Here is a 57,671-nt window from a genome sequence, read left to right as displayed (position 1 = left end):
CATCCGCGACGTCCTGGGCCTCTGTGACCGGGCCATTGGCAGCCTCCATCATCGTCGCCAGCGTTTGCCGGGCATAGTCGGCATAGGGTTCGGCGAAGCCACCGGCATCGGCCACGTGGCCTTGGGCGGTGCTGCCAAAACTGGTCGATGGCGCCATGCCGGGCATGACGACCCGAACGCGGATGCCGAAGGGTGCCAGTTCGTGCGCGGCGGATTCGCTGAGAGCGTTCATCGCCGCCTTGCTGGCACGATAGACCGACAGCAGGGGCAAGGGCTTGTAGAGCGAGCTGGAACTGACATTGACGACGACGCCCGAGCGTCGCTCTCGCATCCCGGGAAGGACGGCCTGCATCATCGCGATCGCCCCGAACAGGTTGGTTTCAAAAACCTCGCGCACCGTTTCGAGAGGCGAGCCCTCGACCGCGTTCAGCCATCCCATACCGGCGTTGTTCACGAGCACGTCGATCGCTCCGGCCTGCCCGATTGCAGCCGCGATGCTGTCTGCATCGGTCACGTCGAGCGGAAGGATATGCAGCCGGTCCGACGTCGGGAGTGTACTGGCGGCCGGATTGCGCATGGTGGCTACCACGCGCCAGCCCTGGTTGAGGAAATGTAAGGCCGTGTCGCGACCGAAGCCGGTCGAACAACCGGTGATGAGGACAGTCTTCAACGTAAAGCTCCTTGCAGGGGATCGTTCTTATCCCTTAGATATGAATGATCCTTCAGCTTTGGTATTCGCATATGAGCCGCCCGACGCCTGCACTGCTAAAACCGCGCAAGACGCCGCGACAGGTGCGTTCTGCCGTGACGATCGAGGCCATTCACTGCGCGACCATTCAGGTTTTGCTGACGCGGGGACTCGGACATCTCACCACGACGCAAGTCGCCGAGCGCGCCGGCGTTTCCGTAGGTACGATGTACCAGTATTACCCCCACAAGCAGGCGTTGCTCTTCGCTCTGGTCGAGCGCCAGTTCAACCTGATCGAAACGGCGATGAGGGACGCGACAGACCAGTTGATGGGCGGTGACCTCAAGACGATCGCGCATGGCGTGGCGACGGCCTGGCTGGACGCGAAGATGGCAGACATGGTCGCCTCGCGCGCTATCTACGGCATCTCTGCCGAATTTGACTTGTCCGAACTGATGAGCAGAGCGGCGCAGACCATGACGGTGTCGATCGATGGGCTGCTCGCCAGTGCCTGCGATGCGCAATTCGCCGACCGAGCGTCAGTGGCTTTCATGCTAGCGGCGCTGTTGGGCGGGTCCGTCCGGGTCGTCATGGAGGCCGACCCTTCAGAGGAAAATTTCGCGCGACTTCGGCGCGAACTCCCCGAGGCCTGCCACGGTTATTTGGTGGCCGCCAGTCGGAGCGTGTAAGGATAAGCGGACCTTCCTCTTATCGGTGCGCTCAATTTGCCATTTAAGGTCCGGAATGGGTCGGTTTCAGAAACCGCTCGGCACTCGTCTTAATCCAATCAGCCTGATTTTAGTTTGAATGCTCTTGATGGCGATGAAATTGCCGATCTGATCATTCAAGCGATGCGACGAAGCGCCTTTCCTTGGGGCTGACGTGATCGAGACAGTCTTCCGAGCGACTGCTAACACTCTACGGTGATTACGAATTCTGACGGCCGGGGGCCGCCGGGATCTAAGCTCGACATTGTTAAGACGGGGGCGGCATTGTTGAAGCAATTCCTTTTCATCGGCTTCTGTGCCAACGCGCTCGCCGCCTGCACGGATGCGTCCACGGGACAAACCCAGGCAAAAGAGACGCCCGGCGTAGCCGTACAACGAGGGGACGGGCGGCCCTACGAGGTCACCGAAAGCGAGGTATGGGACGTGCCCGATCCCGCATCGCAACGAGGCTATCAGGTCTTCGTGGCCCTACCGCCATCCTACCGCACACAGCCTGAGCGTCGATATCCGGTAATCTATGCGACGGACGCCGATTACGCGTTCCCGATGCTCAAGCAGATCGGCCGCCGTCTCAATGTCGAGGGGCCGACCATCGAAGAGTTCATCCTCGTCGGGCTCTCTTATGCAAAAGGGGAAGGCGGCGTGGAAAGCCGCCGTCGCGATTACACGCCGACGGAGAACGGCCCTGCCGGATCGCCGAAGGGAGCGGTACACGGTCAAGCGAAGGCCTATCAAACCTATGTTCGGGACCAAGTGCTACCTTTCGTCGCTCAACGCTACCGGACGGACGAGAAGCGGCGGATTTTTCTGGGCCATTCATACGGCTCGCTGCTCGGCATGCAGATCCTGCTGAGCGAACCCGGCCTGTTTGATGGCTATGTTCTGGGGAGCCCCTCGTTCTGGTACGATCATCATTTCATGGTGAATCAGGCACGCGCCTACGCGACCAGCCACGACGACTTGCCGGCGCGGGTCTACATGTACATTGGCGAATACGAAGAGACGCGACCCGGCGATGCGCGTTTTTCCAAATCCGCCAATATGGTGACTGATACCAGGGACATGGATCAGATCCTGCGATCCCGCAGATATCCCTCCCTTCGTTTGCAGACGGAAGTTCTCAATGACGAAGATCACGTCAGCGTCGCGCCGCGCGGCTTCACCCACGGGCTGAAGTACCTACTGCCGGTCACAGTCGGGCTCCGCCAGTAGGATAGCGGCCAGTCGGCTCCTGGGAAGAAAAGTTTTAGCGTTGAGCTTCTGGAATGGGTCGGCGACGGACTGGCAGCAACACAATGCGCCCATCCAAGCCGCTCAATTGGAAAAGTCCCGCGCCTACGAGCGGTCAGTCCGGTTATGGCCGGGGCTGGGACGAAGCAGCCATTCGCAGGCGCGGTGTTGAACGGCTGGTCTCGGAAAAAGCAGACATAACCACCGGCGCTCAGGACGTGCTCCTCTTTCTGCTCCAAGCCACTCAGCTCGAGGTGAGATAGAAGTGCGGTGGGAATTTTACCCGCCGCTGCATGTCGTTGACCGCGCTGTCGGCAAGCGGCACGATTTCTCGTATTTCCTGCGAGCGCATTGTTCTGCGCGTGATATTCAGAGCTGCGCTGATACCGTATCTCGACCTGGTCGCGACTGTAGAGATCGATGGCGAGATATCTTTCACTTTGAATTCTACGCGTGATCTCGTTCCGAAACATCGCGCTGTAGAACACAGATCGGACGGTCAATTTCAGCGGGCAGATGCTGCGAACTAGCTCATCGAAACAGGGCATGATTCAGCCGCACCAAAACTTCCGCGCCAGGATTGATCGTTTCATGGCCCATTCGTTCCGCAATAGCCAATGTCGCTATATCGCGGCGTTTTGCAATCCTGTGTCGTTCGGTGGACGCTAGTGCAGGCCCCATCTCCTGATAGATCAGATCCGTGCAATAACAGGGAGAGAAGTGGCCCGGCTCGTCTGAACAGCCTTTGACGTTTGATAAGTGGATCGTCTGCGGGTTGGTTGTTCAAGCTGCCGCCTGCGGGGCGTCATGGAGGTCGGGCGTAGCCCGGCCGGAGTGACGCCCCGCAAGTCGCGGCCAATTCACGCTGCCACGGCCTGTGGCAGATTGTCAATGTAGGTTTGATCGGGCGGACGCCCACCGAGGCTCGAGTGAGGTCTCCGGGCGTTATAGAAGCCCAGATATCGGCCGATCGCGTTGCGCGCTTCGCTGACCGAAGCGTAGGCGTGCAGGTAGACTTCTTCGCACTTCACCGAGCGCCACAGCCGCTCGACCACGACATTGTCGCGCCAGGCGCCGCGGCCGTCCATGCTAATCGCGATACCCTCGCGCCGGAGCACGCCGGTGAAGGCCTGGCTCGTGAATTGGCTCCCCTGATCTGTATTGAAAATCTCCGGCTTGCCATAGCGCGCCAGGGCTTCCTCGAGCGCTTCCACGCAGAAGTCGGCCTCCAGCGTGATCGAAATCCGATGGCTCAGAACCTTGCGGCTGAACCAGTCGACGATAGCTACGAGATAAACGAAGCCCCGCGCCATGGGGATGTAACTGATGTCTGTCGCCCAGACTTGAGGGCCTCACGATCGGAAGCTTGCGCAGGAGATAGGGGTAGATCTTGTGCCCTGGCGCCGGCTTCGAGGTGCTGGGACGTCGATAGACCGCCTCGATCGCCATCTTCTTCATCAGGCTCGCGACATGGCAGCGGCCAATCTCGATACCCTCCTGGCGCAGGAAATCACGTAGCATTCGGCTTCCCGCGAACGGAAACTCCAGGGGCAACGCGTCGATGCGCCGCATGATCGCGAGATTCTCCGACGAAACCGGCCGGGGCAGATAATAGACACTGCCCCGGCTGATCCCCAGTTCCTTCGCCTGACGCTTCACCGGTAAGGTGTGCGTTCGGTCAATCATCGCGTTGCGCTCGGCAACAGTCCTGCCTTGCCGAGCGCGCCTTCCAAAAAATCATTCGCCAACGTCACTCGCCTATCTTGGCATGCAGCGTCTTCACGTCGACGGCGGGCTCGTCCGAGGACTTCTCCGACCCGAATACGCCGGCGGCTCCTTCGAGCAACTGCGCGCGCCACGTCGTGATCTGGTTGGGATGCAAGTCATAGTCCTGCGCCAGCTCTGCAAGCGTCTTCTCGCCCTTGATCGCGGCAAGTGCTACCTTCGCCTTGAATGCCGGGCTGTGGTTGCGCCGGGGTCGTCTGCTCATTCTCTGCTCCTGTCTCGCAGCCTTCCTGGCTGCTCTCAGGCAGAAAATCCAATTATCTCAGTGCGCAGATTCCCCAGGCCACCTCTATCTTCATGTCTTCTCTCTCTTCCTTGATAATCGGACCTTCTGCCATTCGCGGGTCCGGGGAATGGAAGTGCTGCCGGCGTTCGATCCGGATAGATGCACGGTTCAGTGGGCGACAAAGCCGCCGTCAACGGAGAGATATGCTCCAGCGACGAAGCTCGCGGCGGGACTGCACAACCAAAGAACGGCAGCTGCGATCTCTTCGGGTTGACCGAGACGGCCGATGGGCTGGTCGCGCTGGATCTGCTCCATCGCTTCAGCAGACCGTGCGACGAGGTCTCCAAGCATCGGCGTTTCGACGACGCCGGGGCACACCGCGTTCACCCGGATACCTCGGGACGCATACTCAACGCCCACGCTCTTCGTTAGACCGAGCACCGCGTGCTTCGTACCATGATAGGCGGCGCGACCCGGTAGCCCGACCAGGCCGCCCAGGGACGAGCAGTTGACGATCGCACCGCCACGCTGCTTTTCCATCTGACTCACTTCGTATTTCATGCACGACCAAACGCCGCGAAGATTGACGCTGTTTACCGCATCGAAGCCCTCGACCGTCTCTTCAGTGAATATGCCCGAAGGGCCGGCGATCCCGGCGTTGTTGAATGCCATGTCGAGCCTGCCGTAGGTCTCGACGACCTTAGCAATGAGGGCAGCCACCTGCGCATCGTCTGTGACATCGCAAGGCAGCCCGATGGCAGAATGACCAGCCGTAGAGAGTTTCGTTGCAGCCTCGACAATGCCGTTCATATCGATGTCTGCCAGAATCACCGACGCGCCGTTTTCGGCAAAAGCCTTGGCGGTGGCGAAGCCGATGCCGGCGCTAGCGACGGTGACCAAGGCGACCTGTCCGGAAAAGTCGTAGGATGGATTTCCGGTCATTTGTCTGAGGTGCTCCTGTAGAATGGACTGAAATCCTTGCCCGATCGTGCTTTCAGCGTCAGGCTTGCGCGGCCCTGGCGATTGAGAGAATGCAAGGCCTTGCGATAAATTAGGCCAGCTTCTCGAGTGTGATCGGCAGACTTCGAATGCGTTTACCCGTCGCATGGAAGACGGCGTTGCCGATCGCAGGCGCGATCCCCACGACCCCGATTTCGCCGACGCCCTTGCCGCCCAGTGCCGTGGCTCTCATGTCCGGAATACCGACGGAGATGACCTGAACGTCCGGAACATCGGCATTCACGGGCACGGCATAATCGGCAAAGTTGGCGTTTACCGTGCGGCCGTCGCGCTGGTCGACATAGCCCTCTTCGAGCAACGTCTGCCCAAGGCCCATGATCATGCCGCCGATCCACTGGCTTTCGGCCAGCTTGGGATTGAAGATCCGGCCGCTGTCGAAGGCGGACACCATGCGCTTGACGCGGATCGTGCCGAAGTCCTCATCGACGCGGACTTCGACGAAATGCGCGCACCAGCTGTGCGCGGAAAGCCCGCCTTCGGTGGCGCCTTTCAACTGCGCGAAACTGCGGTCGGCGCCGTTCTTCATGTCTTCGGTGGCGCCCGCGGCGAAGGTGTTGCCTTCCACTTCCAATCTGGTTTGACCGACAGCCTTCAGCAGGTCGGCGAAACTAATCCCTCCGCGCGTTCGCCGCGCCGGCCGGATGACGCCCTTCTCGAAAGTCAGGCTTGATATCTTGGCGCCCGCCAATGGCGACTTGGGATCGGTCGCCGCAAGCGATAGCAAGGTGTCGCGCGCGTTCTTCGCCGCCCGGGCGACCGCGCCGGCCAGGTTGTTGGCCTGCTGCGAGCCCCCGGCGAGCGCTGATCGGGGGAGAATCGTATCACCGAGGCGAACCATCACGGAGCCCACCGAAACCTCCAGCGCATCGGCCGCGGTCTGGGCGAGGATAGTATAGGTGCCCGTGCCGATATCGGTGCCGGCGCTGAGAACCTCAATCTGCCCACTGGCATGCAGGACGATTTTCGCTTCGCTGGCGGTGCGGATCATCGGATAGGCCCCTGCGGCCATGCCATAGCCGATCAGTTGCCGGCCTTCCCGCATCGAGCGGGGTTCGGGATTGCGCTTCCACCAGCCGATCGCTTCCGCGCCGGCCGCATAGGCTTCGCGCAGCTGCCGGGTCGACCAGGGCATCTGGTTGCTCGGATCCACGTCAGCCCAGTTGGCGAGGCGCAGCGTGAGCGGGTCCATCTTGAGGGCATAGGCCAATTCGTCCATGGCGCTTTCGAGCGCCCAGGCGCTGGGGTTCTCACCGGGGCCGCGTTTCCAACCGGGCATGACCGCATTGACAGGCACGACATTGAGCCGCGACGTCAGATTAGGCGTGGCATACATGATCTTCGTCACATTGTTGCACGCCTCGACATGGGTCTCGTCGATCGCGGTCTCGTTCCAACTCTCATGGACAATGGAGAGGATTTTTCCGTCCTTCGTCGCGCCGATCGATAGATTTTGCCTGGTCGCAGGGCGGCCACCGAGGCCGGTGAACGTCTGCGGACGGGTGAGCGAGACCTTGATCGGCCGCCCCAGCTCGCGGGACGTCACGCAGGCCAGCCCGACATGGGGATGCGCGCCGATCTTCGACCCGAAGCCACCGCCAACATAGGGCGATATCACCCGCACATTGTCGATCGGGATGCCGAGCCATTCTGCCACGACGCCGCGCGCACCGCCGACCCATTGGCTGGGTTCCCAGACCGTGATCTTGCCGTCCGCCCATGACGCGATGCAGGCATGGGGTTCCAGAGGCACGTTGTATTCGCGTGCGGTCGTGTAGGTCGCATTCAACTTGACCTCGGCGCTGGCGAGCGCGGCCGGAGCGTCGCCCCATGCGGTGGCCATCGCATCGATCGGCTGCGGCTTGGCCTTGGGATCGTCCAGATCGAGGATGGGGCTCGCATCCTCATACACGACCTTGAGCAGGCTGGCCGCTTCGGTCGCCTGCTCGAAGGTCTCGGCAACGACGAGCGCGATGTGCATGCCGTTGAAACGGACGATGTCATCCTGAATCGGCGTGAACACCTCGGTTGCGCCGCCGCCCGCGCCGTAGAAGGTCGGCTTATTGATCTTCAGCGAATTCTGATGGGTATAGACGTCGATGACGCCGGGCAGCGCCTTGGCTGCCGAGGTATCGATGCTGATGATCCGTCCCGCCGCGCGTGTCGATTGCACGGTGACGCCGTACGCCATGTTCTCAAGCTTCTGCTCGATCGCATAGCGCGCCTGACCGGCGACCTTGAGAGGTCCCTCGGCACGCGACAGCGGCGCTCCCAGCGAAGGGCGCGCAGTGGGGGCGGGCTCATTGGCAAGCGCCGGCTCGCCTGTAAAGGCAAGCCCGGTGGTGGCGACGGCGGCGGCGCCGGCGCCCAACTTCATGATGGTGCGGCGGTCCAGACCGATATCGAGATCGGTATCCTTGCTCATGCGATATCTCCCACCGTCATCAGGGCACGTGCCACGACCTTGGGCGTCAGCTCGATCTTGAAGGCGTTATGGCCGCTCGACGTCGCGCCCTCGACGGCGGCAGCGGCGGCAGCGCGCAGCGTTGCCTCATTGAGCGTCTTGCCCTTAAGCGTCGCTTCGACAGCGTGCAGGCGCCACGGCTTGGTAGCGACGCCGCCCAAGGCGATGCGGACATCGCGAATGGTCCTGCCGTCGGCCTCGAGCTCGAGGCCGACGGCGGCGCTGGCGGCTGCGAACTCGTAGGACGCCCGATCGCGGACCTTGAGATAGTGCGAGCGCTTCAATGCCGCGACGCGTGGTATCTCGACGCCGACAATCATCTCGCCAGGCGAAAGTCTGTTTTCGATGTGTGGCGTTTTCCCCGGGACGAGGAAGAAATCGTTGACCGGAATGGACCGCTCAGATGAGCCCCGGACAATGACCTTGGCATCGAATGCCGTAAGCGCGACTGCAAAGTCTCCCGGATAGATGGCGATGCAGGCGCTGCTGGTGCCGAGCACCGCGTGATTGCGGTTGACCCCTCCGATCGCCGCGCATCCGGAGCCGGGATTGCTCTTGTTACAGTTGGCATAAGCGCCGGGGTCGCGGAAATAGGTACATCGGGTGCGCTGCATCAGGTTGCCGCCGATCGACGCCATGTTGCGGAGCTGCGCCGAGGCCGCCCGCCACAGGCTTTCCGAGACAACCGGCGCCACGTCCTTGACGTCGGCGTGGTCCGCGACCTTGCTCATCCTGGCGAGCGCCCCGATCCGGATAACGTCGGCCGACACGTCGATCGAATCGAGGCCGGAAAGGCGCGTAAGGTCGACCAGGCGCGCCGGGCGCTCGACATTGAGTTTCATGAGGTCGAGCAGCGTGGTTCCGCCTGCCAGAAATCTCGTCTCGGGCTTGCGCGCTTCGACGACTGCCGTCGCCGCATCGTCGGCGCGAATATAATCGAAGGTCCTCATCGTGTCGCTCCATGCTCGGGCGGGTTGGGCTTGAGGCGACTAGCAGCATCGCGAACGGCCGCGACGATGTGCGGATAGGCGCCGCAGCGGCAGATATTGCCGCTCATATATTCGCGTATCTCGTCATCGCTGTCGGCATGGCCTTCGCGGATGCAAGCGACAGCGGACATGATCTGGCCCGGGGTGCAGTATCCGCACTGGAACGCGTCGTGTTCGATGAAGGCGGTTTGAACCGCATGCAGCGTTCCGTCGGCCGGCCGCAATCCCTCGATCGTCGTGATCCGGCGCCCCTCGACCTGTGCCGCCAGGGTCAGGCAGCTCAGCACCCGCTCGCCATCGACATGAACCGTGCAGGCGCCGCACTGGCCCTGATCGCAGCCCTTCTTTGTTCCGCACAGATCGGCATGCTCGCGCAGCGCGTCGAGCAGCGTCGTGCGTATGTCGAGCTGGAGATCATGACGCCTGCCATTGATCTCCAGCGCTGTTGAGCCGTTCGCCATGGGGTGCTCCTGTTTTTCGCAAACGGATCAGGCAGCCTGCCGCACATTGAACCAGCCGGTCATGGCCTCGATGACGGTCCACAATTTGGCTGGTATTGCGAGACGCGGCACGTCCGCAGCGCCGACGTCAAGCGCGACCGGTCCCGGCACATCGCCGCGCGCGTGGCGGACCCAATCTGGATTCATCACCAGCCCCTGACCGACGGCGACGAGCGACAGGCCTGCCGCGATCGCCTGGCTCGCTTGCTCGGGTGTCCGAATCTGGCCTGCTGCAATGAGCGGGATACGGCCATTCAGATAGTCTCGCACGATCTCGGTGATCGTCAGGCCGTCCGGCGCGTCGACCGGCCGTGCCTCAAGCGCATCGGCGAGCGACATATGGAGATAGTCGATCCCGGCGGCGATCAGGCGATCGACCAGATTGAGCGAGTCCGCGATACGCAGGCCATCGTCATGGGGTTCATCAACGGTGATCCGATAACCCAGCACAAACGGGCGCGTTGCATGATCGGCGATCGCCTTGCGAACCGCCGCCACGACGGCGAGCGGGAAGCGCATCCGATTTTCCAGCGAGCCACCCCACCGATCATCACGCTGGTTGAAATGTGGCGAGAAGAAATTCTGAAGCAGGAAGCCGTGTGCGCCATGCAGCTCGACGCCATCGAAACCCGCTTCGATGGCGCGGCGGGTCGCTTCGCCAAAGGCGTGGACGACCTCCTCGACCTCAGCGTTGGCGAGCGCACGCGGTATCACCGCGGGCGCCGATGGCCCCGCGTCGCCGGCAACCGCGCTCGCGGCGACGATGTCGGATACGAGATCCGGCGATGTCTTTACGCCGGCATGGAACATCTGAAGGATGGCCGGGGCGCCACCACTCTTGGCCGCCGTCGCCAACCGCTTCAGGCTTGGAATGAACTTGTCGTCGTAAGCCGCAAATTCATGCGTGAACCCGATGCCGTTTTCCTGGACATGGGTGCAACCGGTGATGACCAGGCCCACGTCCTTCACGCGCAGCCTGTAATAGGCCTCTTCTTCGCCGGACACAGTGCCGTCGTCATTGCCAGCCCAAGTGGTCATCGGGGCCATCGCGACGCGGTTTCGCAGGAGGATGCCGTGACCCAGCGAGACAGGTTCAAGAAGGTTCATTGGTTTCATATTCGAAGGTCCGTCATGTGATCAAAGGAGGGCAGCTGCCGCCCTCCGGGTTCTGTCGAGTGATGCTAAAGCGGCGTGATCAGAGTTCGCGCAGAGCTTGTTCGCTGGAGTCGATGTATCGTTCGCGCTGGAGCGTGCCGAAGCGACCATAGGGATAGTCTTCCGGTGTCGGGGCGCTGACGCTGTCCAACTTCGAAATCGCATCGGCGTCGATCTGAAGGTTCGCAGCGACAAGGTTATCCTCCAGCTGCCCCATAGTGCGGGCGCCAATGATGGGCGCCGTCACAGACGGCCGGTTGTTGACCCAGCTCAGCGCGACCTGGCTGGGCGTAGCGCCGATCTCGTCGGCGATCTGCCGCAACGCATCGACGGTTGCCCAATTGCGTTCGGACGCGGCGTGCTCCTTGCCGATATGCCCGAGCATCGGGTTGCCGTTGCCGTAGCGCGTACCGTCCTTGTCCACGCCGTGCGCGCGATCATATTTGCCGCTCAGGAACCCGCCTGCCAGCGGCGACCAAGGCAGCAATCCGATGCCGTTATGCAGCGCGGCGGGGATGACCTCATACTCGATCTCGCGGCACACCAGGCTGTACTGCTGCTGCAGCGTGATCGGCACCTGAAGACCCATCGCCTTAGCCGTCGAGAGCGCAAGCTGGAGTTGCCAGCCGGTGAAATTGGACAATCCGACATAGTGGATCTTGCCGGCACGCGCGGCTGCGTCGAGGAAGGCAAGCGTCTCCTCGATCGGAGTCAGCGGATCCCAGCCGTGCATCTGATACAAATCGATCGCCTCGACCCCGAGGCGCTTGAGCGACGCGTTCAGCGCGCGATGAAGGTGGGGGCGAGACGTGCCGACATCGTTCACATCGGGGCCGGTTCCAAACCGTGCCTTGGTGGCGATGGCAAGGCGGCTCGTGGTCTCGGGGCGTGCGGCCCGCCAGCGACCGAGGAGTTCTTCCGACGCGCCGCCGCCATAGACGTCGGCCGTGTCGATCATGTTGCCACCTGCTTCGAGGAAGGCGTCGAGAATAGCGAAGGCTTCGTCCTCGGGGGTCTCGGTCCCGAACCCCATGGTGCCAAGGATCAGGTTCGAGGCCGACAGGCCCGAATTGCCGAGCTTGCGATACTTCATGGGTCTAACAGGCTGCGGAAAAAGGCGCTTGCCTTGATGTGGCATTGCTGATTCCAGGATCCCGTCGAGGGATGTTGAAGGGATCGGGATGCGCGGCGGTGATGAACGGAGCGAGGGGCTGTTCTCGTACGTGAGTTGCGAGGCTCGGGTGCCGGCGAACCATGCTCTTCGCGCGATCCGGGCGATTGTCGATGAAGCGCTCGAAGTGCTGTCCGCGGACTTCGACGGCCTGTATTCTCGTATCGGGAGGCCGTCGATCCCACCCGAGAAACTTCTTCGGGCCTTGCTCCTGCAGGCCTTCTATTCGATCCGCTCGGAACGCCAGTTGATGGAGCAGATGGACTACAACCTGCTCTTTCGCTGGTTCGTCGGCCTGGCGATGGATGCGCCGATCTGGGATGTCACGGTCTTCACCAAGAACCGCGAGAGGCTGCTGTCCGGGGACGTTGCCGCCAAGCTCCTGTCGGCCATCATCAACCAGCCACGCGTGCAGGCTCTTCTTTCGGACGATCATTTCTCGGTGGACGGCACGTTGATCGAAGCGTGGGCAAGCGCGAAAAGCTTCAGACCCAAGGATGAAGGCGGCCCCGGAGATGACGATGACGCCGGGTTGGCTTCCAGCCGCAGCGAGCAGGCAACAGCGCCGACCGACCGTAATGCCGAACGCGATTTTCGCGGCGAGAAGCGCAGCAATGCAACCCATGCATCGACCACAGATCCTGATGCCCGACTATTCAAGAAGGCGCGCGGCCAGGCAGCGAAGCTGTGCCACATGGGCCATGTCCTGATGGAGAACCGCAACGGCCTCGTCGTCGATGCGATCCTCACCCACGCCACCGGCACCGCCGAACGCGAGGCCGCGCTGACCATGTTGGGCCGCATGGAAGGACGCCACCGGATTACACTGGGCGCGGACAAGAACTACGACACCGCCGCCTTCGTCGCGGCGCTGCGCGAGATGGAGGTCACCCCGCACGTAGCCCAGAACAACACCAACCGGCGCTCCGCCATCGACAGGCGCACGACACGCCATCCCGGCTACGGCCTCTCCCAGAAAATCCGCAAGCGGATCGAGGAGGTGTTCGGATGGACGAAGACCTGCGGCACCATGCGAAAGACCCGCCATCGAGGCCAGGACCGCGTCGGATGGTCCTTTACGCTCACCGCTGCCGCCTACAACCTCATCAGACTGCCAAAACTTCTGGCCGCGGCCTAATCGTGTCGCTCACGTCACCACGACCGCGCCAACGTGGTCGGTATCTCCGAATTTCACCCTGAAACGAGCGACAGACCAGTCCCCCTCCTTCGAACGCAGATCGACGGTGACCACTGCGGCGCCTTTTTCCGCAGCCTGCTAAGTCTCCGATGCTTGGTCCTCACCGCAGACGCGCCCGAGACCATTTCACCGGATGAAGATAAACCTCACGGCATTAAGTGATTAGCCACCGCATTCTGCATAGCCTTAGAAGCGCGTTTTCTTAATGGGAGTGTGTCGCGGGGTTATTCCGCATTGTGCAGAGGTCAGGAGCTGCGATAGCGAAGCACTTCGAGCACGAGCGCAAAAGCGGGGGAGTGGTGCCGGCGGCTCGGATAGTAGAGATGATAGGCGGGCCGTGGCGGCGACCAGTCGGCAAGGACGCGGACCAGTCGGCCCTCCTGAATCAGCGCGTCCACCTGATCTTCGGGAAGATAGGCAAGCCCTAGCCCCTCGAGCGCGGCTTGGCGCATCAGAACCAAGGTGCTGAACGCTGCCCGTCCGTCGATGCGTACCTTCAGCTCACGCCCATCCTTGTAAAGGTCCCATGCGTAGTAACTGCCATAGGTAGGTAGCCGGAGCTTCAAGCAGCTATGCTCTGTCAGGTCGTGGGGCGTGAGAGGCGGTGGCCGTCCTTCGAAGTAGGACGGTGCGCCGACGACGGCGAAGCGAAAATCCCGGGCGATCGGGACCGAGATCATGTTCTTGTCGACCTGCTCACCGAGCCGCACGCCCGCGTCATATCGGTCTGCGACGATGTCTTTCAGACCATAGTCGCTGATGATCTCGACGTTTATGTCCGGGTATTCGAGGAGTAAAGGCGCGAGCTTTGGCCAGATTATGGTTTCGGCGGCGTGCTCCACGGTGGTGATGCGCACCGTGCCGGCCGGCTTGTCGCGCATCCCGCTCAGCGCCGCGATCTCGCTTTCGATTTCGTCAAAATGCGGGCCGATGCTGTTGAGCAGACGTTCGCCAGCCTCGGTGACCGAAACGCTTCGGGTCGTGCGCGTGAGCAATCGCAGTCCCAGACGCGTTTCCAGCGTGCGCACAGTATAACTCAGCGCCGACTGTGAGACCCCCAACTGAGCCGCAGCCTTGGTAAAGCTCTGCGCACGCGCGACCGCGATAAAGGCCAGATAGTCATTCACGTTCTCTCGGCGCATTCAGAAGCCCAATTTCTAGGTCTATGCAGATAATGTCATCTAATAAGCTATTCCCGGATGAATTAAAATATCGACTTGTCGCCGGATTATGGTGAGCCCCTGTGCGCAGCGGCGGTAGTGCCTGGCAGCGATCTGAGGGCTGGATTTCGGGCAACGCGGCTGGGTGTCGGTCTCGATCGGCTGCTCAACAAACCGAGGCCGCGGCGCGGCATCACAAGAAGAGAAGGCAGATTCTATGGCTGACGAGAAAGTATGGTTCATCACCGGTGCGAGCCGCGGACTCGGCGTCGATATCGCGCAGAAGGCGCTGGCGGCAGGGCACTCCGTCATCGCAACAGGACGCGACGCAGAGCGGGTGCGGCAAGCGGTTGGTGCGCACGACCATCTTCTGACCGTCGCGCTGGATATCACCGATTCCAAGGCCGCAGCGGCAGCCGCCCAGGCCGGGGTCGATCGCTTCGGCCGGATCGATGTTCTCGTCAACAATGCCGGCAACTTCTATGCGGGCTTTTTCGAGGAGATCAGCGACGCGCAGTTCCGGGCGCAGTTGGAAACCAACTTCTTCGGCCCGTTGAACGTAACCCGTGCCATCCTGCCGATTCTGCGCAAGCAGCGTAGCGGTCAGCTGATCACTGTCACCTCCACCGCCGCTCTGGTCGGCGGAGCATTCACGTCAGCCTACGCGGCATCGAAGTTTGCGCTTGAAGGGTGGCTCGACTCATTGCGCCCAGAACTCGAGGCATACGGCATCGCCGTCATGTCCGTCGTGCCGGGCTTCTTCCGCACCGAGCTGCTGGTCGAGGGCGCCTCGACAATCTGGCCCGAGCTTTCGATCGAGGACTATGCCGAGCGCACCGCGCAGACGATCGAAGCGTTGAAGGGCATGAACGGCCAGCAGGTCGGTGATCCCGGGAAGCTCGCTGCGGCGCTGGTAACCCTGTCGGACTCCGGGGCGTTGCCCCAGCGCTTCGTGGCGGGTTCAGATGCCATCGCTGCCGTCGAGGCCAATCTGAATATCATTCAGGGTCAGATTGATGCGCACCGCGACCTGTCCGCGTCGATGTCCTTCGATGCAACGGCCTAATCATTACTGAGAAAGGCCCACTCATGATTTCGAAACTGACGGGAACCGTTGCGGTCGTGACCGGCGCAAGCAGCGGCATCGGCGCCGCCACGGCAAGACGCTTGGCGCAAGCAGGCGCCTCGGTCGCGCTCCTGGCCCGCCGCAAAGAGCGGCTCGACGCCCTTGTCGCCGAGATTGAAGCGGCTGGAGGGACAGCACTCACTGCTCCTTCCGACATCGCTGACCAGGCACAGGCAGAAGCCGCCATTCAGTCGGTCATCGCCCGCTTCGGTCGGATAGACATCCTGATCAACAATGCCGGCCTCATGTTGATCGGCCCGATCGTCGGCGCAGATGTCGATGAATGGGAGCGTATGCTGGACGTCAATGTGCGTGGCCTGCTCTACATCACGCATGCGGCTCTGCCGCATCTGCTGACTGCGGCGGCGGCTGGGCCCCGAAACGTCGCCGACGTGGTGAACATCAGTTCGACCGCTGGACGACGGGCATCCGCACTTTTGGGATCTACAACCTGACCAAGTTCGGGGTGAATGGGTTCACCGAGTCGCTCCGCCAGGAGGTGACACGGCGCCATGTCCGTGTTGGCGTGCTGGAACCCGGCGCGGTCGTGACCGAGCTCATTTCGCATAATAATGACCACATGCTCAGCGAGATGCTGGAGCCGTTCAACGCACAGCATGAGCGCCTTGAAGCCGAGGATATCGCGGATGGGATCGCGTTCATGGTGACCCGTCCGCGCCGTGCGTCGATCGCAGAAATGTGGGTCATGCCGACCGACCAGGTGACCTAAATTAAGCGCGGCCAGCCTTGCGGCGCTTTGCCGGAAAAGGCTCCCGCTTTCGAGAAAACGCGGAAGCCCGGGCATGCAAACTAAGGATCGCAAGCGTGGAGCGATGAGCGTCGCAGTTTCACATTCTGGGAGGTGCTGCTCATGCCGCACTATACTAAGGTGGACGACCGGTTTCGGCGCGAGCTGACTCTTTTGTCGTGGCGATGCAACGGCTGAAGTTGGTCGACACCCGCCGGGAAAGCGGACCGTCAGCACCTAGAGGTCAAAAATTGGATGCTGAGCGTCCGATAGGGGTCGGCGACGGACTGGCAGCAACGCGCCCTAGTCAGCCACTCGAGGGCCGATCTGGCGTGCCAGGAAGCCGTCGGTCCGGTTACGCTTGTCGACCCGATCGGCTGGCAGTCGGGATGGGTGGATTGTGACCGGCCCCCACCGAGTGGTCCGGGTTGTTTGTTAGTGTAAGATTGCCTCCGGCGCCATGGCTGGCCGTAGGTGCAGCGTAGCGGAACCGGAGGGCAGCCATGGCGCCGTCGCCGTCTCCGGGGCCGGCGGTCGATACCCCAGCGAACTATGAGGCCTGACGGTGTTGTAGTGCCGCCGCCAGGCCTCGATCAGGATCTTCGCCTCGGCCAAGGTGTAGAAGATCTCCCCGTTCAAGAGCTCATCACGCATCGAGCCGTTGAAGGACTCACAGTAGCCATTTTCCCATGGGCTGCCGGGTGTAATGTAGAGCGTTTTCACGCCGATCTTCGCCAGCCATTGCTGCACGGCATTGGCGATAAATTCAGGGCCATTGTCTGACCGTATGTGCGCCGGCGGCCCCCGTGTGACGAACAACTCGGCGAGAGCCGCCAGCACGTCCTCGCTGCGCAGCCGTCGCGCGATGGGTAAGGCGAGGCACTCGCGGCTGGCCTCGTCGATGATCGACAGGATGCGGAACTTGCGGCCATCATGTGTGCGTCCCTCGACGAAGTCGTAAGACCACACATGGCCCGGATATTCCGGTCGCAGGCGGATACATGATCCGTCGTTGAGCCAGAGCCTTCCACGCTTCGGTTGCTTCTGCGGCACCTTGAGCCCTTCACGGCGCCAGATGCGCTCCACCCGTTTGCGGTTCACATGCCAACCGGCATCGCGCAGCAAGGCCGTCACCCGGCGATAGCCATAGCGGCCATACTGCCGGGCAAGCGCGATGATATCCTCGGTCAGGGCTGCTTCGTCATCCGCCCCACGCGGCGTTTTGCGCTGCGTCGATCGATGTTGCCCGAGCACGCGGCAGACCCGCCGCTCGGACACCGGCATCATGCCCCGGATATGATCGATACAGCGCCTGCGGCGCGCGGGGCTCAGAAGTTTCCCCGCGAGGCCTCCTGTAGGATCAACTTGTCCAGCGTCAGATCTGACACCGCCCGCCGCAACCGGGCGTTTTCCTTCTCAAGCTCTTTCATGCGCCGAGCCTGGTCCATCTTCAGGCCGCCATACTCCTTGCGCCAGCGGTAGTAGCTCTGCTCGGTGACGCCGATCCGGCGACACGCATCCGCCACCGTTCCGCCCTGCGCCAGCACGATCTCCGCTTCACGCAGCTTGCCGATGATCTCTTCCGGCTTGTGCTTCCTCGCCATTCAAGTCCTCCTTCGTGGCCAAATCTAAAACAGATTTTGGGCCACTCAGAAGGGGGCAGATCAATTGCAGCATGCCCGATTTTGAAAATGCAGATGCGGAGAGTCGATATGTCCGGCGCTGGAGCTCCCCGAAAACGACTATGGTGTTCTAGGAACGGTGACGAGCCGCTGCATCAACGCGTCAGCAATAGCGGTCATGCCGTTTTCATTGGGATGATAGGGCACGAAACCCGGTGCCGATCTCTCCGTCGGGAAACCCGTAATCCATGGATCGCGGCTGCAGGCATCGTGGTGGGCTGACAATGTCGATGCCTGGATAACGTCGGCCTGCGTTTCTGCTGCCACACGCTTGGTGAGCCGCGCGAGCCTTTGCGCGACCAGCCTAATGCTCTGGGCCGTATCCGGACTCATGGGAGCATTACCGCATGTCCCCGTTGCGGGTAGGACAGACAGATAATCCACGAAAACCAGTCGGGCGGTAGGCGACCGCCGATGAACTTCGGCGGCGATCTGTCGCATACCGGCCTCGACCTTCGTCCACGCATCAGCCCCTGCCGGAGGCGAGGGGCATTTGAAATTGCGCGACGCGGCAGGCACTGGAGCCGTAGTGCAGGAGGCAGACCACAGCATCCCGAAATAGCCGACATCATTGCCACCGATTGTTGCCGTGACTAGCTTGGTGTCGACAGTCAGCGCTTCGATCTGAGCTGGCAGTTCTTTCCACCGCCCGAGGACATGTTCGGTTGTAGCACCGCTACAACTTACATCGATGAGCCGTAAATTTAGCTTTCGAGCCAGGATATGCGCGTAGTTGTCCGTCGATCGCGCGCACCGGTTCTGTGGCTGATCCGCTGAAGTCGTGATGCCAGGCCCAGCGGCATAAGAACTCCCCATTGCCACATAGATTGATGCCGGCGAGATCGGACTGACATGCGTGGAACGCGGTGTCGCACAGGCGGCGATACTCAATAAAGTGAGCAGGCAGCCGAAACCCCATTTCAAATCGCGCAAGTTTGCATTCCTTTCGATGCCGTGCACCCAATCAAAGGTTCACGAAGGAACTACCAACGGCCTTACATCTTTGAAGTTTGAATTTACGAATGACCGAAGTGCGGTAGTGACCGCACTTCATGAATAGCTGCTATAGAGCCCCACATCATTGACCTGAGCAGTCGCAATGGGGCGTGTGCAGCTAGCCCTCTTTGCGCCCATGTCGGTCGCATTGTGTCTGAAGACACACTCCCGAAACCGGCCATGCCGGAAAACACCTGATTGTCGACCGCTTGATAGCGACGACCGCTATTGGGGTCGGCACATAGAACAGACCCAGATATACGCTAAGTGCCGTCAGCCCGCCCAGGCGTCCGAAAACACCTGTTCCAGTCACCTCCACCCAAGCTGTGCCTGACGCTAATTATGCCGCTGCAGTGTCAGTTGAGGGGCTTTTCCCCGCGTCGCTTGCCTTTTTTCTGCCGAGCATCGAGCCAACATTGAAGGGCGAGAAGGCATCGTCCGCCCAGTGCGGCGTCGCACCGGGAATACCATAACGGAACGGGCGGCCTTCGGGAATATACAGGGTCCCGAACATCCAGTCGTAGATGGACAATAATATTCCGAAATTACGATAGTTGCCGCCATCCTTGCCATAGCCGTGGTGGCTGTGATGCATGCCCGGCGACACGATGACATGTTCGAGCGCGCGAAACAGGCGGCCAAAGACCGGATGCTGCCGCACGGTGATGTCCCACCGGAAATCGCTGTGCGTGAAGATGCCCCAGAACGAGAACAGGGCAATGGCAACGACAGCGGGCTTGGCGAGGCCGAGGTAAAGAGCAAGCGAAAATGCCCAGGTCAGACCGGCAACGAGTGACCAGAAGAGGCTGATCCTGAAGTTCAGCAGGACATTGACATATTTTGCGGTGTGATGGGTGCGGTGCATCCGCCACAGCCAGTCAAAGCGGCGCGAACCCTTGAGCTGGTGGGACAGGCGATGAACCCAGTAATTGGCGAATTCCGCCACGAGAACGATGGCGAGGACTGCGGGCCAGAACGGCATTCCGGACAGCGCGCCCTTACCCGATGGCACCAGCCATCCGATGACGAAGGCCACGGCCACCGCACCCAGCGGCCTGATAGCCGCTCCGACAAAAATGCAAATGCCGTTCACGAACCAATCGCTGCGGGAATACACTCCGCGATGGCGGCCCGCCACCAACTCTGCGACCAGAATGACCGCCGTAACCCCCAGTATCCAGACACCTAGACTTCCCATCGCGCAACTCCTCTCACCTCGGGAATCACATTCGCGCTGCAATTTGTCCAATGAATGACAATACCGATTATGATAACCACAGCGAATGGCTCTCGACTTACGCTCCCTTCGCAACATGCTGGCCGTGGCAGATCGGCGCAGTTTCACCCGCGCGGCAGAAGATCTCGGCATATCCCAGCCGGCGCTGACCAAGGCGATCCAGGCTCTGGAAACCCATCTTGGGACACGCCTGTTCGATCGCGGCCGGTCGGGCGTCATCATTACGGCTCAGGGACAACAGGTCGTCGAACGGGCGACCGCGATCATCGCGGATATCGACGAGTTCGAACGCCAGACCAGACTCGCCGCGACCGGCCAAGGCGGACGGGTCCGCTTCGGCATGGCGCCGCTTCCGGCGCAGGCTTTGCTGGCACGGGCATTGACCGAACAGATGCGATCGTCACCGCAGCGCGCAAACGAGGTCATCGTGCGCAATGTCGAAGCGTTGTGGCCCCTGCTGTTCGCAGGCGAGATCGAGTTTTTCGTGAGTGCCGAAGGGCAGGTGCCCGAAGCACCTCCGGTCCGCGCCGTGACGCTGGGAACATTTCCCGTCACGCTTTTAGTCCGGCCCAACCATCCGCTTCTCGCGCAGAAACACACGGACGTAAAATTTCCGGTTCTGCTGTCCAACAACTACGGCGAAAGCCATCAATTGCCTCAAAACCTCCCGATTTGGGCGAACGACACCATCCATCTGGTGGAGGACTATGGCACCTTGATCGCACTGACTGCGTCGACAGACGCGATCTGGATAGCGTCCCGCTACGCTGTCATGGATGAAGTCGCATCTGGACGGCTTTGCGAACTGCAAGCGAAGGACAATACCAAGCGCCAGCAGTTCCGGATGGTCATGTACTCCTTGGAGCGACGCTCGCAGTCCCCCGGCGCATTGCTGTTTGAGCAGGTATTCCGTCATGAAATAAGGACGCTTGGAGCAACCGCAAATTCCTGAATGTTCTGCCGCAGCAGGTGCTGGATCCCCGACTTGAACCCTGCGGCGTGACGCCAAACACATGTTTTCCGTACAGGAGACACGTAATTCCGCCAGAAACACGTCACGCACGCCGCCTCTTGGCATTCGCGGGGAGGCGACTTTACGGAAAACCCCGACGGATTGAAAATGTGTCGGAAACCCTGTGCAGAGATGTTTTCCGACACGTCCCATCGGCAGCTATCTCACTCGCGCTTCTCCAAACGCGACAGTCGCCTACCGGCCAGAATTGGGCGTCCAGGATGGGAAAGCGGCCCGTCCGCACTTGGGAACAAAACACTGGCTGCTGAGCGACCACAAAGGGTCGCGACTTGCCGGATTAGCGGACAGTCCGCACGTGGAGTGCCAAATTTGGGCGCCGAACGGCCGGAAAGGGTCGACAATGATGGACAGGGCCTGGGACTTTTCTGACATTCGCGAGCGAAAGGCTGGATGGCAAGTTTGCTCCGGAGCGAACATACTGCGCCTGCCCCGCCGATACGCGTCGCAACAAAGCTTGGCCGCTTGCTGCCAGCCCGCTTTCCGGCGAAGGTCGGCACAGCTGCCGTAAGCGACTGCCCTTCAAGCGGCAATTGTCGACAAGGCGCGGTCGTTCGGCTCCGATCCGATTACGGCCTTCTTATCACAAGCGGCCGAACAGAGCGGCAAGAACGGACAATCAGCCGGGCAATGAATGAGAGTCAGCCTGAGCGCCGCACGCAGGTATTATGAGGAGCTAACTGCTCAGTGCAACAACGCCAGGAGCGTCGTGGCCAATTCATCTTTACGAAACGGCTTCGTCAACCTTGGGCGATCCGCATCGACGCCGGCCGTTTCGGCATAGCCGGACACTAAGAGAACAGGAAGTCCAGGGCGGATGCGTTGCACATGGCGGGCAAGCTCGGTCCCCGTCATGCCCGGCATGAGGTGATCGGTAACGATGACATCGAATGCCTGATCACGTTCCAGCATTCGCACCGCCTCATCAGCAGAACTCGCTTCGATCACGGCGAAGCCGAGATCGGCGAGCATGTCGGCGGTGCTCATTCGCACCAACTCTTCGTCATCGACAAGGAGGGCTACTCCGCGGTCCGATCCTTCTTCTTCAAACCGGCTTACGTTCGACGGCAGATTTGCGTCCTCGTTGCTGACGGGGAGCCATAGCTCGACAGTGGTGCCCATTCCCGGTTGGCTTTGAATTGTCAGCGCTCCACCCAGCTGGGAAGCCAGACCGTGCACCGATGACAGGCCGAGGCCAGTGCCTTGGCCGATGCCCTTGGTTGAGAAGAATGGCTCGATTGCGCGGGCGAGCGTCGCCTCATCCATCCCCATACCCGTATCGGCGACTGAAAGGCGAATATAGGTTCCGCTAGAGAGCTGCGATCGATGGTCGCCGTCTACAGTCTCCGTGCTCGCCGTTATTCGCAGCGTACCCCCGTCCGGCATCGCATCGCGTGCGTTCACCGAAAGGTTCAAAAGCGCCATTTCCAATTGGTTCGGGTCCGCTCGGGCCGGTGGCAGGTCTTCGGCGACATCCACGACAACCCTGATCTGTGGCCCCGTAGTGCTCTCGACCAAGTCACCCATTCCGGCGACGAGCGCCGCCACGTCGACAGACACGGCCTGGAGCGGCTGACGCCGTGCAAACGCCAATAATCGCTGAACAAGTATCCGGGCGCGTTCCGCTGATTGGGCCGCGCCAGCGATCAGTCGCTGCTCACGCTCGCTACCTATCCCCCTGCGCTGAAGCATGTCGAGAGAACCGACGATCGGCGTCAGAAGATTGTTGAAGTCGTGGGCAACGCCACCGGTGAGCTGCCCCATCGCTTCCATCTTCTGGCTCTGGCGCAGCGCGTCCTGGGCGCGGGCCAGCTCCGCCTCCCGCGCCTTTGCGTGGCTGAGATCGCGGCCGATCGCGATAAAGTTCACACCATCGGGTTCGGGCGCCACAGTCCACTCGATTGGCTTCCACCCGCCATCGCGTGTGCTGATGCGGTTTTCAAAACGTGTAGGCTGCCCCGTACCCCGCATATTTTCGATTGCCGCCAGTGTGGGTGGAGCATCGTCCGGATGCATGAAAGTGGCATAGCCGTTTAAGAGCAATTCGCGCTCAGACCAGCCCAGGACTTGCGTCCAAGCGGGACTTACCGCTGACATCATGCCGCCATAGTCGGCCCGGGCGAGCATATCCTGCGACAGGTTCCACAGTCGATCGCGCTCCGCCACACGCGCTTCGACCTGTAGCTCAAGTGTTTCGTTTAGCTCGCGCAGGCGCGCCTCGCTATCACGGAGTGCCTGCTCGCCCCGGGCTCGCTCGACGGCGCTGCGCGTGCGCTCCGCGAACTCGCGGATAAGCGCAAGGTCGGCATCGCTCCAGTTCCGCATTTTCCCGTCGTTGACGAAGAACACCGCCGCGAGCCGTCCGCGCTCCAAGACAGGCGCGTTCACGAAGGAACGTGTGGACTTGGCTTCCAGCGCGTCGGCGGCGGCGCCGGAAGTCCGCGGATCAGACCGAGCATCGGCTATTACTGTGAACTCGCCGCGTTTGAGGCTGTCGATAAAGGAGCCATAATCCCTCAGCGGAGTAATCCCGGCGAGGCTCTCGACCCCAGGTGCCGTCCAGTCACGATCGACGTGCAGCGTTTCGGCGTAATGGTCTATCGCGCCGTACCCGACGCGCGTAACGCGCAGCGTCTCACCTAAGATGCGCGCGGCGGCACTGGCGATGCCGGCCGGCTCCTGTACATCCTTCAGTGCCTCAGCGAAGTCGATCAGAGCCACGCGCCGGATCTCGGCCGCCTTTCGCTCGGTGATCTCCAGCACGCTACCTGCGACGCGAAGACAACGGCCTGCTGCGTCAAACACACCACGGCCTTTGGCAGCGACCCAACGCTCGACGCCGTCTTCCTTCCCGATCGTGCGATATTCGACGTCATACAAGGCACGCGTGGCCGGGTCGGCGGCGGCAGCGTAGGCCAAGCTCGTCGCTTCGCGATCGTCGGGATGTAGGCCATTGTAGAAGTCGGCCATTGTGACCGGAACGTCCGGTGAGATACCAAACATCGCCTTGGTACGTGCCGGCCAGATCAAGCGGTCGTTGACAACATCCACATCCCAAAAGCCGATCTCGGCGTTCTCGACCGCCAGTCGGAGCCTTTCCTCGCTTTCCCGAAGCTGCGCGGTTGTGTCGCGCAACTGGTATTGACGGTCTCGGGCCTTGAGGGACGAGCGTATCGCCCCGAGCATCGCCTCCGCATGAAGAGGACGCTCCAGCAATACGACATTGCCGAGCTCTGCAAGGCGATCGGTAGCGGATATCGACCGCGGCGAGCGTGATCCGTTGGCCAGCACCACGAAGGGTACGTCCGACCATGCAGGCTGTGCTGCAACCCACGAGGCGAGTTCGGAAAGCGGCGACGTCGCCAACGCCTCTTCCGTGATCAGAATTGTGCCCGCGCCTTGTTCGAGCATTTCAACGAGGTGGGACTGATCAGAGCAAATCTGTGCGTCGATGCCGTGTCGTGCCAGGAGCTCGGCAGCGATGGCAGCGTCCCGACCGCGGGGAGCGAGGATCAGAACCCGCTTGTGCATGTCAACCGCGTGGATTTTCCGGATCGATCTGACTAGCCATCAACGTATCCCGCGTGCCAGAGAAAGTGGGCACGCCCGTCAGAACGCCTTGGAACCTGTCTAGTGGCTCACCCAATCGCAGCCCGTCGCTGCTGATTTGAAACTCCCGGATCGTCCTTTCGTGCCGCGCCGTCCTCGTTTTAATCACCGAGATGGCTTGGCGGACCTCGCCCAACGCCTCGAAGTAGCGCAACTGGACGACCGTATCGGAGAGGTAGCTGAGATCCACGTCCGTCCGAATGTCGCCAGCGATGCCGTGGAAGCCGAGGATAAGAAGGCTAACGATACCCTTTTGTCCGAGATAGCTCAGCATCTCGTGCATCTGGATAATGAGAAACTGCTCGTTGGGCATAGCCTGGAGGTAAGCGTTGAGACTGTCGATCGCGATCATACTCGCCCCGCTCTCAACCGCTTCCTGAATGCGACTAGCGAACTCGCCCGGCGACATCTCGGCCGGGTCGATGGCACGCAGTTCAAGCAGGCCGCTGTCGATGTGCGGCTGAAGGTCTAGACCGAGCGCAGCGCTCCGCGTGAGCAGCGTCGACGCGCGCTCATCGAACAGAAAGTAGGAAGCTTTCTCGCCGCGCTTGAGCGCCGCCTCAATACATTGGATCGAAGCTGTCGTCTTGCCGACTCCAGCGGGTCCCGAAAACAGCGTGGCGGTTCCAGGCACAAGACCGCCGCCGAGCAGGGTATCCAGCTCAGGCGAGCCGGTCGAGACAGGTTCACCGCTTTGCTGGGTGGTGTGGTCCGCAGCGACCAGCCGCGGGAACACACACAACCCGCCCCGCTCGATCTCGAAATCGTGGTAGCCACCCCTGAACTGTCGCTGGCGCATCTTCACGACATTCAGGCGACGCCGCTGAGCGCCGAAACTCGCCAACGTCTGCTCAAGCGAGATCACGCCATGGGCGATACTATGTAGTTGGAGGTCATTGCCGCTCGCGCCCTTATCGTCGAGGACGAGCACCGTGCAGGCACGCGTCGAGAAGAAGTGCTTGAGAGCGAGGATTTGACGGCGATAGCGGATAGGGCTCTGCGCCAGCAATCGCAGTTCGGAAAGGCTGTCAAGGACGAGGCGGGCAGGACGGATCTTGTCCACCTTTGCCATGATATCGCGGACCGTTTCTCCGAGTTCAACCTCGCTAGGGTGCAGCAGCGTCTGCTCCTGATCCTCGCCGAAACCGTCCGGCGGAACCATCTCGAAGAGGTCAACACCATCCAGTGACCAGCCATGCGCGTCGCCGACGGCGCGTAGTTCGACTTCGGTTTCCGCTAACGTGATGTAGAGGACGGGCTCTCCCACAGCGGCGCCGGCGAGCAGGAAGCGCATTGCCAGCGTCGTCTTGCCCGTGCCTGGTGTGCCTTCCACTAGGTACATGCGCTCGGGCGTGAGGCCGCCGTTAAGAATATGATCCAGGCCGCTTGTGCCGGTCGAAGCTAATCCGGTCTCTTTATTGTTGGGCGCCACACTCGCTCCTCCTTTGCAGCCGCCCACGCGCAGACTCGGCCGCCGAAGGTTGGATCAAACCAATATGATAGCGTCATCGGCGAGCGGAAGCGATCATAACTTCGTTCGTGGTAACGCCTTCGGCCCGTACGACGCCCGTCTTTGGCCTGGCCTGTCCGTTTGCGGGCCTCGGATAGCTCGTGCCGAAATGTCCGGACTTGAGGCGCATTGCTGCGAAACAATTTTACGACGACCGAGCGGAAGCTTTTGTCGGAGGCCGTCATTTAAGGCGCGACCGGCGAACGACCCATCTTGGTCGGCGCCTGCCGGATTAGCGGACGGTCTGCAGTTGGGAAGCCAAATTTGGCCGCTGAGCGGCCGGAAAGGGTCGTTCAAGGTGATCTCCCTTTGGATAGATATATGCTGTAAGTGGGCAATATGCAGCATCTGCAACCAACTGATTTCGCGACCACGCAAACGGAGTTTCGCTCCGACTTGTTCAGCGTCCAGCTAAACCGGTTCCATCTGGCAGAGCCGATGGACGATGTGTTGCGCACGGGCGAAGGCTACAGGTTGGATTTAGCCCTCCACCCGCGACCAGGCAGCCCGCGCGGGCGTTATCGGGATCGTTGGGCATCGCACCGGTTCGAGCCTATCGGTCCGCTGTTCCTTGTCCGGCAAGGCGAACGAGTGCAGGCGCGGAGCGAGCCGGGCCATGGCGCGGCGGTCGTCTGCCATCTCGCTCCTTCCGCCGTTGCCAACTGGTTCGACGATGAAATGGAATGGACCGACCGGCGGCTGGAGGCGTGCCTGGACCTGCGCTCGCCGGAATTGAAGGCGCTGCTGCACCGCATGGCGTCTGAACTGCGCGAGCCGGGTTTTGCCCATGGCCTGCTGTTGGAGGCTCTGGCCGTGCAGGCGGTGGTCGAGCTTCGCCGCCATTGCGTCGCGATCGAGAATGATCGTGCGCAGGGTGGCCTTGCGCCCTGGCGGTTGCGCTTGATCGAGGAGCGGCTGACCGAGCGGCTCGATACGCCGCGTCTCGAAGAGCTGGCGCAGCTGTGCGGCGTCTCGGTGCGCCAGCTGACGCGCGGGTTCCGGGCGAGCAAGGGTTGTTCCATAGCCGACCATGTCGCCGACGCACGGGTTGAGCATGCCCGGCGGATGATCGCCGAGGGGCAGAGCATCAAGGCGGTGGCCGCGCAGTTGGGTTTCGTCTCGCCGTCCAGCTTCACCCAGTCCTTCCGCCGCGCGACGGGGGTGACGCCCGGCCAGTTCCGCGAGAGCCTCGTGCGGGCATCCGTCTAGTCGAGGTCGCGCAGGGCCGCCGCGATCCACATGCGTTCCCACAGATTGCTGCCGCCGCTCTGCTCGAGCAGCCGTTCGAGCGCGGCCCGCTTCGCCTCCCGTCCATCCGCGCTGTCCGGTTCGGCCTCCAGCGCGATGTCGAGGAGGTGGAGCGCTTCCAGCGGTCTGCCTTCCTCGACGAAGTCCCGCGCCCGCGCCACGATGCGATCCGCACCGCCCGCCAGTTCGGCAAGGGCAGGAGCGACGCTGGCCGGGGGCACGCCATAGAGTTCGGTGGTGCCGCGTGCCGGGTCGAACCAGCCGCTATATTCATGCCAGATCGCGCGCACATTCCACGCAACCTTGCCATATTCCTCGGTGAGCGTGAGTTCCGGTGGCGTGCGTATCTCCCGCATCAGGGTTCGCAGGTCGATGCCTGCATTCATGCCCTCCATGGTGCGGTCCAGCACCCATTGAACGGCGTCGATGATGCGCGTCGTCTCCGTGCGGATGTGATCGCCCCCGATGATCGCCTCGTGCCCCGTCAGGATCATCTGCGGTTCCAGCGCGCGGACGATAGAGATGGAGGCGATGAATGCCTCCGCTGAACGAGGCTTGTCGCCGCGCATGGTATTCAAGTTCGGGTGGTTGCCGAACAAGGGGCCGAACAGATTGCCGACGATTGCCACCTTGTCGTCGGGCAGCCAGACGATAAGCGCGGAGCGGGTTTCGCCGCCCGGCGTCCAGATCAGCTCGAACCGACGGCCGCCCAGTGCAAAGGCATGATGCGCGTCGATGAGAAAGTCGGGCATGACCTCCTGAGTCGGCACGATGGCGTCGCTGCGCCCGGTGATCTGCCCGAAGATGCGCCGCGAGCCGCGCCGGTAATGCGCGTCCAGTGCCTTTGAATAGCGGCGGTCCTCTGGGTAGATATGATGTGCGATGACCTCATTGTCCGGCGTCTTGTAGGCCTCCAGCCCGCCATATTGATTGGCGTGGCTCTGGGTCAGGACGATCTTGCGGATGGGCGCGGAGGAGACTTTGGCGAAGCGGTCCCTGCCGATACGCGCATCGCCCAGCGTGCCTGCGTTGACCAGCACATCACCCTCCGCCGTCGTCACCAGATAGCTGTTGCCCACGCCCCGGCTTTCGAAAATGCCATGTCCGCGATCGATGGCGGCTTCCTGTCCCTCGCCCGACTGGACGAAGTCGGCCACGCGCAGGCCCTTTGACGACAGCTTGTCTTCCTTGCTCATGTCCACCTTAATCCTCCGGGGTCGTCCCACGCTTCGGCAGGGCCGGCGTGAAGTGCAAGCGCAGGGATTGGGCCGGCGCAGCAATATGGCCGGACACAGACAAGGCTGGGGACTTGCCGACAAGCCGGGCCGTTGCTGGCCGGGACCGCGCGCTGCATCCGGGGCTTCATGATATGGGTGAGGAGATGAGGGCATGAGGTTCGAGGACATTGTCGAGGGCGCGCGACGCAAAGCGGGGTGTGCGGACCCGGATAGCGACAGCTGGCGCGAGGGGCTGGATTTCCTCGTCCACGACCACAACCGGCAGGGCCGCCTGACCGAGCGCGGCCTCGCCAACACACAGGGGCGCTACGAGACGATCCTGGCCGCGCGCATGCAGGTCGACGACTATCTGCGCCGCAACCCGGCGATACTCGATACGCCGGTCAAGGCGCCCGTGTTCATTCTCGGCCTGCCACGCACCGGCACGACGATGCTCAGCTATATGCTGGACGCCGATCCGGCCAATCGCTCGATGCTACGGTGGGAAGCCTATAGTCCCGCGCCCCCGGCCGCGCCTGGCGCGCTGAAGACGGACCCGCGTTGCCTTGCCGAGATGGCGAAGGACGAGATGATTCAGAAGGCCGCCCCCCATGTCGCCGCCGCGCATTTCGAGCCTGGCGACGGCCCGACGGAATGTGTCCACCTCGTGGCGCAGGATTTCCGGTCGCTGATGCTGGCAGTGACGACGACGGTGCCCAGCTATCACGACTGGCTGTTGTTCACGGATATGGCGACGGCCTTCGAACACCGGAAGCGCGTGCTCCAGATTCTCCAGACGACCAATCCAGGGCGCTGGATTCTCAAGATGCCGTCGGACGCGCTGTTCATCCGCCAGATCTTTCGGACCTTTCCCGATGCGAAGGTGATCTGGACGCATCGCGACCCCTTTGCAGCGGTCGGTTCCTCCTTCGGCATGCGCGGCGGGTCGCGCCCGATGTTCGAGGTCGACGAGGGGCGTGACTATATGCGGCAGTTTTTCCCGTTGCAGCTGGCGCTCCACGCTGCCCGCCCGCTGGAACTGTCCCACGAGCGGCCCGATGACATCTACCACCTCTATTATGACGACATGGTCGCCCATCCCATCGCGCAGGCCCGCAGGATTTATGACTGGCTCGGCTTCGAATGGACCCATGCCGGCGAGATGGGAATGCGTGGCTGGCTGACCGACAATCCCCAGAACAAACGCGGCAAGCACAGCTATTCCCTTGGAGAGTGGGGCCTGTCGAAGGAGGAACTGATGCCCTATTTCTCGGACTATCTGCGAGAACATCCCGTCGCCCGGAAGGAGGCGCTGGTATGAGCCGCGCCCTCTTCGACCTGTCGGGCCGCGTCGTCGTCGGCGTGGGCGCCAACAGTGGTATCGGCTTTGGCTTTTTGATGGGCTGCGCCAAGCAGGGCGCTGACGTCGTGGTGTGGGGACGCCGGGCGGATCGCAACGAGGCGGCGCTGGCCGAACTCAGGGATGCCGGTGCCGGGCGCACGCATCAGGAAGCGGTCGATGTGGGGGACGAGGCGGCCGTGGGGGCGGCCTTCGCGTCCACCCTCGCGGCGATGGGGCGGGTGGACACCCTGTTCGCCAATGCAGGCTTCAGTTCACGCGCGCCATCCTTCCCGGACATGACGAGCGAAATGTATCACGAACTGCTCAACGTGAACCTGCATGGCGCCTTCTACACCCTGCGCGAGGCGACGCGGCACATGCGCGCGCGGGCGCAGGCCGACGATCCCGGCGGCTCCATCGCCATCTGCGGCAGCCTGTCCATGTTCCACGGCCTGCAAGGGATGGAGCATTATGCAGGGGCCAAGGGTGCCCTCAACGCGATGATGAAGGGACTGGCCGTCGAGATGGGACAATATGGCGTGCGGGTGAATATGATTGCGCCCGGCTTCATCATGACGGAGATGACCGAGGCGAGCGACCAGCGCGACGCCATCATCCAGCGTTTCTCCTCCATCACGCCGCTGGGCCGTCCCGGCTACCCGCACGATATCGAGGGGCCGGGCGCCTACCTTGCGTCCGATGCATCGAAGTTCCACACGGGCGACGTCCTCGTCGTCGATGGCGGCCGTATGGTGAAGTCGCTATGACGGGAACGATGGATAGCGCGCCGGCGTGGCCGGTGGCGGGCTTTATCGGTCTCGGCAGCCAGGGCGCGCCGATCGCGCGGCGCATGGTCGACGCGGGCATGTCTACATGGCTGTGGGCGCGCCGGGCGGATACGCTGGAACCGTTCAGGCTCTCTGGCGCCCAATTCGCTGACAGCGTCGAGGAACTGGGCGCCACGGCCACCCATGTCGGCATCTGCGTCGTCGATGATGCTGGCGTGCGAGAGGTTTGCGCTCGGCTGTTCCCGGCCATGCGCCAGGGTTCCACTATCGCCATCCACTCGACCATTCACCCCGACACCTGCCGGGAGATGGAGGAGAGGGCTGCGGGCTTCGGCCTCTATTGTATCGATGCGCCCGTCAGCGGGGGCGAGCCTGCGGCTAGGGCCGGGACGTTGACCTTGATGCTCGGCGGGGACGAGGCAGTGGTCGAGCGAGCAATGCCGGTGTTCAGGACCTTCGGCCGCCTGATCGTGCATCTGGGGGATGTCGGCACGGGTCAGTACGCCAAGCTCATCAACAACACGCTGCTGGCAGCTAACATGGCCCTCGCGCACGCCGCCATTGAGGTGGGCCGAACCCTTGGCATCGAGAAGCATACGCTGGTGCGGCTTGTCGGAGAGAGCAGCGGCAACAGCTTCGGCCTCGGCGTCTGTGCACGCATGACTTCGCCTGCCGGCTTTGCCCATGGCGGGGCCTTGCTCGACAAGGATGTCACTCTGCTGGGGACGGTGGTGCCGGAGGGTGATAGTGCCTACCGAATCCTGAGTGAGGCGGCAAAGCCGTTCATTGCGCTGACGCGTAGCTCTTGAAAGGGCAGGGAAAGCGGAATGTCAGCTGTTGAGACGGAGATTAAAGCCGCTGAATGTCTTCAAAGGGTCGGTCACGAAACCGCACGCCGACCCGATCGAATGCCAGCTATCTCGTTCCGCGTCTTCGAAACTGTCGTTCTGGACAGTTGTCTAATTGATATTCTCATGGCCATTCCTTTTTCCCGGTGCCGACGGTTGTCTTCGAGGTCATCGGACAGCGTTTGATCGCGATGTGTCCAAGCCATCATGGTCGCGGCCAGGCGGAAGGGGGGACGTCTCTGGGTCCAACTCGAGGTTGTGCCTCTACAGTCCGGGCGAGATCGTCCAGGCATGGCTAACCGGGAAGAAGAACGCTGGTTTCATGCCCAGCGAAACTCCGTCTCGTTCAGCCAAAGCGAGTGAAGCAGCACAGCCAGCTTGCGGGCAACCGCAATCTTGGCGCGCTTATTACCTTTGATTTCCGCAAGATTTTGCCCCCATTGCTGGAGCGCAAAAGGCCTTTTCACCCTAGACAGCATTATATTGGCCGCCTCATAGAGAGATCGCCTCAGCATCGGATCGCCAGCTTTGGAGATATGCCCTAGCACATCGCGGTCACCCGATTGGCTTCGACGTGGAGCAAGGCCTGCATAAGCGCCGACATCTTCGCTTCGGGCAAAGCGATGCGGATCTTCGACGCTGGCTGTGTATGTCAGGGCCGTGATTGGACCAACGCCAGGGACGCTCATCAGCCGAACGCACACCGGATCCGCCGCGGCCCGCCCTTCCAGCAGACGATTAGAAGCGCGCAACTGTTCCTCCATGACCTCGATACCGGCGATAAGCGGCGCGAAAAGGTCTGCGAGATCAGGGCGCTGCCGGAAAAGAGCTGCCAGACGTTCGCTGCGTTTGCCGGAGGTGGTGACCTTGCCCATTCGCAAGCCAAACAACTTCAGTAACCCGCGCAACTGGTTGGCCATGGCCACGCGCGTGGTAATCAGCTGCGCACGGATCCGCAGCGCAGCCCGGTCGATGTGGGTGGCTGATGCTTTCATATGAACGCGCTTGAACCAGCCAGTGCGGGCGAGTTGCGCCAATCCCTCTGCATCATGGACATCACTTTTGTTGACCCGAGCGGACAGCACGCCCTTGGCATGGCGGGCACAAATACATGCGACGGCCACTTCGCGTTCTGCCAGACCGTGGTACAAAAAGGTCGACAAGGGGCCCGTCTCCAGCACCACCCGCGCTAGATCAGGGCAGTGCTTATTGAGCCATTTGGCCAACGCATCGGGATCGCTGGCCACCACATCGCGCTTCAACACCGCGCCATCGTTATCGACGATACAAACGTGCGTGGTCTTGTCGCTCACATCCAATCCGGCATAGATCGACATCGGTCACCCTCCTGCATTGAAGCGTTCATTTGCGACTTCGTAACATGCAGGCAGGGTGGCTACATCAATTACGCGGGGTCCAACATCCCAGCCACTCGGAGCCGCTTTGAATCTGGAGAACATCGCCTACTTTGGCGGTGCCAAGACCAGGGTCGAAGATCAGCTGTTTTGGCCCAGGCAGTGCGCAGAATCGAAATCCCAACGGCGGTGCTCCTAGACTGACCCTCACAAGGTCCCAACACGCCTGCAAGTCGGCCTTAGAACGGTGGCTCCCGCATAAACCCTTATCACGCTCAACGCCTTGACGAGAGCCCAGGGGCTTTCCATCTGACCGGGGCAAATCTGAACCATGCGAGCCAAGGATACGATGACGACAGATTCCGCTATCGCCTCTGAAACCCGCGCCTTCGAGGCGGATGTCTCCAAGCTGCTGCACATGATGGTCCATTCGGTCTATTCGGACCGGGACGTATTCCTGCGCGAGCTGATCTCGAATGCCGCCGATGCGTGCGAGAAGCTGCGCTATGAAGCGATTGGCGATCCGTCGCTTTTAGGCGACGATCCGCAGCCGAAAATCACCATCACACTGGACAAGGATGCCGGCACGCTGACCGTGGCGGACAACGGCATCGGCATGACCGCTGCCGATATGGGCGAAACGCTCGGCACCATCGCCCGTTCCGGGACCAAGGCTTTCATGGACAGGCTCTCCGCGGACAAGAACGGAGAAGGCCAGCAGCTAATCGGTCAGTTCGGCGTCGGTTTCTATTCGGCGTTCATGGTGGCGGGCAAAGTCGACGTCGTGTCGCGGCGAGCGGGTGAAAGTGATGCATCCAGCTGGTCGTCCGATGGACTTGGCACGTACACAATTGCGCCCGTAGATCCAGCGCAAGCACCTGCCCGCGGGACCAAAGTCACTCTCCATCTTCTTGATGACGCGAAAAGCTATGCGGAGCGCTACAACCTCGAGCGGATCGTCAAGGCCCAATCGGGCCATGTACCGGTCCCCATTTTCATCGAGGAAGCCGGAAGCGACGAGGAAGCTCGGCAACTCGCGGACGGCTTGGCGCTGTGGACCAAGCCGAAGTCGGACATCAGCGAGGAAGATTACACCGACTTCTATCGCAGCGTGGCGGGCCAGTTCGATAAGCCCGCCCTGACGCTCCATTACCGGGCAGAGGGGCGGCATGAGTATTCGGTGCTGACTTTCATTCCGGAGAGCAAGCCATTCGATCTGTTCGATCCCGATCGCAGCGGGCGCACTAAGCTTTACGTCCGGCGCGTGTTCATCACCGATGAGGCGGAGATCCTGCCGCGCTATCTGCGCTTCGTGCGCGGCCTCGTCGATTCCGCGGATCTGCCGCTCAATATGTCGCGCGAGATGATCCAGGACAGCCCCGTCCTTTCGGCAATCCAGAAGGGCGTGAGTAACCGCGTTCTTTCCGAGCTGGAGAAGCTCGCCGACGCCGAGCCCGAACGCTTTGCGGCGATCTGGGAAAACTTCGGGGCCGTGCTGAAGGAAGGTCTCTACGAAGACTTTGCACGGCGCGAGACCCTGCTCGGCCTTACCCGCTTCAAGACCACGACCTCGAACAGTGAGTGGCGCTCGCTCAAGGATTACGTTTCCGCACTGAAGGAAAACCAGACGGCAATCTACTATGCGACCGGTACCGACCTCGAACGGATCGCCGATTCCCCGCAGCTTGAGGGTTTCAAGGCACGCGGCATCGAAGTACTGCTGCTACCCGACCAGATCGACAACTTCTGGACGTCGATGGGCGCGGAATACGAAGGCAAGCCGTTCAAGTCGGTTACACAGGGTGCGGCCGATCTCAGCCTAATTCCCCTGGCGGAAGGTCGCGAGCCAGCCAAGGCCGCCGAGGATGTGACCGGGTTCATTGATTTCGCAAAGGAAGCCCTGGCAGATCATGTCTCCGACGTTCGGATTTCAGACCGCCTGACCACGAGCGCGGTTTGCATTGTCGCCCCCGACAACGCGATGGACCTCCAGCTCGAGAAGATGCTGGCGTCCGCCGGCCGTGCACCGGAGCGGGCGAAGCCTGTTCTGGAAGTCAATGCCGGGCACACGTTGATCGGGAAGCTGGCGCAGAGCAGTGCCACGAACGATGAACGGCGCGACCTTTCGTTTCTTCTCCTCGACGAAGCCCGGATCGCCGAGGGCGAAGCACCGGCCGACCCGCGGGGATTCGTGGAGCGGCTTGAGCGCTTGATGGCCAAATCTCTATAAGGCCAGCGAGGGGAGCCGCTTGGCTCCCCTCCGTCTTGCCACGCTCATCAACCAAGAAGCTTGGTGACTGAGGGTACTGTGGCTGCGCGAGGTTACTCCCGCGTCTTCGTCAGCCGCGTAAAACTTCGTCGTATATAGAACGACAGATCGATTGGCCATTGACGCCCTGGCACCAGGGAACGCGTCTCGCACGCATGCCGATAATAACGCTTCTGCAAGTCCCGATAATCCAACGGCCGGCGGATTGCGATCCACAAGCCCGACTTCCGGCCTATAAGGGGGGCCAACCACCTCAGATATCGGCTGATCAAGGTGCGCGGCCCGCCGACTGATCATTCGCACCGCTTTGCGCTACCAGTGCCGAGCAATCCGAGCGCTAGGAAATGTACTTTCTCGTTCGTTCCGCTTCGCGATGGGAGCGAAATCTGACGCTGATTTCGGTGTCGGATCGACGGATCACGGAACATGGCGGTTCGAGCAGCCCAAGGGCGACGCCGCGTGAGAACCGCGTGAGTTCGGTGCTCGTCAGCGCATAGAGAGTCAGGTCCGAGGGATCAATCTGTCTCATCCTCTTTGTCTCCACTCTGTCGCGCAAAGCCTCGGAAAAGCATACGGAGCCGTCCCGGTCGGCTCTTCCCCTCGCATCACAAATCCTTTGCACCATCGTCCAGGACTGCTTCTCCTTTGCCGTATCAAAGATCACCGCTTCGGTGGATTAGAGCTGCAAGTCCTTCGCTGCCCCCATGGATGCCGTTGCGCCCCGGCGTGGCGGGATCGGTCGCGAGTGGCACTCTGGCCTGTCGCCGCCGCTAAGGAATTGGGAAAGACGCGACACCGACAGGCCAGCAACCAGGGTCAGGCAGCTTCGCTAACCTGATCCTTCGTCTCGCCAAGTCGAGCAGTGACCGGCTCGCCGCCGCGGATCTCGATGCGCCGCGGCTTCATCGCCTCGGGCACGACACGTTTGAGATCGACGGAAAGCAAGCCGTTTTCGAATGTGGCATTTCCGGCTTCGACGAAATCAGCAAGCTGGAACCGCCGCTCAAAAGAGCGCGCCGCAATGCCGCGATGCAGATACTCGCATTTGCTGTCGTCTTCAGCGCGCTTGCCGGTGACAATGAGCAAGTTCTGTTGAGCGACCAGTTCGATATCTTCGGGTCTAAACCCAGCGACCGCGAGCGTAATGCGGTAGCTATCCTCGCCGAGCTTCAAAATATCGAAGGGCGGATAGCCGTCCTCCTCACGCGCGCCTGCTTCGAGCAGATTGAACAACCGGTCAAAACCGACCGTCGAGCGCTGATAAGGCGTAAAGTCAAAGTTGGTTCTCATTTTTCCAAATCCTCTGTTGAGCGATCTGGGCATGAGCTACGCCGGTAGCAAAAGAGCCGGCGTTCTCCATGACCCACCGGGCCCGAACGCGGCGCCCGGCAATCGCTAGCTAATGTAGTCGAATTCCGCTTCAAGATGGGGCTCGAAGATTTTTTGCAGAACGGGATGCATCGGCGGCAACGGCGTCTCATCCCTGGCGCGACAGAATATCATTCCAGCCGCAGGACATGGTTCACCGGCCGCCATTCGGTCGGTCGGATCAGACGGTCATGGGCGATTCTGACTGAATGGAGAGCGCCCTCGATCTCGCGCCGCCAGTGGTCGAGAAAGTCGAACAGCACCGGAAAATCAGGCGCAAGATCGTATTCCTGCCAGATGAACAGTTGCAAGATCGAGGGCGCATCCGGAAGGTAGAAATGAATTTCCGCAGTCGTCAGCCCGTAACCTTCCAACTGCGCCAGAAAGCTGCGGTCCATCATTGGCGCGAGCGGATCGGATTCTCGCCTCGTTCAAGATCGCGCATTGCGGCAAGGATGTCGTCGATCGGTACGGCGCGTTTCGCACCGGGCGGTTTGCGCAAGGCGGGCTCATTTCGGACCGCGGACCGATCGGAAGCCCACGATGCGAGTATGGCACGCTTCACTTCCGGCTCCAGGCTCGGGTGATGTGCAACATCGAAGGGGTGAAGAAAACGCGAGAATGGCTGCGACATGGCCGTCTCTCCTTTCCTTGAGTCGCGGTGATCAAGTGCGCGGTGATGCCGCACACGAGATATTTTGGTGGTTCATTGAGTCGCGTCAAGATGCCAATGCAGTGGCTGCATGCCGCTCGAACGCGCGCTTTTGGCACTCGTTGGGCGGGACTGCCAAAATTTTTTTGGCACCCTCTTGAAGCGCAAAAGGGGTTTTCATAATTTGCCCGCACCTGTCGCGCAGAAGAGCGATAGGCCCATCACATCTTGTTTTGCATCTGGAGGTTTTGCCATGCATTTCCGCCCCTTGCACGACCGTGTGGTCGTCCGCCGCATTGAAGCTGAAGAGAAGACTTCAGGCGGCATCATTATCCCCGACACCGCCAAGGAAAAGCCGCAAGAAGGCGAAGTCCTCGCCGTCGGTCCTGGTACGCGCGACGATCGCGGGCAACTCGCCGAACTATCTGTCAAGGTCGGTGACCGGATCCTGTTCGGCAAATGGTCGGGGACCGAGGTCAAGATCGATGACGAGGATCTGCTCATCATGAAGGAGAGCGATATCCTTGGCGTAGTCGAAACCCAGGCTGAGCTGAAGCAGGCGGCCTGAGCACGCCTGCCGTCCCTCTAACGTTCAGGAAGGAAAAATCGGAAAGGAGTTTGGCAATGGCTGCCAAGGAAGTAAAGTTTGCGTCCGATGCGCGTGATCGCATGCTGCGCGGCGTGGATACGCTGGCCAACGCGGTGAAGGTGACGCTTGGGCCCAAGGGCCGCAACGTCGTGATCGAGAAGTCGTTCGGTGCGCCGCGCATCACCAAGGACGGCGTCACCGTCGCCAAGGAAATCGAACTCAAGGACAAGTTCGAGAACATGGGCGCGCAGATGCTGCGCGAAGTCGCCAACAAGCAGAACGACAAGGCCGGTGACGGCACCACCACCGCCACCGTTCTGGCCCAGGCGATTGTTCGTGAGGGGGCAAAAGCGGTCGCCGCGGGGATGAACCCGATGGACGTCAAGCGGGGTATCGATCTCGCCGTGAACGCCGTCGTCAACGATCTCGAAAGCCACGCCTGGAAGGTAAGCGCCAACAGCGAAATCGCGCAGGTCGCGACCATCTCGGCTAATGGCGACGAGGAAGTCGGCCGTATTCTCGCCGAGGCGATGGATAAGGTCGGCAACGAAGGCGTCATCACCGTCGAGGAGGCCAAGAGCCTCGCGACCGAACTCGAAACGGTCGAGGGCATGCAGTTCGACCGCGGCTATCTCTCGCCCTACTTCGTCACCGATGCCGAGAAGCTCAAGGTTGAGTTCGACGATCCCTATATCCTCATCCACGAGAAGAAGCTCTCGAATCTGCAGGCGCTCGTCCCGCTGCTCGAGAAGGTGGTGCAGTCTGGGCGCCCGCTACTCATCATCGCCGAGGACGTCGAAGGCGAGGCCTTGGCAACGCTGGTCGTCAACAGGCTGCGCGGCGGGCTCAAGGTCGCGGCGGTCAAGGCGCCGGGCTTCGGCGATCGGCGCAAGGCGATGCTCGAGGACATCGCCGTCCTCACCGGCGGCAATGTCGTTAGCGACGATCTCGGGATCAAGCTCGAGACCGTCGCCGTCTCGATGCTGGGTAGCGCCAAGAAGATCATCATCGACAAGGATAACACGACCGTCGTCGATGGCGCGGGCTCGCGTTCCGACATCGATGCCCGCCTCGCCCAGATCCGCTCACAGATCGAAAACACGACCAGCGATTACGACCGTGAGAAACTGCAGGAGCGTGTGGCCAAGCTCGCGGGCGGTGTGGCGGTGATCCGCGTCGGTGGTGCCACCGAGGTGGAGGTCAAAGAGCGCAAGGACCGCGTCGACGATGCACTTCATGCGACCCGTGCTGCCGTAGAGGAAGGCATCCTGCCGGGCGGCGGGATCGCACTACTGCGAGCATTGAAAGCACTTGATGGTCTCAAGGTGGCGAATGACGATCAGCAGTCAGGCATCGACATCGTTCGCCGAGCTCTTCGGGCACCCGTTAGGCAGATCGTTGACAATGCCGGCGAGGACGGCGCGTTCATCGTCGGCAAGCTGCTCGAGAGCGAGGACTACAACTGGGGTTTCAACGCTGCCACCGGCACGGACGAGGATCTGGTAAAGGCTGGCGTCATCGATCCGGCAAAGGTCGTGCGTACTGCGCTCCAGGATGCAGCGTCGGTCGCTTCGCTGCTCATCACCACCGAGGCGCTCGTGGCCGAACTGCCGAAAGAGGAGAAATCCGCCCCGATGCCGGCGATGGATTATTGACGTTAGACGGGGCCGGCGCACCAGCCGGCCCAGGAGTCTCTGATTCCATCGACAAGCAAGGGCTTCGTCGACCTCCTCTTCTGGCAGGCAGCTTGGGAACCCTGAGAGGGAAAGCTACCCGTCCGCACCTGGGCAACAAAAATTGCCTCTGAACGCCCGGTAAGGGTCGACGGCGGGACGGCCGGAACGCGCCCTTTGCGGGCATTCAGCCCAGCGTGTCTCGCTTCTAAAAGCGGACACGCTGGGCTGTGGAGGAAAAATTGTGCGAGTGTTCAGCCGATGGCGAACTTGTCGCGGTTCTGCGCGATGAACTCGTCGAGCGTCGTCAGTGGCACGCCCCAACTGCGGACGGTGTCGAGATCCACCTTATAACCTTCGGCGTTGTTCCATGACTCGTGCTGATAGCCCAGCTCGCCATAGGGTTTTGCCAGCGCCTCTTCCTTCGACAACGTAACTGCCGAAACAAGCTTCCCCGTAGCCGCAGTGATCTTAGCCGCCACCTCGGGCATCGTGAAGGTCTCTGCGGCAAGGTCGATCTCATGGCCATGGAAATGATCCGGATTGGCGAATGCGGCCGCCGCGAATGCGCCGATATCCTTCGCCGCGATCCAGTCCATGCCGGTATCCGCTTCGATCGCTGTTTCGAACCGGCCGCGTTCACGTAGCGAGGGATACATGGATTCCACCATCGGCGGCACAAGGTCCTCCATAATCATAGCTGGCTTCAGAATCGTCCAGTGACGGAAGCCCTGCGCCTTGACCATGTCGTTCACGGCCGCCTTGTTGTTCCAGTACAGCGGCTCCCAACGGCCTTCGTCCCAACCGACGAAGTTCTGCTGATCGCCTGCACGGGCGACAGAGGTGTGGACGACCATATCGACACCTGCGCGACGGGCCGCCTCGATGAACGCCTTGCCGGTGACAATCTCGGTATCCGGATCGCCGGGATGCGAGCCCATCTGCACGGAGAACGCGCCCCATGTCCCCGCCAACGCTGCATCGAGACTGGCAGAATCGTGATAGTCGCCCTTGACGACCTCGACCCCTCGAGCCGCAAGCGCCCGCGCTCCAAGCGAATCCGGATCGCGCACCAATGCACGGACGGCACGGCCTGCCTGCAAAAGCGCTTGAACGACAGCGCCGCCCTGTTTGCCAGTAGCGCCGGCCACCAGGATTAGAGGGGTTTCGGAATTCGACATTGTGAGCCTTTCTTGATCGACAGCGCGGAATGCGCATCAACTTGCAGCCCCAAGGATGGGGTCGATCATTACGAAACGCAAGAGTTTCGATACGGTTGATTTTCGTAAAAAAGGATTTATAAGGTTGCCATGACCGTACCAGCCCAGAGCCACCAACATCGCTTGCCTCCAGCGGAACGCGGGCGGTCGCAGGACAGCAGCCGTGATGACCTGATTATCAGCGCCGCACTCGAGCTGCTCGGCACCAACGGATATCACGGCCTAACAATGACCGATGTGGCTTCGCGTGCGGGGGTATCGAAGGCGACGCTGTATCGACGTTGGATGGCAAAGGCGGACCTTGTCGCTGATGCGGTCGCCACGCTGAGCCCGGTGAGCACACCTCGCTATCCGGGCACATCGTTGCGCGATGATCTGCTCGCGCTGTTGGAGCAGGCCGGCAATTGTGACGGGAGAAGTGCGGTCGTGATTGCGACCATGGAGCAGGCGGGGTCGCACCCGGACCTTTATCGATCCCTTACCGAAAGGTTCAGTACGTTCATCCGCACTGAACTACATAAGCTGGCGCAGCGATCAGCGGATACTGGACATGTGCCTTTGTCGGAGGCCGAACTCGACGTGATGGTGGACACGGTGATTGCGCTTCTCGCCCATGACGCGGGACCGGCCGGTACTTCAGTTCCGCGCGACCGTCTTGCCAAGCTAGTCGATAACGGGTTGATGCTGCTGCTCACTGGGACACGTGAAACGGATTAGGGGTCATTGGCCTGCGAGGCACGCTCGCCACTGACACGTGAATCTCTCGAGATCGTCGATCAAGAAATGTAAAAGGCAGCTATCTCTCTGTCCCAGTCCAAAACCGGACAATCGCCTAACGGCCCATATGTCCTTCCTGAACCTCACTTGCCCATGGGCAATTCCCCTCTCGGCTCGACCTTCGGCAACAGATGGTGCAAAGAGTCGTTGCTGTCTTGCCCGCATGGCCGGAACGAACGACCACCTTACCTCATACCCGATGGCCGGGAGTAACGACTTGTCCGATCTGACTATTCCCGACGACCTGCGCACCTTCTTCGAGAATTCGCCGGTAGCCCTGGCCTTGGGAAGTCCGGACGCGGACAATCCGCTGATCCTGGTGAACGGCCGCTTTGCGGACCTGACGGGCTATTCGCAAAAGGACCTTGCAGGTCGCAATTGCCGCATTCTGCAGGGGCAGGCAGAGGATCATGAAGCCCGAGCTAGACTGCGGACTTTCCTGGGCGACGATGCTGCGGTCAATGTGCGCACCCCGATCCCCAATTTTCGGAAGGACGGAACGCCTTTTGTGAACCTGCTTTACATGTCGAGGCTGCGCACCCTTTCCGGCACGACGCGCTACATTTTCGCGTCGCAGTTCGATGTCAGCCGCGCCCAGCCCGATCGGCTCAAGGCATATGACAGCGACCTTGGCCTGACGCTGACGCGCCTTAGCCCGGTGGCCGCCGAGAGCGGCATCATCCTCGAGGGCACCTTGACGACGATCGCGAATTCGGCCTCGACGATCGCCCAGGCAAGGCTGACCCTGGCCGGTCTAGACGACGGCGCGATCCTTTGAGCGGCGACGAACGGACGCGCGGTATCCCGATCGTCGGGATCGGCGCATCGGCGGGCGGGCTTGAGGCCCTGCGTGAGATGCTCTCGGTGGCCCGACTGCCTACTGAAATGGCATTCGTGGTCGTCCAGCATCTCGACCCCAACTACGAGAGCATGCTGGCCCAGCTGCTGGACCGGGCTAGCCCGCTCGACGTGCTCCAGTGCGAGGGCGGCGAAGAAGTGCTGCCAGACCGCGTGTACATCATACCGCCGGGCCGCGGTCTCGCGCTGCAGGACGGCAAACTGCAGCTGACCGATTTCGCCCAGCCGCGCGGGCTTCGCCGTCCGATCGACGATTTCTTCATCTCGCTCGCCGCCGAGAAGCAGACCGATGCCGCCTGCGTGATCCTCTCCGGTACGGGAGCCGACGGATCGACGGGATTGCGTGCGATCAAGGAGCAAGGCGGGGTCTGCGTCGTCCAGACACCGGAAACCGCGCGCTACGATGGGATGCCCGTATCCGCGGTCGGGACAGGCCTCGTGGATTACGTCAAGCAGCCGTCGGAGATCCTCGATTGCCTCGGCGCGTTCTTCGCCCGACGCCGAGGCGAGCCCCACGAACGCGAAGCCGAACTTGTCGCCGATCATGTCGATGACCTGTGCGCCACCTTGCGCAAGGCCGTCGGTCACGATTTCTCGGGCTACAAGCGCTCGACGCTGGTACGGCGCGTCGAGCGGCGCATGCACGTGCTGAACATCGATTCGGCCAGTGGCTATCTCCAACGCGTGCAATCGGATTCAGGCGAATGCGAGGCGCTGTTCCGCGATCTGCTGATCAATGTCACGCGGTTCTTCCGCGACCCCGAGATGTTCGACGCGCTGCGCGAGAAGGTGATCGAGCCGCTACTGCGCGACCGTTCCAGCGACGACGACATCAGGGTCTGGATCCCGGGCTGTTCCAGCGGGGAGGAGGCATACAGCATCGCCATGCTGTTCGCCGAGACGGCACGGCGCATGAATTTCGCCAACCCGGTGCAAATATTCGCCTCCGACATCGACGAGCAGATGCTGCAGATCGCGCGGGAGGGAATTTATCCCGCCTCCGCGCTGGCTGATATCCCTTCGCCCATGCGCGAGCGGTGGACGACGCTGCATGGGGAGAAATTCGCAATCTCGAACAAAATCCGCGATCTTATCCGGTTTTCCAACCACTCAGTTGTAAAGGATCCGCCGTTCTCGCGGATCGACCTTGTTTCCTGCCGCAACCTTCTGATCTACTTCGACGATCGCCTGCAGCAATCGGTAATGCCGATCCTGCATTACGCGATCCGGGAGGGCGGATACTTATTCCTCGGGCCTTCGGAAAGCATCGGCCGCTTCGACCATCTGTTCCCGGCTCTGGATAATCACGCCCGCATCTTCGAGCGCGCCCCCGGCAACCCCCGATACCCGATCGACTTGCCGGGCGGAGAGCGAGGCGTTCAGCGTCACCGCGAAGATAGCAGCAATCGGGATGTCAGGCGCAAGCAGTCCGACGCCGGCATAGCCGTCCAGCGCCTGGTCGATCGTTATGCGCCGCCTGCCATGGTACTCAATCAGGACGGCGCGGTGCTTGCCGCCTATGGCAAGTTGAGCCGCTATTTCGATTTCCCGGTAACCCGCACGGGCGGCACCAGCGCGATCTCGCTAGCCAAGCCGGGCCTGCGCGACGTGCTCGGCCCGCTCGTGCGCCAGGCCCGCGATGCCCGCAAGAAGGTGGTGGCCCGCGAGGTCGAGGTGCGTTCGGATTACGGCATCCAGCCTGTCGAGGCGATTTGCGAGCCGTTGCCTGACAACTCGCTGTTGCTTATCCTGCGCGATCGCGGCCCCTTTCAGCCGTTCGACGGGCCGGACTTTACCGAGATCGAAAGCGGCGACGATCACATGGAAGCGCTGGAAGAGGAACTTCGCCTCACCCGCCACAAGCTGCGCACCGCTGTTGAGGAACTGGAGACAGCGAACGAGGAGTTGAAAAGCTCCAACGAAGAAATGATGTCGATGAACGAGGAGCTGCAGTCCACCAACGAGGAGCTGTCCACCGTCAACGACGAGCTGAAAAGCAAGGTGGACCAGCTTACCGTCGCGAATGCTGACTTGCGCAACTTCTTTGAGTCCACCGAACTGGCGGTGATCGTGCTCGACGGACAGCTTCGTATCCGCAGTTTCACCGAAGCGGCGACTGCCATTTTCCCGTTGCAGCAGACCGATCGGGGGCGCCTGTTGGCAGACGTCGCAACGCGCCTGGACGACAGCACTTACCTTGACGACGCGCGGCGCGTGGCGGGCAGCGGCGAGCCTCTCCACCGCCGGGTTCGCACGAGCGACGGCGGCCGAACCCTGTCGCTGCGCGTTCTGCCCTATCGGACCCAGCACGGGACGATCGATGGCGCCACGCTGGTACTGAGCGACATCACCGTAGCCCTGCTGATGGAAGACGATCTGGCTGCCGAGCGCGAAAGACTCGATCTGGCCGTGAAGACCGGCGGAATCGGGATCTGGGAGTATCGTCCGGATGAAGACGACGTGATCCTCGATACCACGAGCCGTAGCCAGCTTTCGTTGCCGGCCAATGGCAATGTGAGTCTCGGCCATGTGCTGGCGAAGGTACATCCCGAGGATCGCGCCTCGCTCGAAGACTGCATCGCTCATACCCTTTACAGCGATCAGGACATGGAAATCGCCTTCCGGGTGTGCGACGCGGAGGATGCCGCCGCCTGCCGTCAGCTCAAGGCATACGGCCGGCTCATCGACTCGCGTCCGCGCCGCTTGGTGGGGGCAACGATCGACCTGACGGCCGAATATGCAGTCGCTGAGACGCGCGGCCTCATGCTGCGCGAAATGAACCACAGGGTGAAGAACCTGTTCGCAGTGGTCAGCGGCATTATTTCGGTTGCCGGTCGGTCTCACAACGACGTTCGCAGCTATGGCGCGGATCTGCGCGAGCGCATCGCGGCGCTGGGCAGGGCACACTCCCTGGCATCGCCTTCCGGCGACGAGCAGCAGACATTCTCGCTTCGTACCCTCATCGAAACGACGACGGCCGCCTACGCTGGGCAATCCGGGATTCTGGTCGAAGGCCCGCAGATCGACATCGATCGCAACTGCCTCTCCCCTCTTGCCCTCATCCTGCACGAATGGACGACCAATGCCGCAAAGTACGGCGTCCTGGGGCCGCGCGCGGGAACTCTTCGAGTGCGCTGGACGTTGAGCGCCGACGGGATTGACTTGCTGTGGGACGAAGAGGGTGATGACACGATTGATGTGGGCGAGGGATCGGGCTTCGGGACATTGCTCGTCACCACTTCCGCGCGGCAACTTGGTGCCCGGATTTCCCGTGAACTGCGCGATGGCCATTTTGCCCTTCGATTATGGCTGCCTGGCGGTGTGATGGTTCGATGACCGACACCGTACTGATCGTCGAGGACGAACTGTTCGTCGTCCTCGATCTGGAAGATCTGATCGCCGAAGAGGGTTTCGCTGTCTCCGCGCATTGCGGCACTGTTGCCGCCACCATGCGGGCGATCGAGCGTCAACGACCAGTCTGCGCTATCCTCGATGTCCGCCTCCCAGACGGAGAAGTCTTCCCGGCGGCGGATCGAATGCAGGAGATGAAAGTTCCGCTTATTTTTCATTCAGGCCACGCTAACGAGAATGCTCTGCGCACTCGCTATCCGGATGCGCAGATATGCCCCAAGCCCAGTTCTCCTTCCCACCTGCGCGAGGCATTAAAGAAGGCCGTCGGCAGAACAGCCTGATCCAGCACATATGGATTGGGGCTAGATCACAACTGGGATCCAACTGGCATTTCCGCTACGACGTCGGAATGGAGTATGTTGATGATCTATCCCCCCGCGAGTGGCAGCTATCCTAGCATTCCCGGTCAGGACCGGACAGTCGCGTCTCGGCCATCTTGGGTATCCGGAAAAGGGAAAGCTGACGGACCGCACCTGAGAGCGTGAAGTTGACCGCTGAACGACCGGGAAGGGTCGGTTTCGCCCGAGGGCGAACGCCGGGCCTTGGGACTTAGCCGCCGTTCGCCGATGAAATGTAGAATGGCAGGTCTTCTCAAAAGCCGACGTTCAGCATTTGCCCGACTGGTCTCGTTAAAAGACGGATATTGGTTCGTTTGCAGGCCGTCGGCTTTTAGCAATGTACAAGCAGTAGCTGACACCTGCGCGCGTCACACTTACATTCATGCTAAGACGGACCGGTAACGCTCTCACGCCGCTACCAACCGCCGGCGCGGCGTCCAAAACGATTTGATCCGCCACCCAGCGCTGATTTCCCTCTCGCGACCATCGAGCGCGCGTCTGCTTCCATCGTTACAAATTGGTCACTTTACCCAAGCTAGTTCTGAGCTTCCAGAACGCCTCCGACCGACCGACAATCATCGTCGTGGCTGTTCGCACACAGCGGACACCTGAACGACTCCCTTGTCGATGAGCCAGCCGCAGACCCGGTGGGCTTGAGTTCCGGCTTGCCCGCGCACGAGTGCCTCCAGCAGGTCCCCGACCGTTTCGCTATCCACTATCGCTAGTACGATCATGTCAATCGGAATGCCGCCGAGGAAGGCTACAGGCTCCCCCTCGGTCCCAGCCAACACCGCTAGGCGTGGCTCGACGAAATCACCGCACAGACAGGGTACCTCCACAACGCGGCTTCGGTCCAGATGGATGGGCGTCGAGAGAACTGGCTTGGGACGGCTCATGGGATGCGCCTCGACGCGCGCAGCCGCCGCGCCGCCCGCGCACCGGGACCGCCAGAACGGCTTCTCGGCGTGGACGCTCCGGCCGTAGATCTCTTTGGTCGCGACGGCATGCGTCCAGGCCGATCGCTCCAACCTCTGCTCATAGTATTGCCGCGCCACGGCTTGCGAGCCGGGTCGGCGAAGGATGGTGTTGACCACGACGGACGCACTACGGGCCGACTGGATACAGTGCTGGACGCCCATCGAGGCTAGCGGATCGAAGCTCTGCGCCGCCTCTCCGACCTTGATATAGTCCGGGCCCACTGCCTCCTCGTCGAGCCAGGCACTGGCGTCGCACGCGGTCACTTGGCCGCAGGAAAGGACGGTTCTTAATTGAGGCAGGAGGTCCGTGTCGGCCAACCCGTCGAGATAGATCTGGCGCAGATCCCCTCGGCTCCGTGGCAAGGCCTGACGATCGGTGAACAGCGTAGCGTTGAAGCCCAGATCCGCGACCGGCGCGCCCCAAGACCAAACGCCTCCACCGGCCGCGATGCGGGGTCGATCCGGGAGACCCGCACCGCTCCAATAGGCATAGAGCGCGATCGTGCGCGGTCCCTGCCAGCGGCGCGACTTCGGCAACAGGCCCCGCCGACCAGCCGCATCGACCAAGAAGTTGGCCCCGCGAACCTCGCCATCCGCGAGTATAACGCTCCAACCTCCTTCTGACCGACGGATGGCGGTGGTGGCGCGGCGTCCGAGATCGACGACGACACCCGCCTCCCGACAGATGTCCACCAGTGCCGCATCGAAGCGGCCCCGGTCTAACGTCGCCGCGCCCGGTGGTGCGTCCCTCGTGATCCAGCTTTCCGTTGCCCAGCGCTCGTCGCACCGTGAAAACCGCTGCCAGCCGGCACGATCTAGGATGCCTTCGAGGCCTAAGTCGTGGAGCTGGCGGAGAACGGCCACGCTGATCGCCTCGCCGACATGGGGTCTGGCGCCGACATGCTCCTCGATCAGGCGGACCGACAAGCCCAGGCGACAAAGCGCAAGCGCGCTGATGCACCCCGCCGGACCGCCGCCGACGACGATCACGTCGGTAAGGCCCGTCACCGCACCAGTTGGCCGATGAAGTCGGGCCTCGTCCGCGAGAGGCGGCCGTAGGCCCCGATCGCGTAGTGCAGCCAGCCACGAATGAAGTCGCAGGCCGGACGGCTACGGCTCAGTGTCTCGTGATGGCAACCGCCAGCGCAAAGGTAGCGAGCCCAACACGAACGGCATCCAGGCTGGGCGTGGACGTGCCGTTCGTTCAGCCAGACATCCTGCCGCTCGCGATCAACGCCGTCCGCAAGCGTGCCCATCGCACCTTCCGGCGCGTCGACGAAGCGGTGGCAGGCGGCCAACTCCCCTTCCGCAGAGACGCCGAGGTAGCCGGCCCCGGCGCCACAGGGATAGGGGCGGTGCGTGCCGCGGTGGATCTCGCGAAGCGCGTTGAGGAGGTTCAGGAACGGGTAGCGCTCGCCGGCGGCGGTCCTCGCCTCGAATTCCCGGCCGCAGGAAACCATCTGCTCGAGCATTGAGTGCAGGTGCCGCTCCTGCATCTCATCCTGCTCGCCGGGCGCGGAAAGCATTGGCGAGAACCCGACGCTGTGGAAGCCGATGTCCGTGAAGTGATTGAGCATCGGCAGCAGGTCGAGATTACGCGGCGTGACGGTCACGCGGGCCGATACCTGGCAGCCACGCCCGCCGCCGAGCAGTGGTGCGATGCGCTCCATGATCCGCGCGTAGCTTCCGCGGCCACCCTTGAAGGGACGCTGCAGGTCGTGGTCGCCGCCGACACCGTCGAGACTGACGGTGACGGCGAAGCGGTGCGCGTCAAACAGCTCGATGTCGCGCTCGGAGACAAGGGTGCCGTTGGTGGTGATGGAGAAGGAAACGGCGATACCGCGCCGCGCCGCCTCCTCGACCGCATATCGGGTTGACGCATGCACGACATCGCGACCCATAAGCGGCTCGCCGCCCAGAAAGGCGATGTTGACCTGCTCGTAGGGAAGGGTCTCCCGCAAAAGCATGTCGATCGCGGCCTGCGCGGTCCCCAGGTCCATCCCCTTGGGTGACCCACCGAACGATCCACCCTGGGCGTAACAGTAGCCGCACCCGAGATTGCAACTCTGCGCAACAGCGAGCGAGATCGCCCGCACGCGTCGATCGTCCGGGGTCGACGCGCAGCGGTCCGCGCGCGGCTCGAGACCGAGGCGTGCTAGGATCGCAGCGGTGGCGGCACCGTCTGCGGACGAGCCGGCCAGCGTGAGTTCGTCGGCAAGCGCCTCGTCGATGTCGAACAGTTGGCTACCGTCCGGAAGGAGAAGCTGAGCGGCACCGTCCCACCGGAGCACATGTGCGTCGCGTGAGCGGGGGCGTGAAGCGTCGATGATGGCGGTGGCCAAGGTCATGGCGCTACGACCGATCCTCCCTGTCCAGCCGATCCTGCTCCTCCGAGCCTCCGACCACGAACTTCAGGAAGCCCTGCCAGTTCTGAAACAGTTGGTCGTAGCTCCAGACGTCGCCATCGCTCCGATCGTCGAGGATGTAGCCGCCGCCCGGGGGGCGCTCGATGGCCATCCAGTTGTCACCCACGCTGGTGCCGTCCGGGCCATCGACCACGTTCACGAAGTCGGGGCGGCTCGCGGCCCAGTAGTAGCACGCACATTCGCGATAGTCGTTCTGCCAAGGGGAGCAGAGCCCCTGCGTCAGCTCCCCAGGCTCGATCAGCGCCTGAGACAGCGTCGCCATCGACTTGCCGTCCACGGCGCTGCTCTCGAAGATCGGACGGACCTTGAGGTCGAACTTGGGCAGCTTCGCGACCTCGGCCGGATCAGTGGGGAAGAGGACTTCCACCGATGAAGGTTCCGGCGTGAAGTAGCCCACGAGCACCCGACCCTGCGCGGCGTGGATCCTCGCCAGGCTGTTCGCCCACTCCATGAAGGAAACACCGTTCAGGTGATCCGGATTGCCGAGGGCCCCCTCGTAACCCGGCATCTGGACGCCCTGCGTCTCGACGGCCATCGGCAACGGTCCCTTGCCTGCGCCGGGATCCTCGATTGCCAGCAGCCGATGACCCTTCATGTCGGCGAGAGGGCCGTCCCCGTCGAGCACGAGGTTATGGCATTCGATCAGGGTCAAACCCTCGAAAATCCTGCGCCATATGACCCGAAAATCGAACTCGAGGCCGGGGAAGCAGTTGGATATCGCAGTTACAGGCAGCGTGTTCCACGGATTGCCTCGGCTGCGGTGGTTGAGTTGCGCCGCCAGGTTGCTCGGTGAGATCTTGGTCATGCGGACACCTCGGTCGGATCGGAGAAAAGGCTGCCCATGGCGGCCGAGACGACCGCATCGATCTGCCGGCGGGTCAACACCAGATGCCGTCCGTCGGCGCCGCGCATCATCGCGGGCATTTTGCGGCGGCCGATATCGGAGAGATCCCCGATCTGCTCGGGTCTGCGGAGGGCATCCGCGAACCACGCGCCGGTGCCGCTACGCAGCGCGGTCAGGATGTTCTGGTGGAGCGCGAGGATGGCATGATTGTCGACGATCGCCGGCGCCATGATCGGCTCAAAGTAGCGACCGAAGTCGTTCGAGTCCTGGCGCACCATGGTGCTCGTCTGGTTGGTGCGGCCCTTGACCGTGTTGCCGTTGAGCGCCGCCGTGTTGAATAGCCGCACGGTCTCCACGGCGCGACGAAGAATCTCCTCCGCGTCAGCGAGCGTCGCCATCCCGTCGTGCTCGACCCCAAACGCGATCTGTTCGAGTTCGTCGGCCACCGTGCGAATGGGGATCGTGTCCGGCGCAAACGTCGGCGGGCCCGCACCGATGCGGGCGAACGCCGTCAGGGACTTGCCATCGATTTCCAGGGCCACAGTCACGACCCCATCGCACTCGTCGTCGAAATAGCCGCAGCTCACACCTTCGTCATTCTGGGCGAGATGTTGCCAGGGTTCGTAAACAGGTGGGAAAAGGCCTCTATCTGGACATAACCCAGCCAGTTGCCCTTCCTGGGATCGTAGATGATGCGCTCAGGGGGCACGTTCGGATCGGTGTGCGCGGGGTCGGGGCCTTTGGTATCGAAGACGGCGCCGGTCGGACTTGCGCCGTAGACCAGTCCGGCGGCGGGCGTAAAGCGGAGCCGGATCTCCGGGAAGTCCTCGTTGGGGCGAACATACTGCACCCATCCAATCGGAAGGGTCATGCCGTCACGAAAGTTGGCGCAGGTCGCATCGACCCTGTGCCGAGCGTGGTCGCCAACTTTGAGGATCGCCTCGATTCGATCATTCTTGTCGAACGTGCGCCGCTCGATCTTGCGGCATCCGAGGTGGACGGTCCAGTTCACGTCCGCCGGCTTCAGGCCGTGCGCTTCCAGAAGATCGACCGTCAGCGGCTCAAGCACGTCTTCGGACGTCCGCGCAAACACCTCGAGGAACGGCGCCACCGGCCGGACATCGTCGCCATCGCGAAACTTCACGCGCTTCGGTGTGTAGCATCGGACGATCTCACCCGTTTCCTTGCTCAGCTCCAACGTCTCGTCGGGGACCACGTTGCGGTAGCCGAGGGGATGCTTGTCATCGACCTCGATCCGATAGCTCTCCAAGGGTGTCGCCGAGGCGCCAAGGCGGGCGACCGAAAGTGGCGGTAGGATGCGAAGCTCCAGGATGCTCATGCCCGTCCCCCCACGCTGTAAGCGAGACCGGGGCCGCGGCTGCCCCGGACCGCCGCCTCGAAGGTCGCGATCGCCTGCCCATCCAGGGCAAGCAGCGAATCCAGATACGCGTCGGCGGCGGAGCCGGCGGTTCCATGGATCTGACCGATCAGCTTGGCCGACGCCTGAAGGAGGTCGATGTGCTGCCGCCAGGCGTCCCGGTCGAGCATAGGTAGATCCATCGAGTAGGGAAGCTCGAAGCTCGGCGCCGCGCGTTCCGGCTGCTTGGGGTCGTCGGCCGGCATGGAGACGAGGATGTTGGCGATGGCCCGGAGATTATACATCTCCCCGAACGCGCGATTAAGCACCGCGCTTCGCGTCAGGCCGTCCGCCGACGTGTAGTCGCCGGAGATTCGGAAGCTATGGGCGATGTAGGAAAGCAGCATCCGGTAGCGCAGGTTGAGCAGACGCGCCCAGACCCGCGCCACTGGATTGCCGATGTAGGTCGTGCCGGGCACCGCGTCGGGATCCCCGACCGCTCGGGGATTGGCGGCAACGGGACGCCATGGAGTCCAGCCCGTGACGGCTTCGATCTCCAGGAATAGTCCCATGAACCGCTCAAAGTGCGAAGGGGCAGGATCCTTGTCGCCGTCGGCGTGCGATGCCTCCCCCTGCTCGGCGACCGCCTCGAGCGCATCCAGTGCGGTCGAACGGGAGTAAGCGGTGTGGATCAGGACGTCCGGCACCCTCGCTCCAGGTTCCGTCGCGCCACGCGCGCCAGCCGCATAGCCACGTCCCCACTCGGCGAAGCTGGCCTGGAAGCTGAGCGTGTCGGCATGGAAGAGATCGTCGGGAATCAGCGTCTTGTCGCCGACCAGGTTTTTCAGCGTTTCGTAGAGCAGACCGACGCGCTTGAAGTCGCTGGCGCCGCCGGGAAACCCTATCCCCTCGATCTCCGCACGTCTCTTCGCCCATGGATCGGGCCACGTCTCGGGACTCTCGATGCACACGTAGCGGGCGAGCGATCCGAGGCTCACCGGCTCGAGAGAGAACGGAAAGGGATAGAATGGCGTATCCCACGGGAAGTCGTCGCGTTCGAGGTTGATCGGGCCGCCAAGCAGCTTAAGGAGATTCTGGACCGTGACGAGGTGCCCCATCTCCTCCCGTGCTATGCCGAGGAGCACGGCCTGCCAGCGCGCCACCTTATCGTGGTGTTCGGCGGGCACCTGCGGGCCGCCAAGCGAATAGGCGGCGAACAAATACTGGACGAGCAGGCCGTGCTCGATCTCGGCAGCCACGTGCAGGAGGAAGACCGCGTAGTCGTGGGGCGAGAAGCCGTCCGGCACATCGACGTGCTTCTTCGATCCCGCGCCTACTCCCAAGGACTTCGAGAAGGTGTGGGCCTGCGCGAGGTCGGCCTCATGGGCCTGCTCGAGGATCCGTTGCAGCTGGAATGTCACACGACTTCGCATTCGGAAATCCCCCAAGCCAGTTTTCTCTAAGCGTGACGTCCCATCGGAGAGCGGGACCGGCACGATCGCACAACGATCAGCGCCGACCAGTTGTCGGAGGCGCTAGTCGTCGTCGACCGCGCGCCAGTCAGCCAGGAGCAGGACGTAGTCCCGGGTCTCTCCGAAGGCGGTGATCCGGCGTCCGACCAGTTCCTCAAGCACGGGATCGCTGAAGGCGTTCGCACCCGGCCGCCGCAGAACGAAACGGCCGGCCGCGGTGTCGAGATAGACGCCGCGCCGCTCGCTCTTCGAGCCAGGCGCGAACACCCCGGACGTGACGAGACCAGTAAGTTCCTCCATGGGACGAGCCTAATGCACTTGCATCCGGAATGGTATCGCGGCGCGCCGGAAGAAATGGTCACCGGCTCACCACGGTCGATACGCGGACGACCTGGCCACCCTGGACACGCCCCACGAGGAGCTTGACGGGCCGGACCGGGGCATCCTCGGGACTCGGAACGCGGACGAACGCGACGACGTATCCGTCGCTCGCGTCCTGCATCTCATTGAGCGAATGAGCGAGGAAGCCCTGATCCGGAAAACGCAGGCGAAATCCGAGCACAGGCCCGACGTGCTCGCGCTCGCGCTCGCGCTCGCGTTCGCGTTCGCCATCGACGTGGGTGCGCAGCTGGCCGAGGATTAGGTCCGAGGCCAGCTCTTGGCTCGCTATGAGGTCAGGTTCGGATGCCAGCAAGGAAACGCCTTGGCGTGCGAGCAACAGGCGCCGGTCCACCCGGGTCGCGCGCTGGGCGACCGATTCCGCGGTTCCGGGAGGCGCCTTCGTCGCTGTTGGTATATCGACCGGGACCACCGACGCGTCGCCATAGAGGTTGAACTGCGCGAGAGTCTTCAGGTCCTCGGGGCCAGCCGGAGAGGCGGCGCGCACGAAGCGCTGACGCGCCTCAAGAGCCGCGCGTCCCGTCGATGCGCCAGCTAAGACCTCCGTGATGAAGAACTGCGTGATCAGATCCGCCTGGCCGTTGCCGGATGCCGGGCCATAGGCAATCGTTGTGCTGGCCCACATGCCGATTGCGCCCGCCTCGAGGTAGCTGTTGCACGTGGGCGCGACCGGTTGGACCGCGCTCGTCGCGTAGAGTTCGGCACCATAGCAGCACTCCGCCGTGACAACCGTCCCATCGGTCACATTTCCCGCCAGATCCTGGCTGTTCAATGCCGGCGGATATTGCGTGCCGCGCTGACCGTAGAACTGAGGATCCACGGAGGCGCCATGGCAGTTGTAGAAGTGCACCAGGCGGGCCAAGCGCGCACCGGGCCATGGCAGCCCCGCGGGTGGAACCAACTGAAGGTCGCTGTCCGAGCCGAACATGTTTCTGGCCGAAAGCAGAGTCGAATCCTTCCATACCTCGGCTGATACCGCATGATAGTCTTGGAAGTCGGCGCGAGGCCGCGGGTGATGGCGAATGACCGCCTCTATCAGGTCCACGAGTCTCTGCGGATCTTGCGCACCGGTTCGGTCTGGAAGACGACTGACGACCCTGGTGGGACCCTTGAAGGCCGAGATGTCATGGCCGTAGGGCACGTCGCAGGCATAGGGTAGGTCACCAAACGCGTGCTCGTCCGGATCGTCGCCACCGGGGCCTGTGTATAGAGGGTTCAGCATGTCCTGGTGCGGGATCACGTCGATGGAACCCAGGATAACAATATAGTCAGGCGCGAAGGCGCGATAGACTTCGTCGACAGCCTGCTTGTTCTGCGCGCAGTCGAGAGCGTCCGTAACCGCGGATCCGCCGGCGGCCTGCATGGCGACAGCGTCATCGATACCGACGACCTCGGTAATCAATCCGCGCTGCAGGTCAGCCTGGATCCACCGGGTGAGCGCGGTGTGGACGTTGGCATAAGATGTGCCATACTTGCCATGGAGCGCACCGAAGTTGGTGACAATGACCTTATCGATTTTTCCCGGCATCCCTCGTCCCCCGACAAGTGTAGACAGTGACCAGTCATCGCAAAAATCCCACAATTTCACTGCGCCGAAAAAGATCGGACTCGGTAGATCGGCGGGCAGTGCTTAACATTATTACGAAGCATGTCGTTATGGGGCAAGAATAATCGCGACCGAACCGGAGCGAGCCGTCGTTTCTTGGGCCGAAAGCCGTCGCTCGCATTGACGTCGCTGAATATCTTAAGCTGGTCGCGACCTGCCGGTTAGCGGACGGACCGCACTTGGGCGCCGGATTTTAACGGCTGAACGGCACGAATGGGTCGGAGGCGTCGGCAAATCGCTATTCTCAACTGCCTTATAGTTCGATCAGTGCCACCGGAACTGGACGCAATCTCCTGTTAGCATTTGATTATTGTCGGTGAAGCGCTTCGGCCCTAGAGCGGCGCATTGCTCGTTGGCCAGGAGATCCGGCTCCTCAATTGACGATGACGCCGGGGTTACTGCGCGCCACTTTCGGTGTGGGCAGTGCGCTCAACATCAATATCGCGCAGAGCAGCCGGACGATTGTCCTCGGCCGCAAGCAATCGTCTAGGCAGTTGATCAACGCGTAAATCTGACGGCGCCCCCTGCCCAGACCGAGTTTCAGCAAGGCTCGATGCAAATGCGCTGGCCCGTCGCCGGGTCATAGCCCCAGCGACGGCAGCAACTCGCATCCCTGGCCGCCAGTGACTTAAGGACTGTCCCTTCGGCGAAGCCCGCAGGTCTCTCCTCATGGATTTCGATTGTGAGATATTTGCCTTCACGGGCGAGCTCGCGAACGAGCATCGTCAGTTTCCGGTGCTGGTCACTTGCCATTCTTCTTCTCCTTCGCCGCTGTGGCCTGAAGCAGATAGGTGCCGACGAGCTTGGCGGGCTCGGCGCCAAGCTTCACATGGCGGATCGGCGCTGCGATCAGCACGCTCGGTGCGTTTCCGGCAAGGATGATCGGATCGAATTCGATATCGACATCCTGCCCGTCCTTGAGCGGAAGGCTCGTTTCCCGTCCCTTGCCGCGGGCGAGGATTTTCCGCGTGTCCGCAGCGATCACCGAGAAGGTTGCGCTGTCATGATTGGTATAGACGATGAGGTTGCTCGGTGCCGGGAGGCTGTCGATCAGCGCGTCCTGATGCAGTTCCCACAGCAGCACGCGCTTCTGGCGGACAAGGACCTCGTTAAACACCGCGTCATTGGTTGGCTCCGGAACGCGTTTGAAAGTGCCCGTCTTGCCCATTTTCGCGACATGCCGGATCACCCCTATGATCCGAACATCCGCCCAGATCTGGCGCGTCGGGGTGTCGCTCACCACGACGATCGACCCATTCGCAAGCTTCACCTTGCTGATCTTCGGGGCGATGTCGAGCATGACGGCATAATTGTAGGTGCCCGAAATCCGGCGCTGCTCGTTGCTCCGCAACGCAATCACGAAGGTCTTTCCATCATTCGTAATGCCAGCCGAGCGCGTGTCGATCGAGGAGCGCAGGTCACGTGTGAGCTCGTCAGAGACGGTGAGGCTCACAGAGGCGCCATTGGTCGAACCGGCGTTGGTCTCGCTTCCCTTGGTCTCGGTCGAGGAGGTCCCGGTGCCCGTGTTCGTCTGGCTCGATCCTGACGTCGTCTTGCTCGACGCGCTCCCGCCGATTGACGCCTTCCCTGTCATGGAGGCCGTCTGCTTGAACGTTCCCAATGTGAAGTCGAACAGATCGGCCGCCTTGGGTGCGAAGTTCACAAAAGTGACGGGAAGCGGTGTGCTCGTGCCGGGCTCGCGCTCGTTCACCAGCGTAACCGCGACAGCCAGATATTCGAAGCGATCCGAACTCCCGACGGTTTGAAGCTGCCCGGTCAGATCAAGCGCGACTTTCGGAAACCAGTGATAGGCCGTGACCTGCTGCTCTCCCGAACCGTCGCCAAAATCCCTGAACTCCTGCCGGGGCACCATCGGCAGATAATTCTCCGGCATCCTGCGATAGTTGTTGCGGAACCGCTCGACCAATTGCCCCTTCTGGTCAGCACTGGTCGTGCTGTCCGCCATGATCTTGGCGACGTCAGCCGCATTGTTCGTCTCGATGTTCAGCGGATCAAGCGAAGGCGTCACATTGAGATCGCGCACGATCAGATCGAGCTGCGCGCTATCCAGTGTGCCGGCGTGGGTCGCTCGATAGGCCGTCCAGCCGGCATATTCCTCGGTGATCGTTCCTTTCCCCGGAATGATTGGCGGGCCATCTGGCGACCTGAGCAGCCCTTGGAATTCCCGGCCTGGATACCTCGGATAGTCGGGGTCCTGTGGGAGCTCACCTAGAACCACCGAATTGTGACCGTTGCCGATAACTGTGCAGCCCGAAATAGCAGCGGCGGCCACGTACAATGCAATACAGTTTCTGCTGTGCGCCATGCCCAATTGTCCCCAAACAATGAACTGCAGCGATATTTGGCAATGCCAATTTGTGGCCGGCC

General features: G+C 61.9%; 45 protein-coding genes and 2 pseudogenes (1 of these 47 running past the window's edge). 17 read left to right on the top strand and 30 right to left on the bottom strand.

Translation table 11 applies throughout. The annotated features are described in order from the left end of the window. Window positions 1-670 carry the 5' portion of an SDR family NAD(P)-dependent oxidoreductase gene (locus U9J33_RS23725; protein WP_324699388.1) on the bottom strand. It extends 86 nt beyond the left edge of the window, so the window shows 670 of its 756 coding nt (coding positions 1-670); its start codon is at window positions 668-670; its stop codon lies beyond the left edge, outside the window. A 44-nt stretch (window positions 671-714) separates the two neighbouring features. Between U9J33_RS23725 and U9J33_RS23720 the strand changes: the two genes are divergently transcribed. Next, the gene (locus U9J33_RS23720; RefSeq protein WP_324699387.1) at window positions 715-1,377 is read left to right on the top strand and encodes a TetR/AcrR family transcriptional regulator; all 663 of its coding nucleotides are present in this window, start codon (window positions 715-717) and stop codon (window positions 1,375-1,377) included. A gap of 306 nt (window positions 1,378-1,683) precedes the next feature. Then, on the top strand, window positions 1,684-2,628 hold the full coding sequence (locus tag U9J33_RS23715; protein ID WP_324699386.1) for an alpha/beta hydrolase: 945 nt from the start codon (window positions 1,684-1,686) through the stop codon (window positions 2,626-2,628). Between the two features lie 878 nt (window positions 2,629-3,506). On the opposite strand, the pseudogene U9J33_RS23710 reads toward U9J33_RS23715, so the two are convergent. The 7 genes and pseudogenes from U9J33_RS23710 to U9J33_RS23680 all read right to left on the bottom strand — a co-directional run bounded on the left by U9J33_RS23710 (window position 3,507) and on the right by U9J33_RS23680 (window position 11,875). Then, window positions 3,507-4,636 (bottom strand): annotated as a pseudogene (locus U9J33_RS23710) (IS3 family transposase). Between the two features lie 189 nt (window positions 4,637-4,825). Next, the gene (locus U9J33_RS23705) at window positions 4,826-5,599 is read right to left on the bottom strand and encodes an SDR family oxidoreductase (RefSeq protein ID WP_324699384.1); all 774 of its coding nucleotides are present in this window, start codon (window positions 5,597-5,599) and stop codon (window positions 4,826-4,828) included. Between the two features lie 109 nt (window positions 5,600-5,708). Then, a complete protein-coding gene (locus U9J33_RS23700) occupies window positions 5,709-8,099 on the bottom strand; it encodes a xanthine dehydrogenase family protein molybdopterin-binding subunit (RefSeq protein ID WP_324699383.1) in 2,391 nt (796 codons plus the stop codon). Further along, entirely contained in the window at window positions 8,096-9,088 is a 993-nt protein-coding gene (locus U9J33_RS23695) for a xanthine dehydrogenase family protein subunit M (RefSeq protein ID WP_324699382.1), read from the bottom strand. Before U9J33_RS23695 ends, U9J33_RS23700 begins: the two co-directional genes overlap by 4 nt. Beyond that, window positions 9,085-9,588, bottom strand: coding sequence for a (2Fe-2S)-binding protein (locus tag U9J33_RS23690; protein ID WP_324699381.1), 504 nt, complete (start codon window positions 9,586-9,588; stop codon window positions 9,085-9,087). Before U9J33_RS23690 ends, U9J33_RS23695 begins: the two co-directional genes overlap by 4 nt. A 27-nt stretch (window positions 9,589-9,615) precedes the next feature. Continuing rightward, complete coding sequence (locus U9J33_RS23685; protein WP_324699380.1) at window positions 9,616-10,743, bottom strand: NADH-dependent flavin oxidoreductase; 1,128 nt, start codon at window positions 10,741-10,743, stop codon at window positions 9,616-9,618. A gap of 79 nt (window positions 10,744-10,822) precedes the next feature. Beyond that, a complete protein-coding gene (locus tag U9J33_RS23680) occupies window positions 10,823-11,875 on the bottom strand; it encodes an aldo/keto reductase (protein ID WP_324699983.1) in 1,053 nt (350 codons plus the stop codon). An 88-nt stretch (window positions 11,876-11,963) separates the two neighbouring features. Here U9J33_RS23680 and U9J33_RS23675 point away from each other — a divergent pair, with 88 nt between their 5' ends. Next, window positions 11,964-13,091: an IS5 family transposase gene (locus U9J33_RS23675; RefSeq protein ID WP_267225191.1), complete on the top strand. Its 1,128-nt coding sequence runs from the start codon at window positions 11,964-11,966 to the stop codon at window positions 13,089-13,091. A 305-nt stretch (window positions 13,092-13,396) separates the two neighbouring features. On the opposite strand, the gene U9J33_RS23670 is transcribed toward U9J33_RS23675, so the two are convergent. Continuing rightward, window positions 13,397-14,293: a LysR family transcriptional regulator gene (locus tag U9J33_RS23670; RefSeq protein ID WP_324699379.1), complete on the bottom strand. Its 897-nt coding sequence runs from the start codon at window positions 14,291-14,293 to the stop codon at window positions 13,397-13,399. Between the two features lie 235 nt (window positions 14,294-14,528). Between U9J33_RS23670 and U9J33_RS23665 the strand changes: the two genes are divergently transcribed. After that, window positions 14,529-15,377: an SDR family NAD(P)-dependent oxidoreductase gene (locus U9J33_RS23665; RefSeq protein ID WP_324699378.1), complete on the top strand. Its 849-nt coding sequence runs from the start codon at window positions 14,529-14,531 to the stop codon at window positions 15,375-15,377. A gap of 23 nt (window positions 15,378-15,400) precedes the next feature. Beyond that, a pseudogene (locus U9J33_RS23660) lies at window positions 15,401-16,167 on the top strand (SDR family NAD(P)-dependent oxidoreductase). A 453-nt stretch (window positions 16,168-16,620) separates the two neighbouring features. Here U9J33_RS23660 and U9J33_RS23655 read toward each other — a convergent pair. From U9J33_RS23655 to U9J33_RS23645, 3 genes are all read right to left on the bottom strand, one after another. Further along, window positions 16,621-17,789, bottom strand: a protein-coding gene (locus U9J33_RS23655) for an IS3 family transposase (RefSeq protein ID WP_292637164.1) whose coding sequence is annotated in 2 segments (ribosomal slippage) — window positions 16,621-17,528 and window positions 17,528-17,789 — 1,170 coding nt in all. Because the reading frame shifts where the segments join, the coding sequence is not laid out codon by codon here. Between the two features lie 138 nt (window positions 17,790-17,927). Then, a complete protein-coding gene (locus U9J33_RS23650; protein ID WP_324699377.1) occupies window positions 17,928-18,800 on the bottom strand; it encodes an SGNH/GDSL hydrolase family protein in 873 nt (290 codons plus the stop codon). 403 nt (window positions 18,801-19,203) lie between these two features. Continuing rightward, window positions 19,204-20,061 (bottom strand): sterol desaturase family protein, encoded by an 858-nt coding sequence (locus U9J33_RS23645; RefSeq protein WP_324699376.1) that lies wholly within the window; start codon window positions 20,059-20,061, stop codon window positions 19,204-19,206. An 85-nt stretch (window positions 20,062-20,146) separates the two neighbouring features. On the opposite strand from U9J33_RS23645, the gene U9J33_RS23640 reads away from it, so the two are divergent. Then, window positions 20,147-21,052, top strand: a complete 906-nt coding sequence (locus U9J33_RS23640; protein WP_324699375.1) for a LysR family transcriptional regulator — start codon at window positions 20,147-20,149, stop codon at window positions 21,050-21,052. 762 nt (window positions 21,053-21,814) lie between these two features. Here the strand turns inward: U9J33_RS23640 and U9J33_RS23635 are convergent. Both U9J33_RS23635 and U9J33_RS23630 read right to left on the bottom strand, forming a co-directional pair. Continuing rightward, window positions 21,815-24,661: a PAS domain-containing protein gene (locus U9J33_RS23635; protein WP_324699374.1), complete on the bottom strand. Its 2,847-nt coding sequence runs from the start codon at window positions 24,659-24,661 to the stop codon at window positions 21,815-21,817. Between the two features lies 1 nt (window position 24,662). Then, on the bottom strand, window positions 24,663-26,171 hold the full coding sequence (locus tag U9J33_RS23630) for an ATPase domain-containing protein (protein ID WP_324699373.1): 1,509 nt from the start codon (window positions 26,169-26,171) through the stop codon (window positions 24,663-24,665). 417 nt (window positions 26,172-26,588) lie between these two features. Between U9J33_RS23630 and U9J33_RS23625 the strand changes: the two genes are divergently transcribed. Then, a complete protein-coding gene (locus U9J33_RS23625; RefSeq protein ID WP_324699982.1) occupies window positions 26,589-27,458 on the top strand; it encodes a helix-turn-helix transcriptional regulator in 870 nt (289 codons plus the stop codon). Here U9J33_RS23625 and U9J33_RS23620 read toward each other — a convergent pair. Beyond that, complete coding sequence (locus U9J33_RS23620) at window positions 27,455-28,693, bottom strand: alkyl sulfatase dimerization domain-containing protein (RefSeq protein ID WP_324699372.1); 1,239 nt, start codon at window positions 28,691-28,693, stop codon at window positions 27,455-27,457. The two genes, U9J33_RS23625 and U9J33_RS23620, sit on opposite strands and share 4 nt — an antisense overlap. Window positions 28,694-28,886: 193 nt before the next feature. On the opposite strand from U9J33_RS23620, the gene U9J33_RS23615 reads away from it, so the two are divergent. The 3 genes from U9J33_RS23615 to U9J33_RS23605 are packed head-to-tail and all read left to right on the top strand — an operon-like array spanning window position 28,887 to window position 31,653. Further along, a complete protein-coding gene (locus U9J33_RS23615) occupies window positions 28,887-30,035 on the top strand; it encodes a sulfotransferase (RefSeq protein ID WP_324699371.1) in 1,149 nt (382 codons plus the stop codon). Beyond that, window positions 30,032-30,823, top strand: coding sequence for an SDR family NAD(P)-dependent oxidoreductase (locus U9J33_RS23610; protein WP_324699370.1), 792 nt, complete (start codon window positions 30,032-30,034; stop codon window positions 30,821-30,823). The genes U9J33_RS23615 and U9J33_RS23610 overlap by 4 nt, the downstream gene beginning before the upstream one ends. Continuing rightward, a complete protein-coding gene (locus U9J33_RS23605) occupies window positions 30,820-31,653 on the top strand; it encodes an NAD(P)-dependent oxidoreductase (protein ID WP_324699369.1) in 834 nt (277 codons plus the stop codon). The genes U9J33_RS23610 and U9J33_RS23605 overlap by 4 nt, the downstream gene beginning before the upstream one ends. 359 nt (window positions 31,654-32,012) lie before the next feature. Here the strand turns inward: U9J33_RS23605 and U9J33_RS23600 are convergent, their stop codons facing one another. Further along, a complete protein-coding gene (locus tag U9J33_RS23600) occupies window positions 32,013-33,029 on the bottom strand; it encodes an IS110 family transposase (RefSeq protein WP_185997124.1) in 1,017 nt (338 codons plus the stop codon). Window positions 33,030-33,396: 367 nt separating this feature from the next. Here U9J33_RS23600 and htpG point away from each other — a divergent pair, with 367 nt between their 5' ends. Continuing rightward, a complete protein-coding gene (htpG, locus tag U9J33_RS23595) occupies window positions 33,397-35,277 on the top strand; it encodes a molecular chaperone HtpG (RefSeq protein WP_324699368.1) in 1,881 nt (626 codons plus the stop codon). A gap of 855 nt (window positions 35,278-36,132) precedes the next feature. Here the strand turns inward: htpG and U9J33_RS23590 are convergent. The 3 genes from U9J33_RS23590 to U9J33_RS23580 form a co-directional block, all read right to left on the bottom strand. Beyond that, window positions 36,133-36,606: an Hsp20 family protein gene (locus U9J33_RS23590; protein WP_132470068.1), complete on the bottom strand. Its 474-nt coding sequence runs from the start codon at window positions 36,604-36,606 to the stop codon at window positions 36,133-36,135. A 209-nt stretch (window positions 36,607-36,815) separates the two neighbouring features. Continuing rightward, complete coding sequence (locus U9J33_RS23585; protein ID WP_054436086.1) at window positions 36,816-37,085, bottom strand: usg protein; 270 nt, start codon at window positions 37,083-37,085, stop codon at window positions 36,816-36,818. Next, window positions 37,082-37,318 (bottom strand): hypothetical protein, encoded by a 237-nt coding sequence (locus tag U9J33_RS23580; RefSeq protein WP_054436085.1) that lies wholly within the window; start codon window positions 37,316-37,318, stop codon window positions 37,082-37,084. Before U9J33_RS23580 ends, U9J33_RS23585 begins: the two co-directional genes overlap by 4 nt. A 271-nt stretch (window positions 37,319-37,589) precedes the next feature. Between U9J33_RS23580 and groES the strand changes: the two genes are divergently transcribed. After that, window positions 37,590-37,904 (top strand): co-chaperone GroES, encoded by a 315-nt coding sequence (groES, locus tag U9J33_RS23575; protein ID WP_054436084.1) that lies wholly within the window; start codon window positions 37,590-37,592, stop codon window positions 37,902-37,904. A gap of 56 nt (window positions 37,905-37,960) precedes the next feature. Then, a complete protein-coding gene (gene groL / locus U9J33_RS23570) occupies window positions 37,961-39,580 on the top strand; it encodes a chaperonin GroEL (RefSeq protein WP_324699367.1) in 1,620 nt (539 codons plus the stop codon). 272 nt (window positions 39,581-39,852) lie between these two features. On the opposite strand, the gene U9J33_RS23565 is transcribed toward groL, so the two are convergent. Beyond that, complete coding sequence (locus U9J33_RS23565) at window positions 39,853-40,779, bottom strand: NmrA/HSCARG family protein (protein ID WP_324699365.1); 927 nt, start codon at window positions 40,777-40,779, stop codon at window positions 39,853-39,855. Between the two features lie 129 nt (window positions 40,780-40,908). On the opposite strand from U9J33_RS23565, the gene U9J33_RS23560 reads away from it, so the two are divergent. From U9J33_RS23560 to U9J33_RS23545, 4 genes are all read left to right on the top strand, one after another. After that, complete coding sequence (locus U9J33_RS23560; protein ID WP_324699364.1) at window positions 40,909-41,535, top strand: TetR/AcrR family transcriptional regulator; 627 nt, start codon at window positions 40,909-40,911, stop codon at window positions 41,533-41,535. A gap of 277 nt (window positions 41,536-41,812) precedes the next feature. Beyond that, complete coding sequence (locus U9J33_RS23555; protein ID WP_324699363.1) at window positions 41,813-42,373, top strand: PAS domain S-box protein; 561 nt, start codon at window positions 41,813-41,815, stop codon at window positions 42,371-42,373. Next, window positions 42,370-45,789, top strand: coding sequence for a CheR family methyltransferase (locus U9J33_RS23550; protein ID WP_420719902.1), 3,420 nt, complete (start codon window positions 42,370-42,372; stop codon window positions 45,787-45,789). Before U9J33_RS23555 ends, U9J33_RS23550 begins: the two co-directional genes overlap by 4 nt. Continuing rightward, the gene (locus tag U9J33_RS23545; protein ID WP_054436093.1) at window positions 45,786-46,145 is read left to right on the top strand and encodes a response regulator; all 360 of its coding nucleotides are present in this window, start codon (window positions 45,786-45,788) and stop codon (window positions 46,143-46,145) included. The genes U9J33_RS23550 and U9J33_RS23545 overlap by 4 nt, the downstream gene beginning before the upstream one ends. Window positions 46,146-46,777: 632 nt before the next feature. Here U9J33_RS23545 and U9J33_RS23540 read toward each other — a convergent pair. The 10 genes from U9J33_RS23540 to U9J33_RS23495 form a co-directional block, all read right to left on the bottom strand. Beyond that, the gene (locus U9J33_RS23540) at window positions 46,778-48,187 is read right to left on the bottom strand and encodes an NAD(P)/FAD-dependent oxidoreductase (protein ID WP_324699362.1); all 1,410 of its coding nucleotides are present in this window, start codon (window positions 48,185-48,187) and stop codon (window positions 46,778-46,780) included. Then, a complete protein-coding gene (locus U9J33_RS23535; RefSeq protein WP_324699361.1) occupies window positions 48,184-49,527 on the bottom strand; it encodes a radical SAM/SPASM domain-containing protein in 1,344 nt (447 codons plus the stop codon). The genes U9J33_RS23540 and U9J33_RS23535 overlap by 4 nt, the downstream gene beginning before the upstream one ends. 4 nt (window positions 49,528-49,531) lie before the next feature. Then, complete coding sequence (locus tag U9J33_RS23530; protein ID WP_324699360.1) at window positions 49,532-50,410, bottom strand: hypothetical protein; 879 nt, start codon at window positions 50,408-50,410, stop codon at window positions 49,532-49,534. Beyond that, window positions 50,407-51,036 carry a hypothetical protein gene (locus U9J33_RS23525; RefSeq protein ID WP_324699359.1) on the bottom strand — a complete coding sequence of 210 codons (630 nt, stop codon included), beginning with the start codon at window positions 51,034-51,036 and terminating at the stop codon, window positions 50,407-50,409. Before U9J33_RS23525 ends, U9J33_RS23530 begins: the two co-directional genes overlap by 4 nt. Then, window positions 51,033-51,788 carry a hypothetical protein gene (locus tag U9J33_RS23520; protein WP_324699358.1) on the bottom strand — a complete coding sequence of 252 codons (756 nt, stop codon included), beginning with the start codon at window positions 51,786-51,788 and terminating at the stop codon, window positions 51,033-51,035. Before U9J33_RS23520 ends, U9J33_RS23525 begins: the two co-directional genes overlap by 4 nt. Next, window positions 51,785-53,239 carry a ferritin-like protein gene (locus U9J33_RS23515; protein WP_324699357.1) on the bottom strand — a complete coding sequence of 485 codons (1,455 nt, stop codon included), beginning with the start codon at window positions 53,237-53,239 and terminating at the stop codon, window positions 51,785-51,787. Before U9J33_RS23515 ends, U9J33_RS23520 begins: the two co-directional genes overlap by 4 nt. 102 nt (window positions 53,240-53,341) lie before the next feature. Next, the gene (locus tag U9J33_RS23510; RefSeq protein WP_324699356.1) at window positions 53,342-53,578 is read right to left on the bottom strand and encodes a hypothetical protein; all 237 of its coding nucleotides are present in this window, start codon (window positions 53,576-53,578) and stop codon (window positions 53,342-53,344) included. Window positions 53,579-53,636: 58 nt separating this feature from the next. Next, on the bottom strand, window positions 53,637-55,205 hold the full coding sequence (locus U9J33_RS23505) for a hypothetical protein (RefSeq protein ID WP_324699355.1): 1,569 nt from the start codon (window positions 55,203-55,205) through the stop codon (window positions 53,637-53,639). Between the two features lie 618 nt (window positions 55,206-55,823). Then, the gene (locus U9J33_RS23500) at window positions 55,824-56,036 is read right to left on the bottom strand and encodes a hypothetical protein (RefSeq protein WP_324699354.1); all 213 of its coding nucleotides are present in this window, start codon (window positions 56,034-56,036) and stop codon (window positions 55,824-55,826) included. Then, entirely contained in the window at window positions 56,026-57,609 is a 1,584-nt protein-coding gene (locus U9J33_RS23495; protein WP_324699353.1) for a hypothetical protein, read from the bottom strand. Before U9J33_RS23495 ends, U9J33_RS23500 begins: the two co-directional genes overlap by 11 nt. Between the last annotated feature and the right edge of the window lie 62 nt (window positions 57,610-57,671).

The sequence above is a fragment of the Novosphingobium sp. RL4 genome (assembly GCF_035658495.1).
Taxonomy (GTDB): domain Bacteria; phylum Pseudomonadota; class Alphaproteobacteria; order Sphingomonadales; family Sphingomonadaceae; genus Novosphingobium.
Note: the sequence above shows the minus strand (reverse complement) of the source record. Positions and strands in the feature narration are given on the sequence as shown.

What these genes read in the sequence shown, in the direction of transcription:
- U9J33_RS23645 (WP_324699376.1), bottom strand. Translation starts at nt 20,061, where the DNA reads ATGGGAAGTCTAGGTGTCTGGATACTGGGGGTTACGGCGGTCATTCTG.
- U9J33_RS23695 (WP_324699382.1), bottom strand. Translation starts at nt 9,088, where the DNA reads ATGAGGACCTTCGATTATATTCGCGCCGACGATGCGGCGACGGCAGTC.
- U9J33_RS23615 (WP_324699371.1), top strand. Translation starts at nt 28,887, where the DNA reads ATGAGGTTCGAGGACATTGTCGAGGGCGCGCGACGCAAAGCGGGGTGT.
- U9J33_RS23590 (WP_132470068.1), bottom strand. Translation starts at nt 36,606, where the DNA reads ATGAGAACCAACTTTGACTTTACGCCTTATCAGCGCTCGACGGTCGGT.
- U9J33_RS23610 (WP_324699370.1), top strand. Translation starts at nt 30,032, where the DNA reads ATGAGCCGCGCCCTCTTCGACCTGTCGGGCCGCGTCGTCGTCGGCGTG.
- U9J33_RS23520 (WP_324699358.1), bottom strand. Translation starts at nt 51,788, where the DNA reads ATGAGCATCCTGGAGCTTCGCATCCTACCGCCACTTTCGGTCGCCCGC.
- U9J33_RS23635 (WP_324699374.1), bottom strand. Translation starts at nt 24,661, where the DNA reads ATGCACAAGCGGGTTCTGATCCTCGCTCCCCGCGGTCGGGACGCTGCC.
- U9J33_RS23690 (WP_324699381.1), bottom strand. Translation starts at nt 9,588, where the DNA reads ATGGCGAACGGCTCAACAGCGCTGGAGATCAATGGCAGGCGTCATGAT.
- U9J33_RS23505 (WP_324699355.1), bottom strand. Translation starts at nt 55,205, where the DNA reads ATGCCGGGAAAAATCGATAAGGTCATTGTCACCAACTTCGGTGCGCTC.
- U9J33_RS23580 (WP_054436085.1), bottom strand. Translation starts at nt 37,318, where the DNA reads ATGTCGCAGCCATTCTCGCGTTTTCTTCACCCCTTCGATGTTGCACAT.
- U9J33_RS23670 (WP_324699379.1), bottom strand. Translation starts at nt 14,293, where the DNA reads ATGCGCCGAGAGAACGTGAATGACTATCTGGCCTTTATCGCGGTCGCG.
- U9J33_RS23665 (WP_324699378.1), top strand. Translation starts at nt 14,529, where the DNA reads ATGGCTGACGAGAAAGTATGGTTCATCACCGGTGCGAGCCGCGGACTC.
- U9J33_RS23640 (WP_324699375.1), top strand. Translation starts at nt 20,147, where the DNA reads ATGGCTCTCGACTTACGCTCCCTTCGCAACATGCTGGCCGTGGCAGAT.
- U9J33_RS23625 (WP_324699982.1), top strand. Translation starts at nt 26,589, where the DNA reads ATGCAGCATCTGCAACCAACTGATTTCGCGACCACGCAAACGGAGTTT.
- U9J33_RS23560 (WP_324699364.1), top strand. Translation starts at nt 40,909, where the DNA reads ATGACCGTACCAGCCCAGAGCCACCAACATCGCTTGCCTCCAGCGGAA.
- U9J33_RS23605 (WP_324699369.1), top strand. Translation starts at nt 30,820, where the DNA reads ATGACGGGAACGATGGATAGCGCGCCGGCGTGGCCGGTGGCGGGCTTT.
- U9J33_RS23585 (WP_054436086.1), bottom strand. Translation starts at nt 37,085, where the DNA reads ATGATGGACCGCAGCTTTCTGGCGCAGTTGGAAGGTTACGGGCTGACG.
- U9J33_RS23685 (WP_324699380.1), bottom strand. Translation starts at nt 10,743, where the DNA reads ATGAAACCAATGAACCTTCTTGAACCTGTCTCGCTGGGTCACGGCATC.
- U9J33_RS23720 (WP_324699387.1), top strand. Translation starts at nt 715, where the DNA reads ATGATCCTTCAGCTTTGGTATTCGCATATGAGCCGCCCGACGCCTGCA.
- U9J33_RS23675 (WP_267225191.1), top strand. Translation starts at nt 11,964, where the DNA reads ATGCGCGGCGGTGATGAACGGAGCGAGGGGCTGTTCTCGTACGTGAGT.
- U9J33_RS23510 (WP_324699356.1), bottom strand. Translation starts at nt 53,578, where the DNA reads ATGGAGGAACTTACTGGTCTCGTCACGTCCGGGGTGTTCGCGCCTGGC.
- U9J33_RS23705 (WP_324699384.1), bottom strand. Translation starts at nt 5,599, where the DNA reads ATGACCGGAAATCCATCCTACGACTTTTCCGGACAGGTCGCCTTGGTC.
- groL (WP_324699367.1), top strand. Translation starts at nt 37,961, where the DNA reads ATGGCTGCCAAGGAAGTAAAGTTTGCGTCCGATGCGCGTGATCGCATG.
- U9J33_RS23620 (WP_324699372.1), bottom strand. Translation starts at nt 28,693, where the DNA reads ATGAGCAAGGAAGACAAGCTGTCGTCAAAGGGCCTGCGCGTGGCCGAC.
- U9J33_RS23545 (WP_054436093.1), top strand. Translation starts at nt 45,786, where the DNA reads ATGACCGACACCGTACTGATCGTCGAGGACGAACTGTTCGTCGTCCTC.
- groES (WP_054436084.1), top strand. Translation starts at nt 37,590, where the DNA reads ATGCATTTCCGCCCCTTGCACGACCGTGTGGTCGTCCGCCGCATTGAA.
- U9J33_RS23515 (WP_324699357.1), bottom strand. Translation starts at nt 53,239, where the DNA reads ATGCGAAGTCGTGTGACATTCCAGCTGCAACGGATCCTCGAGCAGGCC.
- U9J33_RS23495 (WP_324699353.1), bottom strand. Translation starts at nt 57,609, where the DNA reads ATGGCGCACAGCAGAAACTGTATTGCATTGTACGTGGCCGCCGCTGCT.
- U9J33_RS23530 (WP_324699360.1), bottom strand. Translation starts at nt 50,410, where the DNA reads ATGACCAAGATCTCACCGAGCAACCTGGCGGCGCAACTCAACCACCGC.
- U9J33_RS23565 (WP_324699365.1), bottom strand. Translation starts at nt 40,779, where the DNA reads ATGTCGAATTCCGAAACCCCTCTAATCCTGGTGGCCGGCGCTACTGGC.
- htpG (WP_324699368.1), top strand. Translation starts at nt 33,397, where the DNA reads ATGACGACAGATTCCGCTATCGCCTCTGAAACCCGCGCCTTCGAGGCG.
- U9J33_RS23680 (WP_324699983.1), bottom strand. Translation starts at nt 11,875, where the DNA reads ATGAAGTATCGCAAGCTCGGCAATTCGGGCCTGTCGGCCTCGAACCTG.
- U9J33_RS23535 (WP_324699361.1), bottom strand. Translation starts at nt 49,527, where the DNA reads ATGACCTTGGCCACCGCCATCATCGACGCTTCACGCCCCCGCTCACGC.
- U9J33_RS23500 (WP_324699354.1), bottom strand. Translation starts at nt 56,036, where the DNA reads ATGGCAAGTGACCAGCACCGGAAACTGACGATGCTCGTTCGCGAGCTC.
- U9J33_RS23600 (WP_185997124.1), bottom strand. Translation starts at nt 33,029, where the DNA reads ATGTCGATCTATGCCGGATTGGATGTGAGCGACAAGACCACGCACGTT.
- U9J33_RS23700 (WP_324699383.1), bottom strand. Translation starts at nt 8,099, where the DNA reads ATGAGCAAGGATACCGATCTCGATATCGGTCTGGACCGCCGCACCATC.